Here is a 46,922-nt window from a genome sequence, read left to right on the forward strand (position 1 = left end):
GTCACGGGCTGACCTCGTTCGCCGGTGGGACAAGGGGAGCCGGGCCATCGCCGCCCCGGGCCCGGCGGGCGCCGGGCGCGGGCGGGGGGGGCGGCGGGCGCTGGGGGGGGGGGGGGTGGCGGCGCGGCCCCCCCCGTGTGGTTTGGGGGGCGGCCGCCCGTCTCTGGGGAGCCCCGGCCCGGGCGGACCTGGCTCCGTCGTGCGGGAGCCTCGGCCCAGCGGGCTGAACTCCCTTGTCCGAGAGCCCCGGCCCGGCGGGCCTGGCTCCGTCGTCCTGGAGTGTTGGCCCGGCGGGCTTGACTCCCTCGTCGAGAGCCTCAGCCCAGCGGGCCGGACTCCCCTGTCCGAGAGCCCCGGTCCATGCGGGCCTGGCTCTCCTGGCCTGGAGCCTCGGGGCGGTGCGGCCGTGGCACGGGGGTCAGTGCCGGCCGGGCGGCAGCAGTTTGCGCAGCCGTTCCGGGAGGGTGGGGGCAGGGATGGTCAGGATGCGGCCGCCCGGGAGGGGGACGCGGAGCGGGAAGCGGAGCCGACTGCCGCCCGCGAAGGGCGCGCCCACGCCGGCCACGGCGCCGAGCGCCGCGCCGAGCGGGACGGCGTAGCGGAGCGCGTTCGCCGGATCGGCCGGCGTGGTGCCCGCGGCCGTGGTCGCGACGGCCTTGCCGCCGTCGTAGGAGGGCACGCCGCTGGGTGTGGGGCTCGCGCTCCCGCCGCCGCCCGATGCCGCACCGCCACCGCCCGTACCACCGCCGTCCGTACCGCCGCCGGAGGCGCCCCCGTCCGACGTGCCGCCGGAGCCGCCATCCGTACCGGCGGTGCCGCCGCCGCTCGATCCGCCGGAGGAACCGCCGTGCGTGGCGGACGGCCCGGTGTAGTCGGCGAGGGTGGCGGCGGCGTGGGTGGTCTTCGAGCGCAGTGCCTTCGACAGCGGGGCGTAGCCGACCGGGAGTCGGCCCGGGTCCGCGCCGGGGACCTGCCCGCTGTCGGAGGCGTACGTCAGCAGCGCCGCGTAGTCCTTGCGGGCGGCCGTGTCGAGCTTGGCGGGACGTACGGCCGCGTACACCAGTTGCGCGAGCGGGTACGCGCCCTTCGCGGTGGCCTTGGCCGGGCTGATCTCGGCGGCGTGGGCGCCGGACGCGCTCGCCGCGGCGGCGGTGAGGGACTCGGTGGTGGGCGCGACGAACTTACCCGCCGTGTTGCGCAGCCGCGCGGTCTGCAGGCCGAACCGGGCGGCGGAGGCCGCGTCCGTGACCGTGATCACGAACCGGGAGCCCACCGTCTGAGGGCCGGGGTTCTTGTACGCGGGCGGGCTGGCCAGCGGGTCCCAGGTCGCCTTCCACAGGCTGTCGGCGCGCCGGGTGTGCAGGGCGCCGGCGTGCATGTCCGTCACGTACGGATGGAAGTCGATCATGCACTGCTTCTCGGTGGCGCCGCTGTTCGCCGGGATCGTGCACCAGGGGTCGCTCTTGGGGTACGTGTCGGTGTTGGCCGGGTCGAAGGGGAAACCGGTCGGGTTCAGGTCCGCGTTGGTGCTGAAGTACGGGTTGACGCGCATCCCCCAGTCGTCGGACACGCCCGCGAGGAAGCCGCGGGCCTCCTTGTCGGAGACGATCCACTGCCAGACCGCGCGAGCCGAGTCGCTGTGGCCGAGCGAGGTCAGCAGGTCGGTGTCGGTGGCCGGGGTCTCGGGGATCGACAGCTCCGCGAACTCCGGGTTGAGCGCGATGAACTCGGGGTCGGTCGCCAGGCCCGCCGGGTTGTTCTTCGCCCAGCCGTAGCCGCTCGCGACGGTGGAGCCGAGGACCGCTCCCCAGGGGGAGTTGCGGTAGGACTCGGTGAGCAGTTTGGCGACCAGCCGGGGCGTGAGGTCGATGGACTCGACCTTGGTGCCGGCGAGGCGACGGGCCGCGTCGGAGGCTCCGGCCTTGGGTCTGCGTTCGATGGTGAAACCGATGACGGTGCCGGAAAGCACGGTGGGCGCGTACACGGTGGTGTCCGTGGGTGCGGTCGTGCCGGTGTCCGCGCCGAGGGGCCGGGTGGTGAAGGCGAGCCCGGAGGAGCCGTTCGCGGTGAGGCGGGCGCGGGTGTCGGGCTCGCCGAGCTCGGTGTAGCCGTACACCTTGCCGGTCGGGCACAGGGCCGCCTGCCAGCTGCTCATGGCGTCGGCTGCGAGTTCGCTGCCGGTGGTGGCACGCTCGTCGGCGCCGAGGGCGCAGTTGGCGCCGACCGGGTTGAAGCCGAGCTTGACGGCGACGCGGTTCTTCCAGTCGGTGGAGGAGACCGGGGAGCCGGCGTTGACCTGGCTGGTGTCGACGTAGGGCTTGCCGTCGAGGTCGAGGTGGCCCTGCGGGACGATCACCAGCCAGCAGGAACGCGGTGTCGTACGGCCGTTCTCCGTCACCGGAACGCCGCAGCCCAGATGCGGGGCCTCGTTGGCGGTCTGCACCTCGAAGAACTCCTGGCCGGTGCCGTCGGCGCCGGTGCGGGCGAAGTCGACCTCGTTGGTGGTGTTGTGGTTGAACAGGGAGTTGTTCTGGGTGCCGCTCGTGATCACCGTGCCGTCGACGGACTTGAAGGGCACCTCGCCCTGTCCTGAGACGCCACCGGCGCCGTAGCGGTCGTCCTGGCCGTAGTTGCCGGGGTCGGCGCTGTAGAAGATCTTGCGGGAGTCGTCGTACTCGTTGCCCGGCCAGCTGCCCCGGTCGGTGGTCGGGGAGGCGCCGTACTGGCACTGGGTGCGCGAGGGGCCCGGGTTGGCCGGGACGGTACCGTCGTCGTCGCCCCAGCACTGCATGATCTGCACGAAGTCGGTGTTGAACAGCGTGCCCGCGAAGGTGCTCGGAGTGCCGCCGGTCCAGGAGACGGTGATCGCCTGGCTGGTGAGGTGCTCGGTTTGGCTGACCTTGAACTTCATGTCCTTGAACTCGCCGCGGCCGGAGACAGTGACGGTGGAGTCGGCGCCGCTCGCGGCGGTGGCGGGCTGGGCGGTCTGGGCGACCGCGAGGCCGGCGAGGGCTCCGGCGGCGGCGCCTGCGACGAGGCGCACCAGCAGCTTGCGTACGCGCTTCATCGCGCACCCCCGTCCCTGATGTCCTTGGTGTCGTCCTTCGCGCCGCTCCCGGTGCGCCCGGCCATCGCCCGCGAGACGAGGGACGGCAGGAGCAGCAGCCCGAGTACCAGGGCCACGGCGAGCAGCATCAGCGTCTGGGTGCCGGTCCAGCCGCTGTGCCCGGCCACGGCGATCGGCTGGGCGAGGGCGACGGTGCCGTCCACGGCGGTACCGCCGCCGGTGCCGGTACCCGATCCGCCGCCGGTACCGGTGCCGGGCGCCAGGGTCTGCCCGGTGTCGGGGTCGACGACGGGCTGGGCGCTGCCGCCCGCCGAGCCGCCGGTGCCGCCGCCGCTGCCCGAACTCCCGCCGCTCGTACCGCCGCTCGCGGAACCGCCCGACGTGCCGCCGCCACCCGTGCCGCCCGTCGATCCCGAACCCCCGGTGCCGCCGCCCGACTTGGCGCCGCCGCTGCCGGTGTTGCAGGCCGCGGCGCCCTTCTTGTCGCAGGCCGCCGGGTAGGGGGCGGTCTCGGCGAGCTTGTTGTGCCCGTCGCTGGAGAAGGTCGGGTTGTTGCAGCCCTTGATGTTGATGTTCTTCGTCTGCACGCCCGGGATGCGGCGGATCTGGTCGAAGCCCGCCTGCACCAGGTTGATCGGCAGCGGCGAGTAGCCGAGCTGGGGCATCTGCTGCTGGCCCTGGCACATGAAGTAGTACGAGAAGGCGCCGAGTGTCTTGCCCTTGGCCTCGGTGAAGGTGCCCTGCGCCTTCAGGGGCAGGATCATGTACGAGTAGCTGGACAGCGGGTAGTTGCGCTGGTCGCTGTCGTTGTAGACGCCGTCGAGCTGCTGGGTGAGGTAGTCGGCGGAGCTCTTGTTGGTGTTGATCCTCGCCTTGAGCAGCGAGACGGCGACATTCTTCGGGGTCGGCTCGGTGTAGTAGCCCGCGTGGTTGAGGATCTTGGCGACCGGATAGCCCTCGTTGATGGCGTACGAGTAGTTGACGTAGCCGATGGCGCCCTCGCCGTAGTTCTGGGCGATGTAGCCCGCCACGCCCGGGTCGCCGGACTGGGCGATCATGCCGGACACGGTGGGGTAGTACGAGGTCTGCCCGCAGGCCCCGGAGCGGCCGACCTTGCCGCAGTACGCCTGCCACAGCGACTTGTGCTGGTTGGTCATCCACATCGTGAACTGGGCGGTGGAGCCCGAGCCGTCGGAGCGGACGACGGGGACGACGGGGCGGTGCGGCAGCTGGAGCCCCGGGTTGTCGGCCTTGATCACCGGGTCGTCCCAGGTCTTGACGACGCCGGTGAAGATCTTGGTGAGGACGTCTCCGGAGAGGCGGAGGTTGGTGACCCTCTTGCCGTTGACGGTCAGGTGGTACATGAAGGCGGTGCCGCCGGCCACGATCGGCATGTAGGCGTAGCTGCCGGCCGACGGACGTTCGGCGGCCGAGCCGTCGGTCGGGTGGGTCTGGAACGGGATGTCCGAGACCGCGAAGTCGACGGTGCCGCTGAGGAATTGCCTGCGGCCGTCGGAGGAGCCACCGCCGGCGTAGCTGATCCGCATGCCGTACTGGTTGACGGCCTTGCGCCACTGGTCGATGGCGTTCTCGGCCCAGGTGGAGCCGGCGCCGGCGACCGGGGTGTAGCTCTCGGCCGCGGCGGGCGTGGCCGCGGGCCCGGCCAGCAGGCCGGCGATCACGCCGAACAGGGCGCCGAGGGTCGCAAGGGCGCGCAGGCGCCCGAGGACGGTATGGAGGTGGCTGCGCATCAGTCGTTCTCTCCGGGGGCGGTGGGGTCGGCTGTGGCGGAAGCTTCGGTACGGGGGGCGTCCTCGAACAGGGACAGGCCGGGGGTGTGCAGTTCGGCGAAGCGCGCCACGTCCTGCCGCGAGGCGCGGGCGGTGCGGCGGACCTGACGCCTGGTCTGGTGGCCCGGGCCGCGGCCACCGATCACGCGGGCGATCACGAACAGCACCAGGACGAGCGCCATGAGGACGGCCGCCGCGCCGAAGCCACGGGCGATCATGGTCGGCTGGGGCGACTTGACGAAGTTGAAGACGGCCAGCGGCAGGGACACCATCGGCCCGCTGGTGGGATCGGTGTTGAGCGCCGCCGTGAATCCGGCGGTCAGCAGGACGGGAGAGGTCTCGCCGATACCGCGCGCGGTGCCGAGGATGACGGCGGTGGCGAGCCCGGAGCGGGCGGTGGGCAGGATCACGTGCCAGACGGTGCGCCAGCGCGGTGCGCCGAGCGCCTCGGCCGCCTCCGTCAGCGTGCCCGGCACCAGGCGCAGCACCACGTCCGACGCGCGGATCACGATCGGCAGCATCATCACGCTGATCGCGAACCCGGCCGCGAGCCCGGACTTCTGCATCCCGAGCCCGAGGATCCAGATGGCGAACACCATCAGGCCGGCCACGATCGAGGGCAGCGCGGTCATCGCCTCGACCATGGTCCGCACAAACCGTGAGAAGCGGCCCGGGATCTGGTTCAGGTACACGGCGCAGGCGAGACCCAGCGGCACCGTGATCGCGAGCGCGATGGCGGTCATGATGAGGGTGCCGAGCATCGCGTGGGCGATGCCGCCGTTGGTCAGCGGGTCGAGCGGGCCGGCGGCCTGCATGTCCTTGGTGAAGAAGTTGAGGTGCAGCAGCGCCTCCCGGCCGCGCCAGGCGGTGAAGCCGACGATGAGCACGAGCGCGGTGAACAGCAGCGTGGCCGCCGTCCACAGCACGACCGTCATCAACCGGTCACGTACGGCCTGGCCGTCTTCTTCGAATCCTGTCAATACCGCGTAGATCGCGAGGAAGAGCAGGTAGGCGGTGACGGTGAAGCCCAACGCGCCGGAGAACGGGGCGAGTTCGCCGTACAGCAGGATCGCGACGCAGAGCCCGGAGGCGGCGGCGCCGGTGAGGGACAGCACGCCGGAGAGGCTGACGCCGCCGATACGCCGCGGCCGGTCGGGAGGCAGGGCGGGCTCCGCCGCGGCGGGCCCGGCGGCCAGGACGGGCGCCTTGGCCACGAGGTTCTCTTCTACGACGGTCATCTCATGCCTCGCTCTGTGCGCCGGACCGGGAGCGGGCCACGACCGAGGAGGCGGTGAAGTTGACCGCCAGGGTGAGCAGGAACAGCGCGAGGCCCGCCGCCATCAGCGCCGACATGCCGAAGGGGGAGGCGTCGCCGTAGTGCAGGGCGATCAGCGACGAGACCGAGTTCGCCCCGGTCTGCAGGATGTGGGGCTGGATGACGAACACCGGCGAGATGATCAGGTACACGGCGATGGTCTCGCCGAGCGCCCGGCCGAGGCCGAGCATCGTGCCGCCGATGATGCCGCCCTTGCCGTACGGCAGGACGACCGCGCGGATCACCCCCCAGCGGGTGGCGCCGAGCGCGTAGGCGCCCTCGCGTTCGCCGGCCGGGGCCTGGGCGAAGACCTCGCGCATCACCGAGCACTGGATCGGCGCGACCATCAGCGCGACGACGATCCCGGCGACGAAGGTGGAGGCGGTGTAGACGCTGTCGGAAGCGAGCGGCTCGCCCGGCTGGGCTCCGTCCACCGTGAACAGCGGTATCCAGCCGAGCCAGGTGGACAGCCAGCGCGACAGTCCGATCACGTGCTGCTGGAGGAAGAACAGCCCCCACAGCCCGTACACGACCGACGGTACGGCCGCCATCAGGTCCACCATCGTCACCAGCGTGTAGCGCAGCCTGCGCGGTGCCACGTCGGTGATGAACAGCGCGGTCCCGATGGCCAGCGGCACCGAGATCGTCACCGCGACGACGGCGATCAGCAGGGTGCCGGTGAGCACGGCCGCGATGCCGAAGTTGTGGACGTCCGGCTGCCATGCGGTGGTGGTGAGGAAGGAGAAGCCGGTGGCCTTGAGGGCCTGACCGGCTCTCAGGAGCAGGAAGAGGCCAACTCCCGCCATGACGGCGAGGACGACGACACCGCTGGCTGTCAGTTGGTACCGGAAGATCCGGTCACCGAGCCCACGAGCGGCGTACGGCCGCCGGGGCGCGGGTCTGTCGGAATCCGATCTGTCGGACTCCACATGTGCGGACGCCACGTGTGGTCCCCCCACTGCGTAAACGGAACAGGCGTGCGGCGACCGATCGGTGCCGTGCGGAGAGATTCAATGGCTGGATCGTGTCGGTCCAACGGGCGATCTATGGATGGTTGACGAACAACGCGTGTCTGTTCGGTGCAACCGATGTGGAGAAGATTCGGGGTTCGTTCCTGTGCCCCGCCCGGACCGGGCCGCCGCCGCGAACTCAGTCGTGGAGCCTCTCGATCCGTGCCAGGAGGAGTTCGAGATCCTGCGTGGCACGGATGCAGAAGTCCTGATCCCCGTGCTTGAGGTCGGACAGGACACCCGGGTACCCCGGAGCGGCTCCGGAGAGTTCGTCCCGCACCCTCCGTGGCTCGAGGTACCAGTTTTCGGCCGAGACGTCCGCGACCCACCCGACGTTTCCCTCGAACGTCTCCACGGTCGGCGGGATCGCCAGGCGTACCCGGTCCTGCAGGTCGGCGTAGCGCCAGACGACCAAGGGCGGACGGACGAGGGAATCCAGCGGATCCACCCCGGCCGAGATCCGGAACCACGCGATCGTTCCGTGGGCGCGCAGTGCCCGCAGCACCTCCGCCGAGCCGATCACGAGAACGGCCCGGCGAAACCTGGAGATCTCGACCTCAACCCCGGATCGATGGACTTCATCAGTCGCATGTAGTGACTCGCCGGACGGTGCACGGCTTCCCTACGCCGATGTCACCGCCGACAACCGGTGTACGTCCCGGGCCGTCCCCGTCACCCCGGACAGGAAGCCCTGGGCCCGTGGCGAGGCGTTCTCCGTCAGCCAGGCCGGGTCGATGTCGCAGACGGCGACGCGGACCTCGGTGCCGGCCAGGGCCAGCGGCAGCGTGTGGACGACCGTGGAGGGGAAGCTGAGGATCGTGCGGCCGATGGGGCCGCGGCGGGCGATCAGCTCCAGGGGGAGGTCGGGGCGGACGATCTCCAGGCCCGTCTCCGCGGCCAGCCGGTGGAGTTTCTCGGCGCTCTCGCGGCGGTGGGCGAAGTAGCGGGTGGCGCCGTGGGACTTGGCGAGGGTGCGGACCGCCTCCAGGTAACGGTCCCCGTCGACCACACCCGTCTCGACGAGGGACGTGCCGACCAGGTCCGCGCCCTTGGTGAGGCGGGGCGGCCCGAAGCGGGCCCGGGTCCAGGAGAAGTCGTTGGCGGTGACGCGCACACCGATCGGGGTCTCGTCGATCGGCATCGAGGAGAACACCTCGACCGTACGGTGCTCACCGGGCGTCAGCCGGCGCCGGGCCAGGGAGGACACCGGGGCGAAGAGCAGGTCGCGCGGGCCGGGGCGGCCGCCCTTGCGGTGCCAGCGGACCAGGCGTTCGCCACGGGCGAGCTGGGCGACGAACTCCATCGTCGCCGTGCCGTCGTCGACCACGACCAGGTCGGGGGCGCGGGTGATGGTCAGAAGAAGCTGCACATAGCGGGAGAACGGGTCTCCCATGACGATGCGACGGGCCCTGCGCAGCAGTGGGGCGAGGCCGCCGATGGTGTGGAAGGGCGCCGTGGTGCCACCGCGCGCCTCCTCCCAGCGGACCTGGTGGCCCTCGTCGCGGGCCAGTTCGGCCATGCGGCGCAGTTGGCCACGGGTCATCGGGTCGTTGGGGGACAGGACGACGAGGGTGAGCCCCGCGCCGGGCGCCGTGCCGTGGTGGGCAGAGGTGTGTGCCCATTCCAGCACGTTCAGGAGCTGTACCGGACTCTCGACGAAGGCGAGAGTGTGGGGGCCGGTGGATCCGGCGCGGGGGCTCATCGACGTACGACCGTCCTGTCGTAAGGAGTTGTCGTAGGGAGGTGGGAGGTAACGCGTGGGGGGTTCTGGAGGTCAGGACCTCAGACCGTGACCGGCTCGCCCGCGGCCGCGGCGATCTCGGACTCGGCGACGACGCCCGTGACGCGGCGCAGCTTCTTCATCGGGCCGAGCTCGGACTCGTAGACCTTCTTGACGCCGTCGCCGAGGGAGGCCTCGATGGTGCGGATGTCGCGGACGAGGCGGGTGAGGCCCCCCGGCTCGACGGAGGCGGCCTGGTCGGAGCCCCACATCGCGCGGTCGAGAGTGATGTGGCGCTCGACGAAGGCGGCACCGAGGGCGACCGCGGCCAGCGTGGTCTGCAGGCCCGTCTCGTGGCCGGAGTAGCCGATCGGGACGTTCGGGTACTCGGCCTGGAGGGTGTTGATGACGCGGAGGTTGAGCTCCTCGGCCTTCGCCGGGTACGTCGAGGTGGCGTGGCAGAGCAGGATGTTGTCGCTGCCCAGGACCTCGACCGCGTGGCGGATCTGCTTCGGGGTCGACATGCCCGTGGAGAGGATGACCGTGCGGCCGGTGGCGCGCAGCGAACGCAGCAGCTCGTCGTCGGTCAGGGACGCGGAGGCGACCTTGTGGGCGGGGACGTCGAACTTCTCCAGGAAGGCGACGGCCTCGGTGTCCCACGGGGAGGCGAACCAGTCGATGTTCTTGCTCTTGGCGTACTCGTCGATCTGGCGGTACTCGTCCTCACCGAACTCCACGCGGTGGCGGTAGTCGATGTAGGTCATGCGGCCCCAGGGGGTGTCGCGCTCGATGTCCCACTGGTCGCGCGGGGTGCAGATCTCCGGGGTGCGCTTCTGGAACTTGACGGCGTCGCAGCCGGCCTCGGCGGCGGCGTCGATCAGCTTGAAGGCGTTCTCGAGCTCGCCGTTGTGGTTGATGCCGATCTCGCCGACGACGTAGACGGGGTGGCCGGGGCCGGCGGTCTTCGAACCGAACGTGCGCAGACGGGAGTTGGTGCTCATGGTGGAGAAGTTCCTTACTTGTCGAGGGAGTCGAGAGAAGGGCCGAGGATCCAGCTGGCGATCTCTCGGATCGCGCCGTCGCCGCCGGGGACGGTGGTGACCGCGCGTGCGGCGCCGCGCACGACGTCGTGGGCGCTCGCGACCGCCACGGGCCAGCCCACGAGGGCGAAGCACGGGAGGTCGTTGACGTCGTTGCCGACGTAGAGCACGCGCTCAGGCGCGATGCCCTGCTCCTCGCACCACTGCTTCAGTGCGAGGTCCTTGCGGTCGATGCCGTGCAGGACCGGAATCTTGAGCTTCCGGGCCCGGGCGGCGACCACCGGGTTCTGTTCCGTGGACAGGATGAGCATCGTCAGCCCGCTCTTGCGGAGGGCGGCGATACCGAGGCCGTCTCCGCGGTGCACGGAGACGAACTCCCGTCCGTCGGAGTCGATCAGCACCCTGTCGTCGGTCTGGGTGCCGTCGAAGTCGAGGACGACCGCGTCGATGTCTTCGGCGGTCGGCAGCGAACCGGGGCGGTTCGCGTCGAAGAGGGGGGCCAGCGCGCGGGCGCGGGCGAGGTCGTGCGGGTCGTCGATCTCCAGCACGCGGGCCGGGTCGGTGCGGACGAGCTCCGTGTGGCCGAAGAAGCGGTGCTGGTGCTTGCGCAGGCCCGCGGCGTCCATGGCGTAGGCCGCGCCGGTCTCCAGGAGGTCCTGGGGCCGGTCCTGGCGGCGGGGCCGGAAGGACTTGTCGTGGTTGACGCCGTTGCCGCCCTCGGCGGACTCGTCGGCGGCGTCGCGCCAGATGAAGCCGTGGAAGTTGGCCACCGTCAGCGCGGTGTCGGCGCCGTTCTCGGCGACCGCGCCGGCGACCCCGTCGATGTCCTCCCGCGTGATGAACGGGCTGGTGCACTGGACGAGCAGGACCACGTCGACCGCGGATCCGTGCAGCGCCTCGTGGGCGTCCAGGGCGTGCAGGACGGCCGCCTCGGAGGTGGCCGTGTCGCCGGCGATGGCGGCGGGGCGCAGCACGACCTCGGCGCCCGCCTCGCGGGCGGCGGTGGCGATCGCCTGGTCGTCGGTGGAGACCACGACGTCCGTGACGAGCCGGGTCGCCCGGCACTCGCGCACCGCGCGGGCCACCAGCGGCACTCCGCCGACCGGCAGGAGGTTCTTGGCGGGGACACCCTTGGAGCCGCCGCGCGCGGGGATCACCGCGAGCACCCGGCGCACCGGCGCCGTTTGACCCGCTTCCGAGTTGGTCATGCGCTGTTCTCCTTGACGAGGGACACGGGGAGGGCTTGAGGGATCGGCGGAAGGCTTGAGGGATCTGCGGTGGTCACAGCTCCCCCATCCGCCGGATCACGGGGGCCACGCGCTGCACTCCGTGGCGGTAGGCGCCGCGGGCCGCCCGGCGGACGATCTGCCGTACGGGGCTGGGCTCCTTGTCGGCCGCGGGGGCGCCGGGCAGCGGGCTGCCGTCCGGGGCGAGGTGGTGGCGGGCGAGGATCTCGGGGAGGTAGCCGGGGGCGGTGACGGGCGTGTAGTAGGGGGCGAGGGGCAGCAGTCCGGGGGCCGCCAGCAGGCCGGTGATCCGGGCGCGCGCCTCGTCGAAGGCCGTCTCGTACCGGCCCTCGGCGGCGACGCCCTGCCGGGCCACCCACGCCGGGTCGGGCGCCGGTTCGTACCCGGCGTCGAGCTGGTCCCAGGAGGCGAGGCAGCCGGAGCCCACGAAGTGGTGGTTGCCGAGCGCCTCGCGCACCCCGAGATCGCTGAGGACGACGGTGGGGATACGGCGGTGCAGGGACTCCAGGGCCGCCGTGGAGCTGATGGTGACCAGCAGGTCGGTGCGGTCGAGCACCTCGCCCATGTGGCCGTACACCAGCCGGAAGTTGGCGGGCAGGTCGGTCTTCTGCGCCAGCTTCTGGTAGGGCAGCTCCTCGATGTGCGTGGTGTGTTCGCCCGGCTTGGAGCGGAGCTTCAGCAGCACCTCGCGGTCCGGGTGGAGGCGGGCGTGCCGGATCAGCCGGTTCAGCAGGTACGTACGGTCCTTGCGGTTCTCCGGGACGGAGGGCTGGGCGGCGAAGACGACCGTGTACGGGTCGTGCTTCTCGTAGGCGGCGCCGCCCAGGAAGGGCAGTGCCACCTCCGTCACCGAGGAGGCGTCGGCGCCCACTCCCTCGTACACGGCCCGGAACCGTTCCGCGTCCTGGCGGGAGTTGGCGAGGACGAGGTCCGCGCCGTGCCGAAGCAGCAGGCCGTCGGCGAGCTTCTCGTAGACGACGCCGACGTAGCCGGTGACGACCACGGGCCGCTTGGTCCGTCCCTCCCAGACATGGGCCAGGCCGTGCAGGATCGCCTGCACACCGCCGCCCACGAGGGCGACGACGAGGACGTCGTACGGCTCCCCTTCCATGGCGCGCAGGAATTCGACGGCGGTGACCTCGCGGAGGGAATCCGCGCGGACGCCGACTTCTTCGAGCTGGCGGGCGGTGGGGGTGGCTCGGCCGCGCAGGAGATAACCGTCGAGCAGAATGTCCGATTCTGTCGGTGAAATGCGATTCGCGGTGAGCGAACCCCATTTCCACCGGGTATCGGAATCCGCGAGAACGGCGACCCGCAGGGACTTCCTGGTACTTGCTGGCACGTCCAAGACGCTAGGAAGCCATTCCGAGTTGCGGCCCAACCTGAATGCAACAAACGGTTAACAGCACATCGACGAATGGCGAATCGGGCCGTGATCCAGCCGGAAATCAGCTGGGTTCACGGCTTCGCCACGCGTCGTTCACCTGACATCTCACCAACGGTCAAGACGAATGCCGGGCCGCCGCCTAACGTCACGTGGGTGGTCAAGCTCTCCGTCATCGTGCCGTTCTACAACGTGCAGCAATATGCACCCGACACCTTGAAGAGCCTGCGTGCGAACGCACGTGAGGACTTCGAATTCGTTCTCGTGGACGACTGTTCACGAGACGAGACACCGGACATTCTCGCGCGCGCGGAGCGCGAGCTCCCCGGCGCGGTGTATGTCAGACACGAGAAGAACGGAGGACTGGCGACCGCGCGCAACACGGGCATCGACGCGGCGCACGGCGAGTACCTCACGTTCCTCGACGGGGACGACTGGCTCGCCCCCGGCTATTACGAACAACTCGTCGCCTCCATCGAGCAGTTGGGCTGCGACTTCGTCCGTACGGACCATGTCCAGTGCACCGCGCGGGCCCGCACCATCCACAGGGTCCCGCACGGCCGGCGCGGAGTGGTACTGAACCCCCGCGACGCGATACTGCCCGCCGACCGCTCCACCTCCGTCGACTACGCCTACGCCTGGGCGGGTATCTACCACCGCCGGCTGGTCGACCGGGGGCTGCTGCACTTCACCGACGGCCTGCGGACGGCCGAGGACCGGCCCTGGATCTGGAAGCTGCACCGGGAGGCGGAATCCTTCGCCACGGTGGGGCTTCTCGGTGTGTTCTACCGGCGTGGTGTGGCCTCCTCTCTCACTCAGATCGGGGACGTGCGCCAGCTCGACTTCATTCGCGCGTTCGACCAGGTGGTGGCGGAAACCGCCGCGGACCGCGACGCCGAAAAACTCCTGCCCAAGGCCGTGCGCACGTATTGCGCGATTATTTCCCATCATCTGGGATCCATCGAAAGGTTCGAGCCGGCAGTGGCACGGAAACTGAAGTCGATGAGCGCCGTCGCTCTGCGGAACATGCCGCAGGACGTGCTCGACGACGCCCTCGACTCGATGGACGTCCAGCGCGCCACGCGGCTGCGCCGGCTGCGCCGCCGTCCGGCTCCCACCACGGGGGTGGCCGCGTGACCACCCAGATCTTCGTGGCGTCCACGCTGTACGGCACGGCCACGCTGGCCGCGGCCCTGGACACCGACTGTTTCCGCCCCGCCGACCGGCGCATCCTGCTCGTCTCCAACAACGCGGCGACGCCCGAGACGACGCCCGGCGTCGACGAGATGCCCGGGTTCGAACAGCTGCGCGGCCGCTTCGACGACGTGATCTCGTGGAACGAGACCATCTCCCCCTTCCACCCGGGCGGCTGGGCACCGCGGCCCGACGACGTCCCCCTGTGGGAGCGGCATCTGCGGCTCGCCTGGAACCTCGGCGACGACGACATCGAGCTGGCCGTCGAGTCGATCCAGGTCAACCCGGCGCTCGGCATCTCGCAGATCTTCATGGGCGCGCCCGTCACCGTCTACGCGGACGGCCTGATGAGCTACGGCCCCACCCGCAACAAGATCGACCCGCTGGTCGGCACGCGCGTGACCCGCCTGCTCCACCTGGACCTCGTCCCCGGCCTCAAGCCGCTGCTGCTCACCGAGTTCGGCGTCGAGCCGGAGATCGTGCCGACGGACGCGTTCTCGAAGGTGCTCGCCGAACTGGTCGACACCGGCGACGAGCTGCCCTTCATCGACGAACCGGCCCTCCTGCTCGGCCAGTACCTCTCCGCGCTGGACATCCTCACCGCCGAGGAGGAGGAGAACCTCCACGTACGGATGCTGAAGGGCGCCCTGGCGCTCGGCCACACGCGGGTGGTGTTCAAGCCGCATCCCTCGGCCCCGGCCCGCTGGTCGCGCCTGCTGGAGAAGGAGGCCGAGAAGCTCGGCGCCGACCTCACCGTGCTCGACACCCCGGTCCTCGCCGAGGTGCTCTACCAGCGGATGCGCCCCGCCCTGGTCGTCGGCTGCTTCTCCACCGCGCTGCTCACCGCGTCGGCGCTGTACGGTCTGCCGGTCGCCCGCGTCGGCACCGGCCCCCTCCTCGACCGTCTCACGCCGTACGAGAACAGCAACCGCGTCCCCGTCACGATCGTGGACGCGCTGCTGCCCGAACTGACGAACGAGTCGGCGGTCAACGAGCAGCGCCGGAGCATGGACGTGACGGCCCTGACGGACCTCGTCCGGGCCGTCGGCTTCGCGATGCAGCCGAAGATCTACCCGGACCTGCGCCCGGCCGCCGAGACCTACCTGACCAGGCATCTGAACCACCACACCCGGCGCTACTTCAAGCGCAAGCGCCTCACCTCGCTGGCGCTGCCCGGCGCGGTCCCGGCGCAGCTGGCGTTCATCCCGCGCAACGCCACCGTGCGCCGGGTGGCGCGCCGCGCCCGCTCGCTGAAGCGGGCGGTGGGTCGCTGATCCGGCTCCTGGGCCGGGCCGTCGCGGGCCGACCCGGGAACCCGAAACGACGTACAGGTGAACGCGCACGGACCGTCGGGCGAATCGTCGGTCGGACGGCCAGGTAAACCCTATTAATCGGATTAGTGTGCTGTGGGTCCCATGAGTCCCGCTGAGGGGAAACCTGTGATCGACTCGCGCGAGGCCGTCCAAGTGGCCTCCACGGGCACCGTGGCCCGCACCGTCCTGCCGCCCACGGACGCACCGCCCCCCGCGATACCGGCCAAGCCCCGGGAGACGCGGCTGCGCGCACTGGACGGACTGCGGCTGGTCGCGGCGCTGATGGTGGCCGCGTACCACTACGGCGGGCGCGACGGCGAGGTCGCGAAAGCGTGGGGCAGCTCGCCGCGGCACCAGTTCCCCATGCTGCACGGGTACTTCGCGTACGGCTGCCTGGGCGTCCAGGTGTTCTTCGTGATCAGTGGCTTCGTCATCTGCATGAGCGGCTGGGGCCGCCCGCTGCGCTCGTTCTTCGCCTCCCGCGCCTCCCGGCTGCTGCCCGCGTACTGGGCCGCCATCATCCTGGTGACGCTGGTGTTCGCACTGCCGATGGTCGCGTTCAAGACGGTCTCGCCGAGCGACACCCTGGTCAACTTCACGATGCTGCAGTACCCGCTCGGCGTCGACCGGGTACTGGGCGTGTGCTGGACGCTGTGGGCGGAGGTCCGCTTCTACGCCCTCTTCGCGCTGTGCATCGTCCTGCCCGGCGCGAACCGCCGCCGCGTGATCATGTTCTGCGCCGGCTGGACGCTGGCCTACGCCATCGCGCAGGGCGCCAAGATGCCGCTGCTGGACATCGTCCTGATGCCCGAGTACGCGCCGTACTTCATCGGCGGCGTCGGCCTCTACCTGGTGCACCGCGACCGCAAGGACGTGTACGCCTGGGGCATCGTGGCCGTGAGCTGGCTGATCGGCCAGCACTACGCGGTACAGGGGCTGTGGCACGCCCCGCAGGCGAACGGCTTCTCCTACCGCACCACCTACGGCATCGTCCTCGTCGTCACCTTCGGCTACGTCGCCGTCGCCGCGATCGCCCTGGGCTGGCTGCGCTGGGCCAACTGGCGGTGGCTGACGGTCGCGGGCGCGCTGACGTACCCCTTCTACCTCGTCCACGAGCACCTGGGCTGGGTCGTCATCAAGGCACTCCACCAGGGGCTGCACATCCCGTCGTACGCCACGTTCCTGCTGACGGCGGCGAGCATGCTGCTGCTGGCCTGGCTGCTGAACCGGTACGTGGAGAACTGGCTGACGCCGAAACTGCGCACGGCGCTGGCGAAGCCCCGGCCTCAGCCGATCCCGTAACGCGTCCCGATCCCCGCGATCACCAGGGCCAGCCCTTCTTCGAAGTGCCGGTCGTAGTCCTCGAACATCTCCGCGCCCGCCGCGGCCGACAGAGGGAAGTCGGCCATCCGGCGGGCGCGGTCGTCCACGTCGTATCCCTCACGGCGCTCTCCGGCGAGCGGCTGGACGACCACAGCCGCCTGGCCTACAGCGAGATCTACGGCGACAAGAAGGCCGTCACCTGCGCCGACTTCCTCCGCCGGGCCGCGGCCTTCTTCGCAGCCGCGGGCATCGACCGCATCGAACGGGTCCTGACCGACAACGCCTGGCCCTACCGCAAGAGCTCCGCCTGGCGGCAGGCCCTGGCCGACCTCGGCGCAACCGGCAAACCCACCCGCGCCCACCGGCCGCAGACAGGCGGCAAGGTCGAACGCTTCAACCGCACCCTGCTCGACGAACGGGCCTACCTGCGGCCCTACACCAGCAACGCAGAACGCGCCGCAGCCCTGGCACACTTCCTACACACCTACAACCACCACCGCTGCCACACCGCACTCGGCGGCCAGCCACCCATCACCCGCGTGAACAACCCTGCGGGTCAATACACCTAGGCGCTGGCCAGGGTGAGCTTCACGGCGAAGCCCAGGAACAGGGCGCCCGCCGCGGTCGTGGCCCCCGCCGAGAGCCGCTTGCGTCGCCGGAAGGCCGCCGCCAGCTTCGTCCCGCTGAAGATCAGCGCGGTGAGGTACAGGAAGCTGGCGAGCTGGGCGAAGGCGCCGAGGACGACGAAGGAGAGGGCCGGGTAGGCGTAGCCCGGGTCCACGAACTGGACGAAGAAGGCGACGAAGAACAGGATCGCCTTCGGGTTGAACAGGCTGATCACCAGCGCCCGCCGGTAGGGCCGCTCCTCGGCGGCCGGCGCCGCGGCCACCTCGCTCTCCTCGACCCGCTCGTGCCGGGTCCGCCACATGGCCAACGCGGCGCGCAGCATCCCGAACGCCAGCCACGTCAGATATCCGGCCCCGGCGTACTTCACGATCCCGAACAGCACGGCGTTGGCCTGTAGCAGCGAGGCGACTCCGGCCGCGGACAGGGTCATCAGCACGGTGTCCCCGCACCAGACACCCGCGGCGGCCGTGTACCCCGTGCGTACGCCCTTGCGGGCGGCGACGGACAGCACGTACAGCGAGTTCGGACCGGGAAGCAGAACGATCAGCACGAGTCCCGCGAGATAGGTCGGGAGGTCGATAACACCAAGCATGAGGTGGAGTGTCGCACGGCAGTACGACAACGGACCCAACGGGTGCCGAGGGTCAATCCCCGCCCAGAAGGGTGTCGACGGAGAGGTCGAGCGTGACACCGACGAACTCGGGCACGGGGACAGTCTGACCGCGCCTGTAGCGCTGAGGCGCGGGGTATCTCCCGTCGACCGGGTTCTGGTGGAGAAGCACCTCGTCGTGTCGGCGGTCGACCACGACGTAGACGGGAATTCCCGCCTCGGCGTAGCAGGCGACCTTGAGGCCGAGGTCGTCGGACCAGTTGCAGGCGGTCACCTCCAAGACCATCCGGAAGGCGCGGGGCGCATAACAGTTGATCTGGACGTGCGTGCTCAGGAAGTCCGCCTCGACGATCGAGAGGTCGGGAACGGCGAAGTCCTCCGGCCCTGTGGGCAGCCACAACCCGATCCCCAGCAGACACGTAAGCCCTGCGTGCTCCAGTCCGGCGTCGAAGAACGTCGTGATGAGGCGCGTCAGTGTCCGCTGATGCGGACCGTCGGCCCACGGCGTCGCGGTGAGCCTCCCGTAGAGGATCTCCCCCCGGTACCCCTCCAGCTCACGGGTGAGCCAGGCCTCGGCCTCGATGACAGTCGTCCGCCGCCGCGATGGCACCGCCACGCCAACTCCTCTCCGGATACACCCCGTTCACAGAGCGTATCCGGAACGGCACCCTCAGAACACATCGCTCGGCACATACGTCCCCCAAACCCCCCGCAACGCGTTGCACACCTCGCCCACCGTCGCGCGGGCGCGCAGGGCGTCCTTCATGGGGTAGAGGACGTTGTCCGTGCCCTCGGCCGCCTTCCTGAGGTCGGCGAGGGCCGCGTCCACCGCCGGCTGGTCGCGCTCGGCGCGGAGCTTGGTGAGGCGTTCGGCCTGCTGCGCCTCGATGGCCGGGTCGACGCGGAGAGGCTCGTACGGCTCCTCCTCGTCGAGCTGGAAGCGGTTGACACCGACCACGACCCGCTCACCGGAGTCGGTCTCCTGCGCGATCCGGTAGGCGCTGCGCTCGATCTCGCCCTTCTGGAAGCCGTGCTCGATCGCGGACACCGCGCCGCCCAGCTCCTCGACCCTCGCCATCAGTTCGACCGTGGCCGCCTCGACGTCGTCGGTCATCTTCTCGATGACGTAACTGCCGGCGAAGGGGTCGACCGTCGCCGTCACGTCCGTCTCGTACGCCAGGACCTGCTGCGTCCGCAGCGCCAGGCGCGCGCTCTTGTCCGTCGGGAGCGCGATCGCCTCGTCGAAGGAGTTGGTGTGCAGCGACTGTGTGCCGCCGAGGACCGCGCCCAGGCCCTGCACCGCGACGCGCACCAGGTTCACCTCCGGCTGCTGGGCGGTCAGCTGGACCCCGGCCGTCTGGGTGTGGAAGCGCAGCATCAGCGATTTCGGGTTCTTCGCGCCGAACTCCTCGCGCATCACCCGCGCCCAGATGCGCCTGGCCGCGCGGAACTTCGCGACCTCCTCCAGGATCGTCGTACGGGCGACGAAGAAGAAGGACAGGCGGGGGGCGAAGTCGTCGACGTCCATGCCGGCGGCCACGGCCGTGCGGACGTACTCGATGCCGTCGGCGAGGGTGAACGCGATCTCCTGCGCGGGCGAGGCACCGGCCTCGGCCATGTGGTAGCCGGAGATCGAGATCGTGTTCCACTTCGGGATCTCTGCCTTGCAGTACTTGAAGATGTCCGCGATCAGCCGCAGGGAGGGCTTGGGCGGGAAGATGTACGTGCCGCGCGCGATGTACTCCTTGAGCACGTCGTTCTGGATCGTGCCCGTCAGCTGATCGGCCGGGACGCCCTGCTCCTCCCCCACCAGCTGGTACATGAGCAGGAGCAGCGCCGCGGGGGCGTTGATCGTCATCGACGTGGACACCTTGTCCAGCGGGATGCCGCCGAACAGGATCCGCATGTCCTCCACCGAGTCGACGGCCACGCCGACCTTGCCGACCTCGCCGTGCGCGATCGGCGCGTCCGAGTCGTGGCCCATCTGGGTGGGCAGGTCGAAGGCGACCGACAGGCCCATCGTGCCGTGCGCGATCAGCTGCTTGTAGCGCGCGTTCGACTCCACGGCCGTGCCGAAGCCCGCGTACTGGCGCATCGTCCACGGGCGGCCCGTGTACATCGACGGGTAGACACCGCGGGTGAAGGGGTACGCGCCCGGCTCGCCCAGCTTCTCGGCCGGATCCCAGCCGTCCAGAACCTCGGGTCCGTAGAGCGGTTCGATGGGCAGTCCGGACTCCGACTCGCGCGCCATTGCTGTGCCTCCCGCTGAAGTTACTTACTGGTAGGTCCGACCCTCGCCACGGACTGTAGCGGCGGCCGTGCGCGGGATGGAGAAGACCGCGCTGGGACCTTGCTCACAGGCTTCATCGCTCTCAGGATTCATTGCTCACAGGCTTCATTCCCCAGGATCGCGCGTCGTTCGCAACCGGGCGCGCCTGGGGAGCATCTCAGGGGACACGACGACGTACCGGGGGTTGGAATGCGTACGACTGGTATGAGGAGATCGCTGGCCGCCCTCGTGGCACTCGTCGCGGTGAGCGGCTGTACGGCCCAGGCCGTGGACGCGCACGGGAACGCGCGGGGGAAGACGCCGGGGAGCACGCAGGGGAGCACTCAGGGCAAGACGCCGCCGTCCGCCTCGAAGACGGACCGTTCGGCCACGCCGGGGGACGACAAGCCGGGCGACACGACGCCGTCCGCCGCCCCCAAGGTCCTCTGGTCCCGCGGCGACAAGGGGAACGACGTCCGTGAGGTCCAGGCCCGGCTGCACCAGGTCGCCTGGCTCATCCCGGCGCCGACGGGGACGTACGACACCCCGACGGTCACCGCGGTGAAGGGGTTCCAGGGCAAGCGCGGGCTGCCGCGGACCGGTGAGCTGGACGCCGTCACCTGGGAGCGGCTGCGGGGGATGACGCACAAGCCGGCCGCGTGGGAGCTGTACCCGTACGGCGGGCAGCCCGCCGCGCGGCCCGACCCGCGCTGTATGACGGGCCGGGTGCTGTGCGTCAGCAAGACGAGCCGCACCCTGCGCTGGATGATCGACGGGAAGACGGTCTCGGAGATGGACGTGCGCTTCGGCTCGCAGTACACGCCGACCCGCGAAGGGGTCTTCAGCGTCTACTTCAAATCGCGCTACCACGTGTCGACGATCTATCACACGTCCATGCCGTACGCGATGTTCTTCAGCGGCGGCCAGGCGGTCCACTACTCCCCCGACTTCGCGGCCCGCGGCTACTACGGCGCCTCGCACGGCTGCGTCAACGTACGGGACGAGGGGAAGATCGCGGCGCTGTTCGCACAGGTCCGGGACGGGGACAAGGTCGTCGTCTACTGGTGACGGCCGGCCCGGAGGGCGGAAGGGGTGATGGGGCGCGGGCGGGACCGGGGGAACGTGTCCCGCCCGCGCCGATGTGCACCAGGCCTGGGTACGGGGGGAACCCCGGCTCAGTGCGACGGCCGATGACCAGTCGGCTCACCCAGTACTGCGTCGGCGCGGCCGAAAACGTCACACCCGGGCGGAAGAAAATTCCGAAGGAATGCGAAACCGCAGGTCAGAGGGCAGATGGCAGGGTTCTCGGAGTACGGGTGGCTGAGAACACGCCCGGTCCGGATGGCCGAAAGCCTGCTCAGGAGGTGGGCAGCAGCGGCTGCTCAGGAGGTCGGCAGCAGCGGCCGCTCAGAGGGACGGCAGCAGCGACTGCTCAGAGGGACGGCAGCAGCGGCGCGACGACCGAGCGCGGCGACGGGGCGAGGATCCCGTTGCGGTCGTGGTGGCCCCCCGTGCCGCCGGAGCCTGTGTGGCCGTCGCCCTCACCGCCGTTGTCCCCGCCACCGGAGCCGCTGCCCGAGCCGTCGCCGGAACCGCCCCCGGCCCCCTGGTCGGAGCCGGAGCCCGAGCCCGCGGCCCCCTGCTGCCCCTGGTCCTCGCCCGTTGCGGCGCCCGTCTGACCCAGGACGCCCTTGCAGTACTTCTTCACGCGCCGGCCGCCGCCCGCGGCGTCCACCAGGACACGTCTGCGGCCGGACTCCAGGCTCTTGCCGTCCAGCACGTCGCGGCAGTACGAGCGTGTCCTGGCCCACCATTCGCGGGCGCGGGCCGACCGCCCGGCGTCGGAGGAGTCGGGCTGTCCGCTCGGCGCGCCGGGCCCCTGGGCCTCGTCGTCGCCCGAGCCGGCACCGGCCGGCGCGCTCGTGGTGGCACCCGGGACCGGTACCTCGGAACCATCGGTCTTCGAAGCTCCGGGCGACGGCGACAGGGACGGCTGCGGCGGTGTCTGCGCCGCGGAAATCGTCGCGGCCGGGTTCGGCGAGTCGTCACGGAACGGAGTCGGCAGCACTCCGGTTCCGGCCGCGACGGCGACTCCGCCGATCATCCCCGCGGCCAGCGCGGCGACGATCCCGAGGCGCACCGGACGGCCCCAACGGGGCCCCCGCAGGGCCGGAGCCGGACGGCCCAGCCGGACGAGACCCGCGTCGGCAAAGTGGGCCGCGGCCCCCGGGCGCCCCCGGCGGCCGAGCTGGACCACCTCGCCGTTCCGGCCCGCGCGCGCCTGTTGGAACGCGGCCAACGCGACAGCCTCGCCGGGGAGTTCGGCGCTGGTCGGCGCGGGTTCGGCAGCCAGCGCACCGAGCACGTCGGCAAGCCGCTTGGCCCTGCCCTGGGTGTCGGCGTCGACGGCTTCCAGCGGCTCACCACGCAGCAGACGCTCCGCGGCGTCACGGTCCAGCCACTTGTCCTGCTCGTCGGCCATCACATGTCCTTCTGCGTCCGCGAACGCGTATGCGTCACACCCGCGGACGTCACCGCGCGTGTGCGCGACTCTCTTCGTGACTCTCTTTGTGGGGGGACGGCGCCGAGGCCGCCGGCGGATTCCGGATCCGCGCCGAGCAGTTCCGCGAGCCGCTTGAGACCGCGGTGCGCCGCGGTGCGGACGGCTCCGGGCCGCTTGCCGAGGGTCTCGGCCGCGGTCTTGGCGTCGAGGCCGACGACCACGCGCAGCACGACGGCTTCCGCCTGGTCCTGCGGGAGTTGGGCTATCAGCGAGAGGGCGCTGTCGGTGGCCAGCGCCTCGATCGCCTCGCCCGCGGTGTCGGAATCGCCGGCCTTCGCGGTCAGTTCCGTCTCGTCACCGCCGATCGCGGGGCGGCGCCCGCGCATGCGTATGTGGTCGAGGGCGCGGTTGCGGGCGATCCGGGCGGCCCAGCCTCGGAAGCGGTCCGCGTCGCCGCTGAACCTCTCCATGTCACGGGCGATCTGCAGCCAGGCCTCGGACGTGACGTCCTCCGCGTCCGGGTCGCCGACCAGCGTCCGTACGTATCCGAGCAGCCGTGGGTGCACCGAGCGGTACACAGTCCGGAACGCGGTCTCGTCCCCGTCCTGTGCCGCAAGCACCGCGGCGGTCAGCTCCGCGTCGTCCCCCAGCACCGCGCGCCCTTCTGCGCCTAAGCCGGCGCCGCTATCGCGGACCGGGTTGCTCGCCGTTGTGGTTCCTCAGTTGGTGGTTGCGGTCCTAGGCCCCTCACGGGTGCGGTTGTCCGTCCTCCGCACCCCGGCGCGAATGGCACGTTACGGCCTGAAACCGCTCCCCGTCCATGTTCGTACAGCATGCAACTAAATGGTGACGCAGTGAGGTGTGACAGAAAACGCAGTCGCGGCGCTGTAGAGAGTACGGGCCGCCGCGCGGCCCGTGCCGCGCGACGGTCGGGGCCTCTCCTGTGGGGGGTGGCGGCCCCGGCCGTTGCCATCGGCGTCTGACTCTCCTTGAACTCGCGCCCTGGTCGGCGCTGCTCGCGCGGTCGCCAGTCGTCGCGCCGCCGGGTCCGCGCCCCGTGCGCCCCGCCCTCGCGAGCGGCCCGGTACGCGGCGACGGTCCGCCCCTCGGCCTCCGGATCGACGGGAACACCCCTTGCGGCGAAGGCGAGCAGCGCGTCGAGGAAGGTCCCGTTCTCACCCATGTCCCAGCCCACCCGTGCCTGTCCTCGGCCCACCGCTTCCTGACGCTCGTCCCGAATTTCCTGGCGTCAGGAGGCCGTTGGGCGTCACACCCCGGGCTCCCCGTCGGCGCCGAGCTGCTGCGCCAGGCGCTTCAGGCCACGGTGGGCGGCGGTGCGGACCGCGCCCGGGCGCTTGCCGAGGACGCGGGCGGCGGCGGGGCCGTCGAGACCGACGACCACGCGCAGCAGTACGGCCTCGGCCTGGTCGCGGGGCAGCCCTGCGACCAGTTCCAGGGCGCGCTCCGTGGAGAGGCTCTCCAGCGCCTGGTCGTGGGTGCTGTGGGTGCCGGGCAGTTCCAGTATGTCGTTCTCGAGCCCGGTCGCCCGGGGCCGTACCTTCTGCCTCCGCAGATGGTCGAGCGCGCGGTGCCGTGCGATGGCCGCGGTCCAGCCGCGGAACCCCGCCCCGTCCCCCTTGAACCGCCCGAGGTCCCGCGCGATTTCCAGCCAGGCGTCGGACGCCACGTCCTCCGCGTCGTCCCCGACGATCCCGCGCACGTACCCGAGCAGTCCGGGCTGCACGGACCGGTACGCCAGCGCGAAGGCCGCCTCGTCCCCCTGCTGCGCCCGCGCCACGGCCGCACCGAGCTCACCGTCGTACGCCTGTACGCGGCGGAGTTCCCCTCCGTGGCCCAACGCTGCCCTCGTTCGCCCCGAGTCGGTCAGAATGCGCACCGTGCGACACGGTCGGCCGTGTCGACGCCCACGTGGTCATCTGCGTCGGGCCCCACAGAAATGTCACAGCCCGTCAGGCGCCCCGGGAGTCCCTCGGAACACGTCCTGGCTCAGGCGTCTGTCTCCACCGGTTCGGGCAGCGGAGCCGGACGCCCCTGCGGGGCCGGCATCCGGTCCGCGTTCACCACGATCCCGGCGATCAGCGCGGCCAGCAACAGCGCTCCCATCGCCCACCAGGTGGCCACGTTGAAGCCGTGCACGGCGGCCCGGGAGGCGAGGGCGCGACGGTCGACGCCGGGGGCCGCGTGCGCGGTCGCGTACCGGGTCGTCACGCTCGCGGCGATCGTGTTGAGCAGCGCCGTACCGATCGAACCGCCGACCTGCTGGGCGGTGTTGAAGGTGGCGGAGGCCGCGCCCGCGTCCCGGGGCGCGACGCTGACCGTGGCCAGCGAGATGGAGGTCATCATCGCCGTGCCCATGCCGAGGCCGAGCATCAGCATGCCGGGCAGGATGTGCGAGGCGTACGCGGGTGCCACCCCGACCTGCGCGATGATCGCCAGCGCGCCCGCGGCCAGCAGCAGCCCGGGGACGATGAGGGCGCGCGGCGGGACCCGGTTCAGGAGGCGGGCCGCGACCTGTGTGGAGCCGGTGATCATGCCGACGGTGATGGGGAGATAGGCGAGTCCGGTCTTCATCGGCGAGTACCCGAGCACGCGTTGCATGTAGTAGGTGAGGAAGAGGAAGACCCCGAACATCCCGATGGTGACGAAGAGGATGGTGAGGAATGCCCCGACCCGCTGCCGGTCCCTGACCACCGACATCGGCAGCAGCGGCACCCGGGCGCGGGTCTGCCAGAGCCCGAACACGCCGAGCAGCACGACCCCGGCGGCCAGCAGTCCGAGGACCAGTCCGTCGCCCCAGCTCCTCGACTCCGCCTCCGAGAAGCCGTAGACCAGCGAGAGCATTCCGGCGGAGCCGAGCACCGCACCCGGCACGTCGAGGCGCGCGTCCTCGTAACGGCCGCCACCGCTGAGCACCGCCAGGGCGCCGGCGAACGCGACCAGGGCGATGGGGACGTTGACGTACAGGCACCAGCGCCAGTCCAGGTACTGGGTGAGGAAGCCGCCCGCGAGCAGCCCGAACGCCGCGCCCGCGCCGACGATCGCGCCGAACACGCCGAAGGCCTTGCCGCGTTCCCCGGGGTCGGTGAACGTCGTCGTGAGCAGCGACAGGGCGGCGGGGGCGAGCAGCGCCGCGAACACGCCCTGGAGGGCGCGCGCCCCGAACAGCATCCCGGAGTTCGCGGCCGCGCCGCCCAGCGCGGACGCCGCGGCGAAGCCCAACAGGCCGATCATGAAGGTGAGCCGACGACCGGCGAGGTCGGCGATCCGGCCGCCGAGCAGCAGCAGTCCGCCGAAGGCGAGGGTGTACGCGGTGATGACCCACTGCCGGTTGCCGTCCGACATGTGGAGGGCGGTCTGGGCGGAGGGCAGGGCGATGTTCACGATGGTCATGTCGAGGACGACCATCAACTGGGCGAGCGCGATGACGACGAGCGCCCACCAACGGCGGTTGTCGGCCACGAGGCCTCCCGGGTTCGGCGGTTGCCCTCATGTTCACTCCGGAGACCGCCGTTTGGGAACGGTCGCGTACCTTAAGAACCCGCAATCTCGCCGGCGTTCGGCACGCTCCCCACTCCCCACCCCCCCGCTATCCGACGGCCTCGCGGCACAGCAGCCGCAGCGAGCCGTCGCCCGCGTAGCAGCGGCGGGCCTCGTCGACGGGGTCCCACAGGCGCCCGTCGGGGGTGCGCAGCCAGTATTCGCCGCCCGTCTCCCACCACTCGGCGCCGGTACACCGGACGACGACCTCACCGGCGTACGCGCCGAAGCCGCGCAGCACGGTGTGGACGGCGGCGTACGGCGCCCCCTCCCGGCGTATCTCCTCGATCAGCCGGTCGACGCGCCACAGACTCTGCGCCGAGTAGTCGAGGCGCAGCCGGGCTGCCTCGCGCATCGTCGCGACGGTGTCCGCGGCCCAGCGCACGGGCTTGGTCGCGGCGGAGGGCCTGGCCGTCCGGATCGGGTTCGCACTCGTTGCGTTCACACTCGTAGCGTTCACACTCGGAAGAGCGCCTTCCGGACGGGATTCGTCACGCGTTCCAGGCGCCTTCGCGACACCGGCCCAGGACCCCCATCTCCGGCCCCAGGACGGTCACAGGAACCCCTCAGGGAAACAGGTTTACGACCGTCCGCGCGCCCGGCGCGACACCACCGCGCGCAGGACGCGCCGCCCCTCCGTCGACACCTCCAGGGCGGGGCGCAGTCCGCCCGCGCCGCGGCCCGCGAGCAGTTCCAGGACGGCGACCTGGCGGCGCAGTTCGGCCGCCACGAGGGGGCCGTCGCCGTCGGCGGCGACATCGAGGAGCCGGTGGATCTGCAGGGCCGCCGCCGAACAGGCGTCGGCCCAGGCGCGCAGCGCGGACGCGCAGGGGTCGTCGGGGGCGGCGGCGAGCATACGGCGGGCGAGTACGGCGGCGCGGTCCTCGTCACTCACGGCGGCCTCGGCCTCGGTCTCGGCTCCTGGGCCGGATCCGGGGGCGGGGTCGGGGTCGGCGGAGTCCAGTTCCGCCCGTGCCTTGGCAAGCCGTTCGCCCCAGGCGTCGCCGTCCGCGCCGCCGTCCGCGAGGCTCGACCAGAGCGGCCGCAGGACGTCGTCGTCGCCGCCCAGCAGGGGCACGCACCGATCCAAACAAGCCAGCCCGCTCGCTGCCAGACCACGCTCGTCGGCCTGAGCGATCAGGTCCACCAGGCTCATCACGCCTCCCTCGACAGGGCGCTCCCGCTTACGGAGCCCGCACTTTCCCTTACTGCGTGCTCCGGAGCGGGAGTGTCACAGGGGCACCACTCCGAGCCGGTCGAGGAACCGGAAGAGCAGGTTTTCGGCCAAGGGATCGGCGTCCGCGGTCAGCACGGCGAGCAGGGGTTCGGCGACCACCGTGTGCCCGGCTTCCGCGGCCCAGGCGACGGCCCTTGCGGCGGCGTCGGAGGGCTCCAGGAAGTAGTCGTCGACGGTGAGCCCCTCCTCGCTCTGCCCGAGATGCGCGGCCATCGCCGTGCGTGCCAGACACGTCGTCCACGCGCCGCTCCCGGGACCGGCCGCCTCGACGACCACACAGTCGCTGTTCATGACGTACCCGAAGAGCGCGGGCGCGCCGGTCTCCCGGGCGAGCGAGTTCATGCTCCCGACGTCGCCGTCACCGCTCGGGTACTCCCAGACCTGCCAGCCGTCGGGCGCCGTGGTCCGCAGCACCATCCCGTGCGCCGCGCCCAGCGCGTCCAGCTCCGCGAGCGGCCGCTCGCTTCTGCCCACGACGTAGTAGCCCCAGTAGCCCATGCCGGTTTCCCCCCGGTGGTGTTTCGGTTCGGCCGCGCCGAATACACCACAGGGGTCGGGGAGTTGGCCAGGGAATCAGCCGAACCGGCGCGCCGCCTGCCCCCAACGGCCCAATGCCGCCCGTCAGCGGTGGTCTCGTACGGGCGCCGGGACCGGCTCTCCGGATGGGACGGGTCCGCGCAGGGCCTTCTCGTTCTGCATCCGGGTCAGGCGCAGGACGACGAGGATGGCGAGTACGGCGGCCACAACGCCGGTGACGTCCGCGAACAACACGTCGCCCGCGGCGACGTAGAGCTCCACGGCGGTCTCGGCCTTGCGGTAACTCTCGAACCCGGCCCGGCCGACGAACAGCGTGATGGTCCACATCACCCACCAGGCGTTGACGAGCCCGTGCGAGGTGCGGGAGCCGGCGGGACGGCTCGCGTCCCAGGTGTTGAGCATGATCCGGCGCGGGAACCAGAAGCTCACCACCGGCACGACCCAGCCCCAGCCCACCCAGGCGCGCCCCATTTCATGCCCGAACGGGTCGAACACCTCGGCGTTGATCCGCACCCGGTAGAACCAGACGAGGTAGAAGACGACCGTGGCAGCCAGGGAGACCAGCTGCACGACCCCGACCGCGGCCATGACCGAGTCCGCGTGGTCCGCGTCCCGCTGGAGGGCCTCGCCGACCCCGCCCTCCAGGATGGTGCCCGTGACGTCGTACACCTTGACGCCCGCCCAGATCCCGAAGAGACCCGCGGCGACGACCACGCCGAGCAGGACCGCGACCGCTCGCCCGAGGCCCACCGGCGAGCGCAGCCGGGCAACCCCGTGCGGCGGCACCATGGTGCCGCCGGGCATGGGCGTACTGGACATGAAATCCCCCCGAATCACCGGCACGTGAGACCGCGCCGGCACAAGAAGCCGGGCGGGCCCTCCCCTAGGCACACCCGGCACACGAATCACAGGGAAGATACGCCTCAGCCCAGCCGGTTCGCCAGGCTCTTGAAGTCCGTCCAGGACAGCGCCGGCCGACCGGGATCCCACAGCTTCTGGATCGTGGCACGCAGCGGCATCCTGATCCCCGCCGCCACCTGGTCCTGGGTCTGCGAGTTCGCGCGGTCCGACCAGACGGCGAAGCTCCCGCCGAGGATCTGGCTGTCGTACTTCGCGGGGACCGGCGTGGTGCCGCGGACGACGAGCGGGGTCCACTGCTCGTAGATGCGCTGCCCGGTCGGGTAGACGAAGGTCTGCGGCTCACCGAGGACGTAGTAGAGGTACTCGTCGTTGTAGTTGATGAGCTTGCGGCCCGCGCTCAGGTACTCGACGGGCGGGCGCGCGCCGAGCTCCTTGCCGGTCCAGTACGCGACCTCCAGGTTCTTGTCCGCCTGGACCGTGCCGCCGCTGAAGAACCCGTCGTTCCAGGCCCGCAGGGTCCGGCCGTGTCCGCGCATCACCTGGGCGCGGTCGTTGAGCCAGCCGGTGGTGAGGTCCGCGACGGTGGCGCCGGGGCCGTAGGCCTGCTTGGCGGCGGCGGCCAGTTGCGGGAAGGAGGTCGACGGGCTGGCCACGGTCAGCGCCTGGTACTCGTCGCCGCCGAGGTGCCAGTACGGGCCGGGGAAGAGACCGGCGTACTCGTTCAGCAGGTCGTCGACGATGCTCGCCGCGGCGGGCTTGGAGATGTCGACGGTGCCACGGGGGGTGGATCCCGAGACGCTGCGCAGCTGGAGGTCGGGGTGGGCGGCGATCACGGCGCCGAGGTGGCCCGGCGAGTCGATCTCGGGGACGACATGGATGTGGCGGCTCTCCGCGAGGGCGACGATGTCGCGGACGTCCGTCTTGCTGAGGTGGTCCTTCGACACGATCTCCGGGTGGGTGTCCGACTGGATGCGGAAGCCCTGGTCGTCGGAGAAGTGCAGCCCCAGCTCGTTGTACTTCAGATCGCCCAGTTCCCGGATCCGGTCCTCTATCCAGGCCGCGGAGTAGGGCTTGCGCGCGATGTCGAGCATGAACCCGCGGCGCGGCTTGGCGGGCTGGTCGCGCACGACGCCCTCGGACGCCGTACCGCCGCCGTGCACCTCCTGCTTGAGGGTGCGGGTGCCGTAGAAGACGCCCGCCTCGCCGGGCGCGGAGATGGTGACCCGGCGGTTCTTGACGGTCAGGGTGTACGACTCCGGGTCGGCGCCGCTGGTGTTCAGGCCGAGTTCGACGTCTCCGTCCTTGGCCGCCGTCTGTCCGGCGTAAGACAGTTTCAGCTCGCCCGCGAGCAGCTTCCCCTCGTCGGCGAGGCCCGCGTCGTCGACGACCACGCGGGCGCCCGAGGCGGGACGCCAGCCGGGGCCGCGCGCCGGGGTGTGCTCGCGTACGGCGGGGATGGTGCGCGGGGTCTGGGAGAGCGGGTACGTGCGGGTCGGCGTGGGAGACGGTGGGGGCGCGGCCCCGGTCCGGTTGGCGGACCCGGCCGCCGTCCGGTCCGGAGCGACGCTCGCCCCGGTCTGCGCGCCGGCGCCGCCGGACGGCCACAGCGAGACGGTCGCCACCACGGCACCGGTCACCGCCGCCACGCCGACCGCTATCAGTACCGGCCGCTTCCCGTCCTGCACCGGCGCCCGTCGTCGCCTGCCCGTGCTCACCGCACCACGCCCTTCGCTTCGGTAACCGAGGCCCACGCCCTGTCGTACGCATCGAGCGCCTCGTACACCTCACGTCGTACACCCCCGGATGTTCCACGGTCCCCCTCTCCACGTCACCCGTCCACCGCAGGTTCCGAAACTCTCCCGTCCGGGTGAAATTCGGGCCTCCGTCGGACACCTCCCGTCAATCGTCGATAACGTGGTGGCACAACTCTCACTTCTTCCCCTGCCGCACCACACGTGACGTTCACAGGACGTCACGGCCTCCCGTCGACATCCCACCGCCGAGGACCCACGCTGCCTTCGCACCGTCTTCCACGCCTCCCCGGCCAGGTCGCCCTACCCGAGCAGAAGAGCGTGCCGTCGTCCCCGGCGCGCCTGGAGCCGTTCAACTCGGCGCCCGCCGACTCCGTCGTGCGCGCGCTCCTGACCTGCTGCCGCAGCCTGCGCTGGGCCCACCGGCTGGCCGATCACCGGCCCTACCCGGACCTGGACGCCTTCCTCGCCGCGGCCGACGAGGCGGCCTACGACCTCACCCCGGCCGACCTCACCGAGGCCCTCGCGGGCGAGTCCCTCACACTGCTCCCGGACGGCGCGTACTCCGCCGCCCACACGGCCCTGAGCGCGGCCCACGCCGCCTACGAAAGCCGATTCGGGCACGTGTTCGTCATCTGTCTGGACGACTTCTCCCCGGAGGAATCACTGGATCAGGTACTCGTCGGAATCCGGTCACGATTGACAAACGATCCCGAAGAGGAGCGGCTCGTCGCGGCGGAGGAGCTGCGCCGTCTGGCCAGGGGCCGGATGACGCGCCTCCTCGGGGACGCGGGGCCCTGGCCCGTCCGGAATAGCCCGAACGTGCCTGATTGATTGCCAGTTTGATCACATAGATAGGGCCGCTGTAAACGTTCCGACAAGTCGTCGCTACGATGGCCAGGGCCGGTGGACCGTACCCGGCCGGGCCGACCGACACAGAAGCCGGCAGGCCCCAATCCCCGCTCCCGGAGGGTTCTTCCGTGCCGGCTGGAACGCTGTACCGCGGCCGGGAAGGAATGTGGTCCTGGGTGGCTCATCGAGTCACCGGCGTCCTCATCTTCTTCTTCCTGTTCGTACACGTGCTGGACACCGCTCTCGTCCGTGTCTCCCCCGAGGACTACGACAGGGTCGTGTCCACGTACAAGAATCCGATCGTCGCGCTGCTGGAGTACGGCCTCGTCGCCGCCATCCTCTTCCACGCGCTCAACGGCCTGCGCATCATCGCCGTCGACTTCTGGTCGAAGGGCCCGCGCTACCAGAAGCAGATGCTCTGGTCCGTCGTCGGTATCTGGGTCGTGCTGATGGTCGGGGCCCTCTACCCCGTCCTCGGACACGCATTCCGCGAAGTCTTCGGGAGCTGACGCAGATGTCCACTACTGAGACCGCCGCTTCCGGCATCGGCCCCGTCGAGGGCGCGGGTGAGTTCTCCGCGTACAGCGTCGACAACCCGGCGCCGTTCATCGAGGCCCCGCGCAAGCGCACCAAGAAGACCCCGAAGTCCACCCGTGGCAACTTCGAGATGTACGGCTGGCTGTTCATGCGCCTGTCCGGCATCGTGCTGGTCGTCCTGGTCATCGGCCACCTGCTCATCCAGCTCGTCCTCGACGGCGGTGTCTCCAAGATCGGCTTCGCGTTCGTCGCGGGCCGCTGGGCCTCCCCGTGGTGGCAGGCCTGGGATCTCGCGATGCTGTGGCTCGCGATGCTGCACGGCGCCAACGGCCTGCGCACGGTCATCAACGACTACGCGGAGCGCGCGAACACCCGGCTGTGGCTCAAGGGCCTGCTCTACACCGCCACGGTGTTCACCATCCTGCTGGGCACGCTGGTGATCTTCACCTTCGACCCGAACATCCGCTAGGCACGGGGCTGAGGTAACCGACTCATGCAGATCCACAAGTACGACACCGTCATCGTGGGCGCCGGCGGCGCCGGCATGCGCGCCGCCATCGAGGCGACGAAGCGCAGCCGCACCGCCGTGCTGACGAAGCTCTACCCCACCCGCTCCCACACGGGCGCCGCGCAGGGCGGCATGGCCGCCGCGCTCGCCAACGTGGAGGAGGACAACTGGGAGTGGCACACCTTCGACACGGTCAAGGGCGGTGACTACCTGGTCGACCAGGACGCCGCCGAGATCCTGGCGAAGGAGGCCATCGACTCGGTCCTCGACCTGGAGAAGATGGGCCTTCCCTTCAACCGGACGCCCGAGGGCAGGATCGACCAGCGCCGCTTCGGCGGTCACTCCCGCAACCACGGCGAGGCCCCGGTCCGCCGGTCCTGCTACGCCGCGGACCGCACCGGCCACATGATCCTCCAGACGCTGTACCAGAACTGCGTCAAGGAGGGCGTGGAGTTCTTCAACGAGTTCTACGTCCTCGACCAGCTGATCACCGAGGTCGACGGCGTCAAGCACTCGGCCGGTGTGATCGCCTACGAGCTGGCGACCGGCGAGATCCACGTCTTCCAGGCGAAGGCCGTGATCTACGCGTCCGGCGGCACCGGCAAGTTCTTCAAGGTGACCTCCAACGCGCACACCCTGACGGGTGACGGCCAGGCGGCCGTCTACCGTCGCGGGCTGCCACTGGAGGACATGGAGTTCTTCCAGTTCCACCCGACCGGCATCTGGCGCATGGGCATCCTGCTGACGGAGGGCGCCCGCGGTGAGGGCGGCATCCTCCGCAACAAGGACGGCGAGCGCTTCATGGAGAAGTACGCGCCGGTCATGAAGGACCTCGCGTCCCGTGACGTCGTCTCGCGCTCCATCTACACGGAGATCCGTGAGGGCCGCGGCTGCGGCCCCGAGGGCGACCACGTCTACCTCGACCTCACGCACCTCCCGCCGGAGCAGCTGGACGCCAAGCTCCCGGACATCACGGAGTTCGCGCGCACCTACCTCGGCATCGAGCCCTACACGGACCCGATCCCGATCCAGCCCACCGCGCACTACGCCATGGGCGGCATCCCGACGAACATCCAGGGTGAGGTGCTCAGCGACAACACGACCGTCGTGCCGGGCCTGTACGCCGCCGGTGAGGTCGCCTGTGTGTCCGTGCACGGCGCCAACCGCCTCGGCACCAACTCGCTCCTGGACATCAACGTGTTCGGGCGTCGCGCGGGCATCGCCGCCGCCGAGTACTCCGCGAAGGCCGACTACGTCGAGCTGCCCGAGGACCCGGCCTCGCAGGTCGTCTCGCAGGTCGAGCACCTGCGCGACTCCACGGGCACGGAGCGGGTCGCCGCGCTGCGCCTGGAGCTGCAGGAGTGCATGGACGCCAACGTGATGGTGTTCCGCACCGAGCAGACGATCAAGACGGCGGTCGAGAAGATCGCCGAGCTGCGCGAGCGCTACCGGAACGTCTCGATCCAGGACAAGGGCAAGCGGTTCAACACGGACCTCCTCGAGGCCATCGAGCTGGGCAACCTGCTCGACCTGGCCGAGGTCATGGCCGTCTCCGCGCTCGCCCGCAAGGAGTCCCGCGGCGGTCACTACCGCGAGGACTACCCGAACCGCGACGACGTCAACTTCATGCGCCACACCATGGCGTACCGCGAGGTCGGCGACGACGGCACCGAGTCCATCCGTCTCGACTACAAGCCGGTCGTCCAGACCCGCTACCAGCCGATGGAGCGTAAGTACTGATGGCTACCCCGACCCTCGACAAGGCGGACAGCGCCGGCCAGCCCGAGGCGGGCTTCGCCGACTCGCCGTACATCACCGCCACCTTCCGCATCCGCCGCTTCAACCCCGAGGTCGCGGCCGAGGCGGTCTGGGAAGACTTCCAGCTGGAGATCGACCCGAAGGAGCGCGTCCTCGACGCCCTCCACAAGATCAAGTGGGACCAGGACGGAACCCTCACCTTCCGTCGGTCCTGCGCGCACGGCATCTGCGGCTCGGACGCCATGCGGATCAACGGCAAGAACCGCCTCGCCTGCAAGACGCTGATCAAGGACATCAACCCCGACAAGCCGATCACGGTCGAGCCCATCAAGGGTCTGACGGTCCTCAAGGACCTCGTGGTCGACATGGAGCCGTTCTTCCAGGCGTACCGCGATGTGATGCCCTTCCTGATCACGAAGGACACCAACGAGCCGACGCGCGAGCGTCTGCAGTCCACCGAGGACCGCGAGCGCTTCGACGACACCACCAAGTGCATCCTGTGCGCGGCGTGCACGTCGTCCTGCCCGGTCTTCTGGAACGACGGCCAGTACTTCGGTCCGGCCGCCATCGTCAACGCGCACCGCTTCATCTTCGACAGCCGTGACGAAGCGGGCGAGCAGCGCCTGGAGATCCTCAACGACAAGGACGGCGTGTGGCGTTGCCGCACCACGTTCAACTGCACGGACGCCTGCCCGCGCGGTATCGAGGTCACCAAGGCGATCCAGGAAGTGAAGCGCGCGCTGATCACGCGTCGCTTCTGATCCGAGGCCGCCGATTGCGGTTCGCAGCACCGTTCCTCACCACGCGTGGTGAGGAACGGTGCTTTTGCCGTTTTGACGGGTTCACGGACTACTGAGGGAAACATTCCGCGCTCACACTGCTGGTCGACCAGCTGTGCAAGCAGGCGGCGGCAGGAGAACCCGTGTGGCCGGAGACGTGTCTGGAACACCGCACGAGGACGAGCCCATACCAAAGCTGGGTATCGGGGCAGCGCTGAAGGAAGCGCATTTCGTGGCCGCACCGCTGCTCACAGCGGCCGCACTCTCACTCGCCGGTGTGGTCGGCGGCGCGGACGACGAGTTCCGCTGGCCGGGACCGACGCTCCTCCTCCTTGTGATCACCGCCATGACGTTGATCTTCAGCATCCAACTCGGTTACAACGCCCGGCGCTATCTCTACACCTATCAGGAACTCAAGGATCGCTACGAGCAACGGGACGGCCCCGGCCACAACTCCGTTGCCTATGTACGCGACCGGTACGCACAGGCTCAGTCGCTCTGGCGGGAGCGCAGCAAGACCGCCGTGTTGGTCTACGACATCGGCACGCTGCTCCTCGGCCTGGGGGTCGCCGCCTCGCTTGCTCCGCCCGACTGCGGCAAGCAGGTCGTGTGGCGCTGGTCGGCGGCCGCCATCGTGTTCCTCGGCACTGTCGCGGACGGGCTCTGGGTCTGGTTCGCCAAGAACGATTCGTAGCGCGGTTCACGTCCGAACTGGAGGAAGCATGCTGCACGATGCCGTACTGCCCGGCGCGCAGCCGACGTCGAAGATATGCCCGGAATGCTGGTGTGACCTCGGCTGGAAAGCGGACGGGTTCATCCCCTGGTCGCGACACCGCCTCGAAGACGCTTACAAGGACGCCCTCGATGAGAAGACCAGTACGCTCCTGAGGCAGCTGAACTCGACGAGGCACGCTGTGAATCACGAGCGGGTCCGGCAGCAGCCGTGCCGGTTCCGCCACCTGCCGCCGTGGCTCCTGGCCCAGTGCCGCACACCCGAGGAGGTGGACAAGTGGCTGGAGAGGCTGCACCGTTGGTGGACGCCACCGCAGCCACCGAACGCTTCCTGACCTCTCAGTCGAGATCGTCCCTGCCCCGGCCGTGACGCCGAGACGCGGGATCATGGTCATACGGAAGATCCGCCGGGCCGGCACCCGCAAACAGCTCCGAGAGCCGCAAGAAGGTCTCCTCCTCCGTCTCGCGGTCCAGTGGAAGACGGTGGTGAAGGGCCTCAAGGAGGTCGAAGCGGTGCAGGTCGTACACCACATGCATCAGGCCTGAGTAGGCCTGCGCCGCCGTCACCGCGCTCTTGTACGCCACCGACGCCAGGGTCAGACCCACTGCGCACAGCCACCAGTTGGACGGCTCGTCGTACAGGGCCGCCGCGCCCGTCCCCGTGAGCGCCAGAAACGACCAGCACAGGTTGACAGCCGTATCGAGGGCATCCCGGGTAGAGCGCAGCACCTCCGCGATTCGATCCGACACCTGCAGATAAATCCGAGGCCAGGAGGTCAGCGTCGTCAGGCCGTAGCGCTCACCAGCACTCAACTCCCCCGCACGCAGGGCATTACCCAGTGCCGTGGGCAACAGAACCTCGACCGGCGGCTGAGCGGCGAGGCGGCGCCGCGCATCGGCCCGCACCCGCCGCGCGGTGTCTCCTCGCGCCACCTTGTCGACCCGCCTCCGCATCGCGTACCAGCGTCTGCGCTGTACCTGAACCAGCGCTCCCGCGAGCCCGGCCGTGAGTGACCAGCGGTCCCAGTACCCCTCCAGGACACGCACCGCACGCACCTGGAATGGCTGCAGCAACAGGCCGAGGAGGGAGCCGCAGACGGTGACCGCCGACAGTGCGCCGAGCACCACTGCGGGGCGCTGCGGCCACACGGCAGCCCAGTCGCTGCGCCCGGAGAAACTCCCCGCCCGCACGAGAGCAAGCACCCCGGCGACAAACAGCGCGCACGGCGCGAAGTGCACCGACAGCACCCGTCGCACGAAGCCCGCCCTCCCCATACGCCCCTCGACGCGTTTCAAGTATGGGGCTGGGCCTCTCCCGACCGGAGAGTGGGCAGCGTCTTCCCCCTTCGGGGACCGGCGGTCTCCTGTGCGCGGGTCCCGGTGCTCCGGCTCAGCTCGCCGAAGCCGTAGGAAGTCCGGCACTCCTGGAATCGGCCACCGGGCCCGCCGTCCTGCCGGGTCGGATCGTTGCCGACACTCGCCACGCCCAGAAGCACACCTGGTTGGCCCGTTCGCCGGGCACGGCACACACGCCCCCGAAGAAAACCTGAGCCAGCCCCCACACACCCCGCCCTATCCTTCCGGAATGAGCAACTCCCGGGCGGCCGCCGTCCTCACCACACCTGACCTCACCGAAGCGATACGCGCCGTGCGCACGCTGTTGTCCATCGCGGACATCTCTCAGGCGGAGGTCGACTTCGAGGGCGTGATCCGCTCACCGGAGGGCCTGGCCCGCGTGCTTCACGTACTGCCCGACCTCGAATGGAGGGCGTCGGCCGAATCGGACAACGCCTCGTCGAACGCCGGCGACGACCCGGCGGCCCATCTCCCCATCCGGGTCTTCGACTGGTGCCGTCCACTGGAGGTCGCCGAACCCTTCATCGCGGCGCTCGGCCCGGAGCTCGCAGCCATCCGCTGGGACCTGAACGCCTGGCCGGCGGTACCCGAAGCCGGCCTGGACTTCATCTCCCAGAAGTACGCGTACCTCACCCTCTCGGTGAACTCCAGCGACCTCTACCAGTGCGAACCGTCCGAGGACCACACGGTCTACGTCCACGTGCCGGACGAGCACCACATCGCCCGCGTCGAGTGGCTGGCCGAACGAGTGGGCGGCCACCGCACCGGCAGGGTGGAAGTAGCACCCCTCTGAACCCCGGGCGCTCCTGCCCCGTTCACTCCAGGGGCTTACTCCCGGTCGGCGTCGAGCGGGGAGTCTGCGAAGTGTTGCAACGCAAGTTGGGTCATGGCCGTAACTCACCGTCCACGCCCGCGATGTGTGACCGGAAGCGACCCGGCGGACCAAGGCCGCAAGCGCCACGTCACCCTGCGACCCGCTCCGCCTTCTCCTTCTTCAGCCCGATCAGGCAGTCTCGATCAGGCAGTCATGAGCGAGGCCGCCGGTCGATGGCTGTCAGGTCGATCTCGATCTCGAAGGGGACGGTGGCCTTGAGCCGGTCGTGGAAGATTCCGGTGAGGCCGTACGCCTTCGTGGCCGGGTCCAGTTCGTAGACGTAGACGACGGGGAGGCCCTTGTCGTCGTCCTGCTCGACCCGCCAGAAGTGCGGGACCCTGGCCTGGGCGTACTTGCGTGGCTTCACTTCGCGGTCGCGCTCTCGGGAGTCGGGAGAGACTACCTCGACGGCCAGGAGGATGTCGTCGGGCCGATACCAGGTCTGGTTCGGTCCCGTGACCGCCTCCACCGGAAACACCACGATATCCGGCTCCAGTCGGTTCTTCGTGTCCAGCTTGATCGTCATCTCCCGGTCGACATCGAGGTGATCCGGCGCCTGTTCCAAGAGCGCGTTGTCCAGCAAGCGCATGGTGCGCGAGTGGAAGCGGGTCTGCGGACTCACGAAAACGAGACTCCCGTCGATCAACTCCGTGTGCGGCGGGAGGCCCGGAATCCGGTCGAGGTCGTCCGCGGTCCAGCCCTCGGCGGGCGGGATCGGCCAGCGGTACGGCGGCTCGTCGTCGAGTCCGTTCTCGGATGCGGCGCTCATGATTGCTCCCATGCGACGGAGTCTCGCCTGTCGATTCAGCGTACCCAGGGGGGACGACAGCCGCCTCGCCCCAACGAGTGACCCCTGCGGTCAGCCCCCGGGCTTCCCGATGAGGCCGTACCTAATCTGATGGCATGTCAGATGATGTGTCGTACGAGCCGCTCGGTTTCGACAACGTACTGCTGCCCGTCGGGAACCTCGGCGCCGCGGTGGAGTTCTACGGACGGGCCGGCGTTCCGGTGGCGTTCCGGCTGGACGAGGCCGGGATCGCGCTGCTGAAGGTGGGCAAGGAGACACCGGGGCTGCTGCTGCGACTGGAGGAGGAACTCGGCCCCCGGCCGCCGGTGTGGGCCTCGGCGCGGGTGTGGCTGGAGGTCGGGGACGCGCGGGCCACGGCCGACGCGCTGGCCACGGCGGGCATCCAGCCGCTCGCCCCCGTCTTCCCGGTCGCCACCGGCTGGACCGTCGAGATCGCCGACCCCTGGGGCAACGTCATCGGCTTCACGGACTACGGCAAGCGGCCCGAACTGGGCCGCCATCAGGCGTGACGCCTCTCACCCCACCCTTCACCCCGCCCTGACTTGAACATGTTCAAAAGCAGGTCTACATTCCTTCTCGACAGCGTTTTGAACGCGTTCAAGAAGGGGTGGGGACATGGACCTCACGGTCGTCGCGTACGTCATCTATCTGCTGGTCAGCATCGCGCTGACGGTCTGGGTGGCACGCACGCTCAGCCACAACGGGCGGATCTTCCTCGCCGACGTGCTGCACGGGAACGAGAAGCTCGCCGACGCCGTCAACCACCTCCTGGTGGTGGGCTTCTACCTCGTCAACCTGGGCTTCGTCGCGCTCTATCTGAACAGCGACGACGGCGAGATCACCGACACGCGCGGAATCTTCGAGGCCCTGTCGACCAAGCTCGGCGTCGTCCTGCTCGTCCTCGGGGTCATGCACCTCGGCAACGTGTACGTGCTCAACAAGATCCGGCGGCGGGGCGTCATGGAGCGGGAGCAGCTGCCGCCCGTCGCGCCGACGGACTGGGTCGCGCCGGCGGCCGGGGCGTGAGCACCATGACCGGCCTCAAGGCCACCCGTGACCGGGACGCCGCGCGCGTCCCGGTCCTCGGGCTCACCGTCCTCTACGACGCACGGTGCTCGCTGTGCACCTTCCTGCGCGACTGGCTGGGCAAGCAGCCCCAGCTGGTGCCGCTGCGGCTCGTGCCGGCCGGTTCCGAGCAGGCCCGGGCGCTCTATCCCTCCCTCGACCACCGCGCCACCCTCGACGAGATCACCGTCGTCGGGGACGGCGGTCAGGTCTACCGCGGGGCCGCCGCCTGGGTCGTCTGCCTGTGGGCGCTGCGCGAGCACCGGCCGCTCGCCCACCGGCTGAGCACCCCGGCCGGGGCCCGGCTGGCCAAGGGCGCGATGCTCGCCGCCGCGAAGTGGCGCTCAGCGCACACCCAGCAGGGGTGGGGCGGGGGCGCGTACCTGCGGGGCGACGGGTGGGTGTACGAGCCGGGTGTCGGGTGGACGTACCAGCCTCCCGGCTGTGACAGCGGCTCCTGTTCGACTCGTTAGGCTCTGTTCCCGTGCCAGCACCGACAGACAGCCCCGGCCCGGACGACACGAGCACGCCCGGAAAGGCCCAGGAAAAGAGTCCCGCCAAGAGCGAGCAGACCCGCGCCCTGATCCTGGAGACCGCGCTGCGGCTGTTCCAGGAGCGGGGGTACGACAAGACGACCATGCGGGCCATCGCCCAGGAGGCCGGGGTCTCCGTCGGCAACGCGTACTACTACTTCGCCGGCAAGGAGCACCTCATCCAGGGCTTCTACGACCGGATCGGCGCCGAGCACCAGGCGGCGATCCGGCCGGTCCTGGAGCGCGAGAAGGATCTGGAGGCGCGGATCGCGGGGGTGCTGAAGGCGTGGCTGGACGTGGCGGAGCCGTACCACGAGTTCGCGGCGCAGTTCTTCAAGAACGCCGCCGATCCGGAGAGCCCGCTCAGCCCCTTCTCCCCCGAGTCGGCGGGCCCGCGCGAGGAGGCCATCGCCATACACCGCGAGGTGCTCGCCGGGTCGAAGGCGAAGGTTCCGGAGGAGCTGAGGGACGTCCTGCCCGAGCTGATGTGGCTGTCGCAGATGGGACTCGTCCTGTACTGGGTCTTCGACCGCACGGAGGGACGCGAACGCAGTTACCGGCTCGCCGAGCGCGGCGCCCGCATCACCACCCGGGGCGTCTCACTGGCCCGCTTCCGGGTCCTGCGGCCACTGGTCCACGAGGTGCACGAGCTGTTCACGGACTTCCTGCCGGGGATGACGAAGATGCTGCCGGATCCGGGGCGGGGCTCCACGATCGGGTGACGCCGCCAGTACAGGACACGGGGGAGACGTTCGACCTACGATGATGTTCTCGACACCAGCCCATGGGAGGCACGTGATGTCCGCAGCAGGTGTCGAGCGACCGCACGAGGACCGGCCGCTGATCGCCGAGGCGAACCTCATCATGGAGAGTCTTCCGGGCCGCCGCGTCGAGATCATCGGAGGCCAGATCCTCGTGAGCCCAGCACCGGACGGCCCTCACTCCGAGGCCCTGATGCTCTTCGCTGCCCCGTTCATGCAACTGGGCCTGGTGCGAGCTCTGCCGGGAATCGGCCTCTGGCTGCCCAGCGGTCCAGAGGACTATGTGATCCCCGACCTGTCGGTGGTCGACGACGACTACCGCCATCACCTGGTGGAGAACAGCTGCTACGACCCGACCTGCTTCCGCCTCGTCATGGAAGTCACCTCCACCAACTGGAAAACGGATCTGCGGGACAAGGTCTCCTCCTACGCCAGGGCCCGCATCCCCGTCTACGTCATCGTCGACCGCCAGCACCAGCGCCTCCACGTCCTCACTGATCCGGTCGCGGACCGCTACAAGGTGCATGGCATCCACACCGCCGACGAACTCGTCACGCTCCCCGAGTCCGTCGGCGGCAAGGTCACCCTCGATGTGAAAAGGATCCTCGAAGCCGGGCACCCCACGGCTAATTGACGGCGTCCACCTCCCCCTCCGTCAACTCCAGGTCGTGCACCAGCGGTTCGTCGGTCACGATGACGTGCCGGGCGCGGGCGCCGTACGACGAGGCCGTCGCCGACAGCAGGTAGGTGCCCGGAGCCGGTACCGAGACGATGTACGAGCCGTCCGCCAGTGAGGTCACCCGGTCCAGTTGACGCCCGCCCTTGCTGAGCAGGGTGAGGACCGCCCCGTCGACCGGCGCGCCCTCCGCGTCACGGACGAAGCCGTGGACGACCGACGATCCTCCCGCCGAAGGCCGCGGCAGCGGCTCCGCCTCCTCAGCCGGCTCCACCGCCAGGTGCGGCAGCCGCTTCTCCAGACCCGCCGGCAGCCACCAGTTGGACTTGCCCAGCAGATGCATCGCGGCCGGCACCAGCGCCGTACGGAGAATGAACGCGTCCAGCGCGACCGCCGCCGCGAGGCCCACGCCCGCCATCGCCGCCCCCGAGTCACCGCTGAGGACGAAGGCGAGGAAGACGCAGACCATGATCAGGGCGGCGGAGTTGATGACACGGCTGGTCTCCGCGAGGCCGACCCGGACCGCCCGCGCGTTGTCCTTCGTGTGCACCCACTCCTCGTGCATCCGGCTCACCAGGAACACCTGGTAGTCCATCGAGAGGCCGAAGAGCAGGGAGAGCATGATGACGGGTAGGAAGGCGTTGATCGGGCCCTCCTTGCCGAGGCCCAGCAGGCTCAGACCCCAGCCCCACTGGAAGATCGCGACGAGGACGCCGAAGGACGCGGCCGCCGCGATCAGGTTCATCAGGGCGGCGGTGAGGGGCACCATCAGGGAGCGGAAGGCGACCATCAGAAGCAGGAAGCCCAGGCCGATGATGGTGGCGATGAAGAGCGGCAGCCGGTCACCCGTGACGGTCGAGAAGTCCTTGGAGATCGCCGTCACACCGCCGACGTGAGCCTGCGCCCCCGCGTCCGGGATCACCTTCTCCCGCAGGGTGTCGATGAGCTGGTCCGTCTTCTCGGACTGCGGTGACGTGGTCGGTACGACCTGGATCACCGTGACGCCCTGCGCGGGCGGCAGCGCCGCGACCTGGGCGACGCCGTCGGTCGCGCGGATGCCCTGCACCAGCTTGTTGGTGTCGCCGCTGGTGGAGACCACCTGGAGCGGGCCGTTGAAGCCGGGTCCGAAGCCCTCCGCGAGGAGGTCGTACGCCTTCCTCGTCGTCGTCGACGCGTCGTCGTTGCCCTGGTCGGTCGCGCCGAGCCGCAGCGACAGCACCGGGATCGCGAGGATCGCCATGACGACGAGGGCCATCACGGCGATCGAGCGCGGGCGCTTCTGGACGCTCGCCGACCAGCGTGCCGCGAAGCCGCTGGCCCGCTCCGGCTCGGGGCCTTCGGCGGCCAGCTTGCGCCGCTGGCGGCGGCTGAGCACCCGGGAGCCGAGGAAACCGAGCAGCGCGGGCAGCAGCGTGACCGCGGCGAGCACGCTGAACACGACGGTGAGCGAGGTGCCGATGACCACGCCGTCCAGGAAGCGCAGGTTCGTCACGAGCATCCCGGCGAGCGCGATGCACACCGTGCCGCCCGCGAACAGCACCGCGCGCCCGGAGGTGTTGAGGGCGGTGACCGCCGACTCCTCCGGGTCCATGCCGCGCAGGATGCCGCGCCGGTGCCGGGTGACGATGAACAGCGCGTAGTCGATGCCGACACCGAGGCCGATCAGCGTGGCGAGCAGCGGGGCCAGGTCCGGTACGGACGTGACATGGCTGAGCAGCTGGGTGGAGAACAGGCCCGTGCCCACCCCGAAGATCGCGATGCCGATCGGGAGCAGCATCGCGAAGAGCGAGCCGAAGGCGAGGAAGAGGACGACCGCCGCGGCCAGGATGCCGATCATCTCGGCGAGTCCGGTGGGCGGCTCCTGCACCCGCTGGATCGCCTGACCGCCCAACTCGACGTGCAGACCGCCACGTTCGGCGCCCTGCGCGGTGTCGACCACGCCCTGCACCAGTTCCTTGGGCACCGCGTTCGCCTGCTTGGCGAAGGTGATCTGGGCGTACGCGATCCTGCCGTTGGCGCTGATCTGCGCCGCGCCCCGGTCGCCCGCGTACGGACTGGTGACGCCGCCGACCCCCGCCATCTTGCCGATCTTCTCCAGCGCGGGCTGGATCCGGGACTGTACGGACTGGTCCCGGACGGTTCCCGTGTCGACCTTCCACACCACCGTGTCGGTGTCGCCCGCGCGCTCCGGGAAGGCCTTCTCCATCTGGTCGTACGCGCGCTTGGAGTCCGTGTTCGGAAGGGAGAAGACGTTCGCGTAATCCGTGCCCGCGGTCGAGGCCGCGGCCCCGAGCCCGAGCAGTGCCCCCACCCACAGCAACAGGACCACCAGCCGGTGCCGATAGCACCACCGTGCCAATGTCGCCACGCTCAACGCTCCTTAGTCGACCGGTCATCCGGTCGTTCGGTTGTCGGTTGGTCCCCCAGGTCCTGGAACCAACCATCGACCGGCGCGCTCGAGCGACGACACAGACCGCCCATGACTCTCAAGGAACTCCAAAGGGGGAGCCGCCCCCTGGCGCGACCCGCGTGCGGATACTGGGGGCATGACCGCTCACGAGGGGGCCACCGTTCTCGTCGTCGAGGACGAGCCGAGCATCGCGGACGTCCTCGCCATCGCGCTGCGCTACCACCGTTTCGAGGTGATGACCGCGGGCACCGTCCGCCAGGCGCTCACGCTCGTCGAACGCACCCGCCCCGACGCGGCGCTGCTCGACGTGATGCTGCCGGACGGCGACGGGCGGGCGCTGGGCCGTGAACTGCGCCTGCGTCGGCCCGACCTGGCGATCGTCTTCCTCACCGCGCGGGACGCGCCCGCCGAGATCGTCGGCGCGCTCGGTTTCGGCGACGACTACATCACCAAGCCGTTCAACATCGACGAGGTCGTCGCCCGGATCACGGCCGTACTGCGCCGCACACGCCCCGACGACGTCCTTCCGCAGCGCCCGCCCCTTCGCTACGGCGAACTCGAACTGGACGAGACGACGTACTCCGTACACCGCGGGGACCGCACGGTGGAGCTCACCCCCACCGAGTACGCCCTGCTGCGCTTCCTCGTCCGCAACGGCGGCCGGATCGTGCCCAAGGAGCAACTCCTGCGGCACGTCTGGCAGTACGAACACTCCGCCGAGTCGACCGTCGTCGAGACGTACATCAGCTATCTGCGCCGCAAACTCGAACCCCTCGGCCCACCGGTGATCCAGACCCGCCGGGGCGTCGGATACGGCCTCGCATGACCCCGGCATCCCCGGACCCGGAAGTCGCAGCGGCGCATACGGAGCCCTCCCCCCGCGCGGACCCCGCATCCCGGACCGAGCTCGCCCTCTGTGCGGGGATTCCCGCGTACGTGAGTGTGCGGCGCCCCCGGCGTCACCACGGGATCCACTCGTTGCGCGGCAAGCTGACGCTCGCGAACGTGGGGTTGCTGGCGCTGGGCATCATCGTGGCGACCGCCGTCAGTCTGATGGGCATGCGGCACTATCTGCTCGACCAGGTCGACACGGAACTGTCCAAGACGCGGGAGTCGCTGACCGGCTCGCGGCTCACCCTCCACCAGATCGACTCACTCACCGCACTCGCCTTCGTACGCGAGCGGATGATCCCCGGCGCGGACCGGTCCGACAAGCCCGACTCGATCTTCGCGGCGGTGGACGGCCACGGGACCCCCCTCAGCGTCGGCGGTTTCAAGCCCACCGACATCCAGCGCGCGCTGGCCGCCGCGGTGGACGACCCGAGCGCCCTCGCGCACGACCCCGCCCTGCACGACACCACGGTGCACGGCGCCTCCTACCGGGTCACCGGGGCCCGGCTCTCCGACGGCACCTACGTGCTGCTCGCCGCCTCCACCGATGCCCTGCACAAGGGCATCGCCAAGGCCCTCAAGCTCGATCTGAGCGTCGGAACCACGCTGTTGTCGCTGCTCGCGGTGCTGACCATGATCAGCGTGAGCCGCCGGATGCGGCCACTGGAGGACATGGTGGAGACCTCGTCCGCCATCGCCGAGGGAGACCTCACCCGGCGCGTGCCCTCCAGCCATCATCCGACCCAGGAGGTCGAACAACTGCGGCTCGCCCTCAACTCCATGCTCCACCAGGTGGAATCGGCGTACCGGACCCGCGAGCGCAGTGCGGCACAGCTGCGCCGGTTCGTCGCGGACGCCTCGCACGAGCTGCGCACCCCGCTGTCGGCGATCCGCGGCTACCTCCAGCTGTACGAGAAGGGGATGCTGCGCGAGCCGGGTGAGCGCCGGCGGGCCTGGGACCGGATGAACGCCGAGGCCGACCGCATGGGACGCCTCGTGGACGAACTGCTCATCCTGGCCCGCCTCGACCAGAGCCCCGAACTGCGTTTCAAGAACGTCGACCTGAGCCGTCTCGTACGGGACGCGGCCGAGGATCTGCGGGCCCAGCAGCCCGGGCGTCCGGTGACCGTGGGCGCCGACGGGACACTGCTGGTGCACGCCGACGAGTCGGGGCTGCGGCAGGTGCTGGGCAACCTCGTGGCCAACGTACGCACCCACACACCCGCCGACGTGCCGGTGCGGCTCGGTCTCGAACGGGAGGACGGGATCGTACGGCTGTGTGTCGCGGACCAGGGGCCCGGGCTGGCGGAGGACGACGCGGCGCGCATCTTCGACCGGTTCTTCCGGGCGGGCGGTGGTGCGGGCAGCGGGCTGGGGATGGCGATCGTGCAGGGAGTGGTGGCCGCGCACGGGGGTGCCGTGGCGGTACGGACGGCGCCGGGAGCGGGGCTGGAGGTCACGGTGACGCTGCCGACGCGGTGAGCTGCTTTAACAAGCACAGTGAGGTGCTTGAACAAGCTCGGTGACTCGCTTGAACATAAGCAAACCCGGATGATTGAACACCGGCCGGTACGACCTCGTACCCAACAGATGAAGGCGGCCCCGACCTCAGCCTGGTCCGCCGCGCCACCACCGGGCTTCGCACGGAAGGACCGCCGGGTTGTCGTTCAACACGAGCTCTCGACAGCTGTCGAAAACGGACGAGGCGCCGGAGGACATGCCCTCGCAGGAAGTCACGCCTCTGGACGCCCCCGCTCCGAGGGACACCGTCCAGGCTGAAGCGCCGGAGACGAAGCCCCCGGAGGCCGACCCCCTGAAGGCGGAAACCCCGGAAGCGAAGATCCCGGAGGCGGATGCCGCGGAGGCGGAGGCTCCCGAGGTGAGCACTCCAGAGGCGAAGGCTCCCGAGGCGGAAGCCCCGGAGGCGAAGACTCCCGAGGCGGAAGCCCCGGAGGCGAAGACTCCCGAGGCGGAAGCCCCGGAGGCGAAGACTCCCGAGGCGGAAGCCCCGGAGGCGAAGACTCCC

At 70.3% G+C, this 46,922-nt stretch carries 43 protein-coding genes and 3 pseudogenes; 21 read left to right on the top strand and 25 right to left on the bottom strand.

Annotated features, from left to right (window positions below; translation table 11 throughout):
- Positions 1 to 418: 418 nt before the first annotated feature.
- From ACFVWD_RS43415 to ACFVWD_RS43455, 9 genes are all read right to left on the bottom strand, one after another.
- Positions 419 to 3,067: a hypothetical protein gene (locus ACFVWD_RS43415; RefSeq protein WP_389603472.1), complete on the bottom strand. Its 2,649-nt coding sequence runs from the start codon at positions 3,065 to 3,067 to the stop codon at positions 419 to 421.
- Positions 3,064 to 4,818, bottom strand: coding sequence for a phosphate ABC transporter substrate-binding protein PstS (pstS, locus tag ACFVWD_RS43420; RefSeq protein WP_389603474.1), 1,755 nt, complete (start codon positions 4,816 to 4,818; stop codon positions 3,064 to 3,066). The genes ACFVWD_RS43415 and pstS overlap by 4 nt, the downstream gene beginning before the upstream one ends.
- Positions 4,818 to 6,095, bottom strand: coding sequence for a phosphate ABC transporter permease PstA (gene pstA, locus ACFVWD_RS43425; RefSeq protein WP_389603475.1), 1,278 nt, complete (start codon positions 6,093 to 6,095; stop codon positions 4,818 to 4,820). Before pstA ends, pstS begins: the two co-directional genes overlap by 1 nt.
- Position 6,096: 1 nt before the next feature.
- Complete coding sequence (gene pstC / locus ACFVWD_RS43430) at positions 6,097 to 7,116, bottom strand: phosphate ABC transporter permease subunit PstC (RefSeq protein ID WP_389603476.1); 1,020 nt, start codon at positions 7,114 to 7,116, stop codon at positions 6,097 to 6,099.
- A gap of 205 nt (positions 7,117 to 7,321) precedes the next feature.
- Positions 7,322 to 7,705, bottom strand: coding sequence for a hypothetical protein (locus ACFVWD_RS43435; protein WP_389603477.1), 384 nt, complete (start codon positions 7,703 to 7,705; stop codon positions 7,322 to 7,324).
- Between the two features lie 99 nt (positions 7,706 to 7,804).
- Positions 7,805 to 8,884: a hypothetical protein gene (locus ACFVWD_RS43440; protein WP_389603479.1), complete on the bottom strand. Its 1,080-nt coding sequence runs from the start codon at positions 8,882 to 8,884 to the stop codon at positions 7,805 to 7,807.
- Positions 8,885 to 8,964: 80 nt separating this feature from the next.
- The gene (locus ACFVWD_RS43445; RefSeq protein WP_389603480.1) at positions 8,965 to 9,903 is read right to left on the bottom strand and encodes an N-acetylneuraminate synthase family protein; all 939 of its coding nucleotides are present in this window, start codon (positions 9,901 to 9,903) and stop codon (positions 8,965 to 8,967) included.
- Between the two features lie 14 nt (positions 9,904 to 9,917).
- Positions 9,918 to 11,150 (bottom strand): cytidylyltransferase domain-containing protein, encoded by a 1,233-nt coding sequence (locus ACFVWD_RS43450; protein ID WP_389603482.1) that lies wholly within the window; start codon positions 11,148 to 11,150, stop codon positions 9,918 to 9,920.
- A gap of 73 nt (positions 11,151 to 11,223) precedes the next feature.
- The gene (locus ACFVWD_RS43455; protein WP_389603484.1) at positions 11,224 to 12,531 is read right to left on the bottom strand and encodes a DUF6716 putative glycosyltransferase; all 1,308 of its coding nucleotides are present in this window, start codon (positions 12,529 to 12,531) and stop codon (positions 11,224 to 11,226) included.
- Between the two features lie 198 nt (positions 12,532 to 12,729).
- On the opposite strand from ACFVWD_RS43455, the gene ACFVWD_RS43460 reads away from it, so the two are divergent.
- The 3 genes from ACFVWD_RS43460 (at position 12,730) to ACFVWD_RS43470 (ending at position 16,382) form a co-directional block, all read left to right on the top strand.
- The gene (locus ACFVWD_RS43460) at positions 12,730 to 13,710 is read left to right on the top strand and encodes a glycosyltransferase family 2 protein (RefSeq protein ID WP_266627897.1); all 981 of its coding nucleotides are present in this window, start codon (positions 12,730 to 12,732) and stop codon (positions 13,708 to 13,710) included.
- On the top strand, positions 13,707 to 15,041 hold the full coding sequence (locus ACFVWD_RS43465) for an alpha-2,8-polysialyltransferase family protein (protein ID WP_389603486.1): 1,335 nt from the start codon (positions 13,707 to 13,709) through the stop codon (positions 15,039 to 15,041). The genes ACFVWD_RS43460 and ACFVWD_RS43465 overlap by 4 nt, the downstream gene beginning before the upstream one ends.
- A 141-nt stretch (positions 15,042 to 15,182) precedes the next feature.
- Positions 15,183 to 16,382, top strand: coding sequence for an acyltransferase family protein (locus ACFVWD_RS43470; RefSeq protein WP_389603488.1), 1,200 nt, complete (start codon positions 15,183 to 15,185; stop codon positions 16,380 to 16,382).
- On the opposite strand, the pseudogene ACFVWD_RS43475 reads toward ACFVWD_RS43470, so the two are convergent.
- Positions 16,367 to 16,549, bottom strand: a pseudogene (locus ACFVWD_RS43475) (TetR/AcrR family transcriptional regulator C-terminal domain-containing protein); the annotation flags it as partial. The gene ACFVWD_RS43470 and the pseudogene ACFVWD_RS43475 overlap by 16 nt on opposite strands.
- Between ACFVWD_RS43475 and ACFVWD_RS43480 the strand changes: the two are divergent.
- Positions 16,544 to 16,972: pseudogene (locus ACFVWD_RS43480) on the top strand (integrase core domain-containing protein); the annotation flags it as partial. The pseudogenes ACFVWD_RS43475 and ACFVWD_RS43480 overlap by 6 nt on opposite strands.
- Here the strand turns inward: ACFVWD_RS43480 and leuE are convergent.
- From leuE to ACFVWD_RS43495, 3 genes are read right to left on the bottom strand one after another with little or no spacing between them, the layout of a single operon-like run.
- The gene (gene leuE, locus ACFVWD_RS43485; protein ID WP_389603489.1) at positions 16,969 to 17,622 is read right to left on the bottom strand and encodes a leucine efflux protein LeuE; all 654 of its coding nucleotides are present in this window, start codon (positions 17,620 to 17,622) and stop codon (positions 16,969 to 16,971) included. The pseudogene ACFVWD_RS43480 and the gene leuE overlap by 4 nt on opposite strands.
- Positions 17,623 to 17,674: 52 nt before the next feature.
- Entirely contained in the window at positions 17,675 to 18,256 is a 582-nt protein-coding gene (locus ACFVWD_RS43490; RefSeq protein ID WP_389603491.1) for a Uma2 family endonuclease, read from the bottom strand.
- A 54-nt stretch (positions 18,257 to 18,310) separates the two neighbouring features.
- Complete coding sequence (locus ACFVWD_RS43495) at positions 18,311 to 19,891, bottom strand: methylmalonyl-CoA mutase (RefSeq protein ID WP_389603492.1); 1,581 nt, start codon at positions 19,889 to 19,891, stop codon at positions 18,311 to 18,313.
- A gap of 228 nt (positions 19,892 to 20,119) precedes the next feature.
- Between ACFVWD_RS43495 and ACFVWD_RS43500 the strand changes: the two genes are divergently transcribed.
- A complete protein-coding gene (locus tag ACFVWD_RS43500) occupies positions 20,120 to 20,977 on the top strand; it encodes a L,D-transpeptidase family protein (RefSeq protein ID WP_389603494.1) in 858 nt (285 codons plus the stop codon).
- A gap of 364 nt (positions 20,978 to 21,341) precedes the next feature.
- Here ACFVWD_RS43500 and ACFVWD_RS43505 read toward each other — a convergent pair whose 3' ends face one another.
- From ACFVWD_RS43505 to ACFVWD_RS43545, 9 genes are all read right to left on the bottom strand, one after another.
- Positions 21,342 to 22,391 (bottom strand): hypothetical protein, encoded by a 1,050-nt coding sequence (locus ACFVWD_RS43505; RefSeq protein ID WP_389603496.1) that lies wholly within the window; start codon positions 22,389 to 22,391, stop codon positions 21,342 to 21,344.
- Complete coding sequence (locus ACFVWD_RS43510; protein WP_389603497.1) at positions 22,391 to 23,065, bottom strand: RNA polymerase sigma factor; 675 nt, start codon at positions 23,063 to 23,065, stop codon at positions 22,391 to 22,393. Before ACFVWD_RS43510 ends, ACFVWD_RS43505 begins: the two co-directional genes overlap by 1 nt.
- A 614-nt stretch (positions 23,066 to 23,679) precedes the next feature.
- Complete coding sequence (locus ACFVWD_RS43515) at positions 23,680 to 24,270, bottom strand: RNA polymerase sigma factor (protein WP_389603499.1); 591 nt, start codon at positions 24,268 to 24,270, stop codon at positions 23,680 to 23,682.
- Between the two features lie 149 nt (positions 24,271 to 24,419).
- Positions 24,420 to 25,892, bottom strand: coding sequence for an MFS transporter (locus ACFVWD_RS43520; protein WP_389603501.1), 1,473 nt, complete (start codon positions 25,890 to 25,892; stop codon positions 24,420 to 24,422).
- A 127-nt stretch (positions 25,893 to 26,019) separates the two neighbouring features.
- The gene (locus ACFVWD_RS43525) at positions 26,020 to 26,415 is read right to left on the bottom strand and encodes a hypothetical protein (RefSeq protein ID WP_389603502.1); all 396 of its coding nucleotides are present in this window, start codon (positions 26,413 to 26,415) and stop codon (positions 26,020 to 26,022) included.
- 135 nt (positions 26,416 to 26,550) lie between these two features.
- A complete protein-coding gene (locus ACFVWD_RS43530) occupies positions 26,551 to 27,126 on the bottom strand; it encodes a hypothetical protein (RefSeq protein ID WP_389603504.1) in 576 nt (191 codons plus the stop codon).
- A gap of 75 nt (positions 27,127 to 27,201) precedes the next feature.
- Complete coding sequence (locus ACFVWD_RS43535; RefSeq protein ID WP_389603506.1) at positions 27,202 to 27,705, bottom strand: hypothetical protein; 504 nt, start codon at positions 27,703 to 27,705, stop codon at positions 27,202 to 27,204.
- 123 nt (positions 27,706 to 27,828) lie between these two features.
- Positions 27,829 to 28,563, bottom strand: a complete 735-nt coding sequence (locus ACFVWD_RS43540) for a DUF4328 domain-containing protein (protein ID WP_389603507.1) — start codon at positions 28,561 to 28,563, stop codon at positions 27,829 to 27,831.
- A gap of 104 nt (positions 28,564 to 28,667) precedes the next feature.
- Positions 28,668 to 30,320 (bottom strand): glycoside hydrolase family 20 protein, encoded by a 1,653-nt coding sequence (locus tag ACFVWD_RS43545; protein WP_389603509.1) that lies wholly within the window; start codon positions 30,318 to 30,320, stop codon positions 28,668 to 28,670.
- A 357-nt stretch (positions 30,321 to 30,677) separates the two neighbouring features.
- Here ACFVWD_RS43545 and ACFVWD_RS43550 point away from each other — a divergent pair, with 357 nt between their 5' ends.
- The 7 genes from ACFVWD_RS43550 (at position 30,678) to ACFVWD_RS43580 (ending at position 35,857) form a co-directional block, all read left to right on the top strand.
- Entirely contained in the window at positions 30,678 to 31,190 is a 513-nt protein-coding gene (locus ACFVWD_RS43550) for a 2-oxo-4-hydroxy-4-carboxy-5-ureidoimidazoline decarboxylase (RefSeq protein WP_389603510.1), read from the top strand.
- A gap of 146 nt (positions 31,191 to 31,336) precedes the next feature.
- The gene (sdhC, locus tag ACFVWD_RS43555) at positions 31,337 to 31,717 is read left to right on the top strand and encodes a succinate dehydrogenase, cytochrome b556 subunit (RefSeq protein WP_075028381.1); all 381 of its coding nucleotides are present in this window, start codon (positions 31,337 to 31,339) and stop codon (positions 31,715 to 31,717) included.
- Positions 31,718 to 31,722: 5 nt separating this feature from the next.
- A complete protein-coding gene (locus ACFVWD_RS43560; RefSeq protein WP_054233701.1) occupies positions 31,723 to 32,214 on the top strand; it encodes a succinate dehydrogenase hydrophobic membrane anchor subunit in 492 nt (163 codons plus the stop codon).
- A gap of 24 nt (positions 32,215 to 32,238) precedes the next feature.
- Positions 32,239 to 33,993: a succinate dehydrogenase flavoprotein subunit gene (gene sdhA, locus ACFVWD_RS43565; RefSeq protein WP_389603511.1), complete on the top strand. Its 1,755-nt coding sequence runs from the start codon at positions 32,239 to 32,241 to the stop codon at positions 33,991 to 33,993.
- A complete protein-coding gene (locus ACFVWD_RS43570) occupies positions 33,993 to 34,772 on the top strand; it encodes a succinate dehydrogenase iron-sulfur subunit (protein WP_389603513.1) in 780 nt (259 codons plus the stop codon). Before sdhA ends, ACFVWD_RS43570 begins: the two co-directional genes overlap by 1 nt.
- A gap of 250 nt (positions 34,773 to 35,022) precedes the next feature.
- Positions 35,023 to 35,484, top strand: coding sequence for a hypothetical protein (locus tag ACFVWD_RS43575; protein WP_389603514.1), 462 nt, complete (start codon positions 35,023 to 35,025; stop codon positions 35,482 to 35,484).
- Positions 35,485 to 35,512: 28 nt separating this feature from the next.
- The gene (locus ACFVWD_RS43580) at positions 35,513 to 35,857 is read left to right on the top strand and encodes a hypothetical protein (protein WP_389603516.1); all 345 of its coding nucleotides are present in this window, start codon (positions 35,513 to 35,515) and stop codon (positions 35,855 to 35,857) included.
- Between the two features lie 4 nt (positions 35,858 to 35,861).
- Here the strand turns inward: ACFVWD_RS43580 and ACFVWD_RS43585 are convergent, their stop codons facing one another.
- Positions 35,862 to 36,779, bottom strand: coding sequence for a hypothetical protein (locus ACFVWD_RS43585; protein ID WP_389603517.1), 918 nt, complete (start codon positions 36,777 to 36,779; stop codon positions 35,862 to 35,864).
- A 328-nt stretch (positions 36,780 to 37,107) separates the two neighbouring features.
- Between ACFVWD_RS43585 and ACFVWD_RS43590 the strand changes: the two genes are divergently transcribed.
- Positions 37,108 to 37,671, top strand: coding sequence for a hypothetical protein (locus tag ACFVWD_RS43590; protein ID WP_389603519.1), 564 nt, complete (start codon positions 37,108 to 37,110; stop codon positions 37,669 to 37,671).
- A gap of 232 nt (positions 37,672 to 37,903) precedes the next feature.
- On the opposite strand, the gene ACFVWD_RS43595 is transcribed toward ACFVWD_RS43590, so the two are convergent.
- Positions 37,904 to 38,521 (bottom strand): Uma2 family endonuclease, encoded by a 618-nt coding sequence (locus tag ACFVWD_RS43595; protein ID WP_389603522.1) that lies wholly within the window; start codon positions 38,519 to 38,521, stop codon positions 37,904 to 37,906.
- 134 nt (positions 38,522 to 38,655) lie between these two features.
- On the opposite strand from ACFVWD_RS43595, the gene ACFVWD_RS43600 reads away from it, so the two are divergent.
- The 5 genes from ACFVWD_RS43600 to ACFVWD_RS43620 all read left to right on the top strand — a co-directional run bounded on the left by ACFVWD_RS43600 (position 38,656) and on the right by ACFVWD_RS43620 (position 41,553).
- The gene (locus tag ACFVWD_RS43600) at positions 38,656 to 39,069 is read left to right on the top strand and encodes a VOC family protein (RefSeq protein WP_389603524.1); all 414 of its coding nucleotides are present in this window, start codon (positions 38,656 to 38,658) and stop codon (positions 39,067 to 39,069) included.
- A 106-nt stretch (positions 39,070 to 39,175) separates the two neighbouring features.
- Positions 39,176 to 39,586, top strand: a complete 411-nt coding sequence (locus ACFVWD_RS43605; protein WP_352049091.1) for a hypothetical protein — start codon at positions 39,176 to 39,178, stop codon at positions 39,584 to 39,586.
- Between the two features lie 5 nt (positions 39,587 to 39,591).
- On the top strand, positions 39,592 to 40,098 hold the full coding sequence (locus ACFVWD_RS43610) for a thiol-disulfide oxidoreductase DCC family protein (RefSeq protein WP_389603531.1): 507 nt from the start codon (positions 39,592 to 39,594) through the stop codon (positions 40,096 to 40,098).
- 11 nt (positions 40,099 to 40,109) lie between these two features.
- Complete coding sequence (locus ACFVWD_RS43615) at positions 40,110 to 40,880, top strand: TetR family transcriptional regulator (protein ID WP_389603526.1); 771 nt, start codon at positions 40,110 to 40,112, stop codon at positions 40,878 to 40,880.
- A 76-nt stretch (positions 40,881 to 40,956) separates the two neighbouring features.
- On the top strand, positions 40,957 to 41,553 hold the full coding sequence (locus tag ACFVWD_RS43620; protein WP_358221280.1) for a Uma2 family endonuclease: 597 nt from the start codon (positions 40,957 to 40,959) through the stop codon (positions 41,551 to 41,553).
- On the opposite strand, the gene ACFVWD_RS43625 is transcribed toward ACFVWD_RS43620, so the two are convergent.
- The gene (locus ACFVWD_RS43625; RefSeq protein ID WP_389603533.1) at positions 41,546 to 43,954 is read right to left on the bottom strand and encodes an MMPL family transporter; all 2,409 of its coding nucleotides are present in this window, start codon (positions 43,952 to 43,954) and stop codon (positions 41,546 to 41,548) included. The two genes, ACFVWD_RS43620 and ACFVWD_RS43625, sit on opposite strands and share 8 nt — an antisense overlap.
- A gap of 187 nt (positions 43,955 to 44,141) precedes the next feature.
- On the opposite strand from ACFVWD_RS43625, the gene ACFVWD_RS43630 reads away from it, so the two are divergent.
- From ACFVWD_RS43630 to ACFVWD_RS43640, 3 genes and pseudogenes are all read left to right on the top strand, one after another.
- Positions 44,142 to 44,831, top strand: a complete 690-nt coding sequence (locus tag ACFVWD_RS43630; RefSeq protein WP_389603528.1) for a response regulator transcription factor — start codon at positions 44,142 to 44,144, stop codon at positions 44,829 to 44,831.
- Between the two features lie 110 nt (positions 44,832 to 44,941).
- Positions 44,942 to 46,378, top strand: a complete 1,437-nt coding sequence (locus tag ACFVWD_RS43635) for an ATP-binding protein (protein WP_389603530.1) — start codon at positions 44,942 to 44,944, stop codon at positions 46,376 to 46,378.
- Positions 46,379 to 46,613: 235 nt separating this feature from the next.
- Positions 46,614 to 46,922 (top strand): annotated as a pseudogene (locus ACFVWD_RS43640) (Toxic cation resistance protein); the annotation flags it as partial.

Source organism: Streptomyces sp. NPDC058086 (assembly GCF_042885015.1).
Taxonomy (GTDB): domain Bacteria; phylum Actinomycetota; class Actinomycetes; order Streptomycetales; family Streptomycetaceae; genus Streptomyces.

Excerpts from the sequence above, each read along its gene's own strand:
- ACFVWD_RS43415 (WP_389603472.1), bottom strand. The coding sequence starts at position 3,067 with ATGAAGCGCGTACGCAAGCTGCTGGTGCGCCTCGTCGCAGGCGCCGCC.
- pstS (WP_389603474.1), bottom strand. The coding sequence starts at position 4,818 with ATGCGCAGCCACCTCCATACCGTCCTCGGGCGCCTGCGCGCCCTTGCG.
- pstA (WP_389603475.1), bottom strand. The coding sequence starts at position 6,095 with ATGACCGTCGTAGAAGAGAACCTCGTGGCCAAGGCGCCCGTCCTGGCC.
- ACFVWD_RS43440 (WP_389603479.1), bottom strand. The coding sequence starts at position 8,884 with ATGAGCCCCCGCGCCGGATCCACCGGCCCCCACACTCTCGCCTTCGTC.
- ACFVWD_RS43445 (WP_389603480.1), bottom strand. The coding sequence starts at position 9,903 with ATGAGCACCAACTCCCGTCTGCGCACGTTCGGTTCGAAGACCGCCGGC.
- ACFVWD_RS43450 (WP_389603482.1), bottom strand. The coding sequence starts at position 11,150 with ATGACCAACTCGGAAGCGGGTCAAACGGCGCCGGTGCGCCGGGTGCTC.
- ACFVWD_RS43470 (WP_389603488.1), top strand. The coding sequence starts at position 15,183 with ATGAGTCCCGCTGAGGGGAAACCTGTGATCGACTCGCGCGAGGCCGTC.
- leuE (WP_389603489.1), bottom strand. The coding sequence starts at position 17,622 with ATGCTTGGTGTTATCGACCTCCCGACCTATCTCGCGGGACTCGTGCTG.
- ACFVWD_RS43495 (WP_389603492.1), bottom strand. The coding sequence starts at position 19,891 with ATGGCGCGCGAGTCGGAGTCCGGACTGCCCATCGAACCGCTCTACGGA.
- ACFVWD_RS43500 (WP_389603494.1), top strand. The coding sequence starts at position 20,120 with ATGCGTACGACTGGTATGAGGAGATCGCTGGCCGCCCTCGTGGCACTC.
- ACFVWD_RS43505 (WP_389603496.1), bottom strand. The coding sequence starts at position 22,391 with ATGGCCGACGAGCAGGACAAGTGGCTGGACCGTGACGCCGCGGAGCGT.
- ACFVWD_RS43530 (WP_389603504.1), bottom strand. The coding sequence starts at position 27,126 with ATGAGCCTGGTGGACCTGATCGCTCAGGCCGACGAGCGTGGTCTGGCA.
- ACFVWD_RS43535 (WP_389603506.1), bottom strand. The coding sequence starts at position 27,705 with ATGGGCTACTGGGGCTACTACGTCGTGGGCAGAAGCGAGCGGCCGCTC.
- ACFVWD_RS43540 (WP_389603507.1), bottom strand. The coding sequence starts at position 28,563 with ATGTCCAGTACGCCCATGCCCGGCGGCACCATGGTGCCGCCGCACGGG.
- ACFVWD_RS43560 (WP_054233701.1), top strand. The coding sequence starts at position 31,723 with ATGTCCACTACTGAGACCGCCGCTTCCGGCATCGGCCCCGTCGAGGGC.
- sdhA (WP_389603511.1), top strand. The coding sequence starts at position 32,239 with ATGCAGATCCACAAGTACGACACCGTCATCGTGGGCGCCGGCGGCGCC.
- ACFVWD_RS43570 (WP_389603513.1), top strand. The coding sequence starts at position 33,993 with ATGGCTACCCCGACCCTCGACAAGGCGGACAGCGCCGGCCAGCCCGAG.
- ACFVWD_RS43580 (WP_389603516.1), top strand. The coding sequence starts at position 35,513 with ATGCTGCACGATGCCGTACTGCCCGGCGCGCAGCCGACGTCGAAGATA.
- ACFVWD_RS43590 (WP_389603519.1), top strand. The coding sequence starts at position 37,108 with ATGAGCAACTCCCGGGCGGCCGCCGTCCTCACCACACCTGACCTCACC.
- ACFVWD_RS43595 (WP_389603522.1), bottom strand. The coding sequence starts at position 38,521 with ATGAGCGCCGCATCCGAGAACGGACTCGACGACGAGCCGCCGTACCGC.
- ACFVWD_RS43600 (WP_389603524.1), top strand. The coding sequence starts at position 38,656 with ATGTCAGATGATGTGTCGTACGAGCCGCTCGGTTTCGACAACGTACTG.
- ACFVWD_RS43605 (WP_352049091.1), top strand. The coding sequence starts at position 39,176 with ATGGACCTCACGGTCGTCGCGTACGTCATCTATCTGCTGGTCAGCATC.
- ACFVWD_RS43610 (WP_389603531.1), top strand. The coding sequence starts at position 39,592 with ATGACCGGCCTCAAGGCCACCCGTGACCGGGACGCCGCGCGCGTCCCG.
- ACFVWD_RS43620 (WP_358221280.1), top strand. The coding sequence starts at position 40,957 with ATGTCCGCAGCAGGTGTCGAGCGACCGCACGAGGACCGGCCGCTGATC.
- ACFVWD_RS43630 (WP_389603528.1), top strand. The coding sequence starts at position 44,142 with ATGACCGCTCACGAGGGGGCCACCGTTCTCGTCGTCGAGGACGAGCCG.